This is a genomic window from Paraburkholderia dipogonis (assembly GCF_046027395.1).
Lineage (GTDB): Bacteria > Pseudomonadota > Gammaproteobacteria > Burkholderiales > Burkholderiaceae > Paraburkholderia > Paraburkholderia dipogonis_A.
Window position 1 is genome coordinate 55946 of the sequence record NZ_JAQQEG010000021.1, and the last position, 55462, is coordinate 111407.

Here is a 55462-nt window from a genome sequence, read left to right on the forward strand (position 1 = left end):
CGTGATCCTGAAGCCGCTCGACGGCATGGGCGGCATGGGCGTGTTTCGCGTGAAGGCCGACGGCATGAACCTCGGTTCGATCATCGAAATGCTGAGCCACGACGGCGCGCGTTCGGTGATGGCGCAGAAATTCATCCCCGAGATCAAAGAAGGTGACAAGCGCATCTTGCTGATCGGCGGCGAAGCCGTGCCGTATTCGCTCGCGCGTATTCCTCAGGGCAATGAAGTGCGCGGCAATCTCGCGGCCGGTGGCCTCGGCGTAGCGCGTCCGCTGACCGAGCATGACCGCAAGATCGCCGATACGCTGGCGCCGGTGCTCGCTGCGCGCGGTTTGCTGCTGGTCGGACTGGACGCGATCGGCGACTGGCTGACCGAAGTGAACGTAACGAGCCCGACGTGTTTCCGCGAGATCATGGATCAAACCGGCTTCGACGTCGCGGCCATGTTCATCGACGCATTGGAGCGCGCAGCGGGCTGATCGCGTGGCCCGGTGCCGGCACTTGAATGCCCGCCATGCCCCCCAAACTGTGTAGTAAATCCGCATCACGCAGCACGCCGGATTTGGCGCGAAAATGAGCCTGCTACAATGCCCGCTCCTCCGCGCCAGGCGCAATCGCTGGCACCCGACGGGTGTCACTGGCATGGTTTGCGGACTGTAGGCGAGCAGTGTTTCGCTAGCGCAGGCACGATGCCATGCGCGGCAGGCCGCTCGTCAAACGATGCGTTCCGGCCCTCATGGCCCACGGCCGGCAGAGGGCGCTGACGAACCGGGCTTTGTCCCGGTCCACGGTTCGGGGCCGTTCTTTTGCAGTAAGGCTGACATGGCAGGCATTCTGATCATTGCGCACGCTCCGTTCGCCACCGCGTTGCGCGATTGTATTTCGCACATCTATGGTGGCTTGCCGGCTCGCATCGGCGTGATCGACGTATCGCCGGATTGCGATCCCGCACAGCAGGTTGCGTTTGCGAACTCGGAAATCGAGCGTCTGAAGGAAGAAAACGGCGCGCTCGTCCTCACGGATATGTTCGGCGCCACGCCGGCGAATATCGCCGGACGGCTCGCGTCGCTGCCGGACGTGCGCGTGCTGTGCGGCGTCAACTTGCCGATGCTGGTGCGCGCGGTCTGTTATCGCGCCACGCCGCTCGACACGCTGGTCGACAAGGCACTCGCCGGCGCCACCAAGGGCGTGCATGCAATCGGACCGGCGACCCCGGCGCCCATCGCGCCCACGGCGGAATCCGGCGACTGTTTGCCGGCTTTGCCGCCGGAGGCGGCATCGGCTGACTGTATGCCTGCGTTGCCCCCCGAGGCCGACCTGACGCAGAAAGCCGACTCGGCCGGCTTATAAGTCGTTCCGCCGGCTCGCCCTGGGCGTCAAACGCATTGCAACCGCTTAGCAGTTTCACCTTTCACAACAACACTTACCCGCGCTTCGGACCATCACATGCTGCAACAGGAAACGACTATTGTGAACAAGCTGGGGCTGCACGCGCGCGCGTCGGCCAAGTTGACCCAACTCGCGGGCAACTATCAGGCGGAAATCTGGATGAGCCGCAATGGCCGCCGCATCAACGCCAAGAGCATCATGGGTGTGATGATGCTGGCCGCGGGCATCGGCAGCACGGTGCTGATCGAAACGGAAGGCTCGGACGAAAAAGAAGCGATGGACGCATTGTTGAAACTGATTGCCGATAAATTCGGCGAAGGGCAGTGAGCTGGCGCGTCCACGTTGCGATGAGCAAAAACGCCGCGGTTGTCCGCGGCGTTTTTTTTAGCGCATGACAATGGGCAGACGAAACGCGCGTGAGGGCGCGCGCGTCGACATGCGCATGCAAGACTCGCGTTGCGCGAAGCGAGACGGATGAAGGCGCACGCAACGGCTGCTTACGGTATTTCGTGCTGCACTGCACACAGCCCCGGCGCACCTGCAAAGGGCGCGGAATTTATAATGACGGACAGTGTCTGAGAGCATTGCAGCGGTTTGCCGCGGCATTACACAACTAGAGGAGGTGCGCGTGTCCTTCACGCTGCATGGAATTCCCGTGTCACGCGGTATCGCCATCGGGCGGGCTTATCTGATCGCCCCGGCTGCACTTGACGTAGACCACTATCTGATCGAACCCGCCCAGATCGAGAGCGAGATCGAGCGCTTTCGCACGGCCCAGCAACACGTGCATTACGAGCTCGAAACGCTGCGTGCCGATCTCGCGGCGGACGCGCCCAGTGAAATGGGCGCGTTTATCACTGTTCATTCAATGATCCTGAACGATGCGATGCTCGTGCAGGAAACCTTCGACCTGATCCGCACGCGCCGCTACAACGTGGAGTGGGCGCTGACCGAACAACTCGAGCGCCTGTCGCGCCATTTCGACGATATCGAGGACGAGTACCTGCGCGAACGCAAAGCCGACATCGAACAGGTAGTGGAGCGCGTGCTGAAGGCGCTTGCCGGCGCGTCGGTGGCGCTGGGCGATGGCGTGCACGGTGCCTGCGACGAGATGATCGTGGTCGCGCACGACATCGCGCCGGCCGACATGATGCAGTTCAAGACCCAGACGTTTCAGGGTTTCGTCACGGACCTCGGCGGCCGCACGTCGCATACGGCGATCGTCGCGCGCAGCCTGGGCATTCCGGCCGCGGTCGGCGTGCAGCACGCGAGCGCGCTGATTCGTCAGGACGACCTGATCATCGTAGACGGCGATCACGGCATTGTGATCGTCGACCCCGCGCCGATCGTGCTGGAAGAGTACTCGTATCGGCAGAGCGAGAAAGCGCTCGAGCAGCGCAAGCTGCAGCGGCTGAAGTTTTCGCCTACGCAGACGCTGTGCGGCACCCGCATCGAACTGTGCGCGAACATCGAGTTGCCGGACGACGCGCTCGCCGCGATCGACGCGGGTGCGACGGGCGTCGGCCTGTTCCGCACCGAGTTCCTGTTCATGAATCACAAGGACCGCTTGCCGGAAGAGGAAGAGCAGTTCGGCGCGTACCGTCGCGCGGTCGAGTTGATGAACGGCCTGCCGGTCACCATCCGCACGATCGACGTGGGCGCCGACAAGCCGCTCGATTCGATGGGCGGGGGCGACGGCTACGAGACCGCCGCAAACCCGGCCTTGGGGCTGAGAGCGATTCGCTGGAGCCTCTCCGAGCCGCAGATGTTTCTCACGCAGTTGCGCGCGATTCTGCGTGCGTCGGCGTTCGGCTCGGTGAAGATTCTGATTCCGATGCTCGCGCATGCGCAGGAAATCGACCAGACGCTCGATCTGATTCGCGAAGCCAAGCGTCAGCTCGACGACGCAGGCATGGCCTACGATCCGAACGTGCAGGTCGGCGCGATGATTGAGATTCCGGCCGCCGCCATCGCTTTGCCGCTGTTCCTGAAGCGGCTCGATTTTCTGTCGATCGGCACCAACGATCTGATCCAGTACACGCTCGCGATCGATCGCGCGGACAATTCGGTCGCGCATCTGTACGACCCGCTGCATCCGGCGGTGCTGCATCTGATCGCATTTACGCTGCGCGAAGCGAAGCGGGCCGGCGTGCCGGTCTCGGTTTGCGGTGAGATGGCGGGGGATCCAGCGTTGACGCGTCTATTGCTCGGCATGGGCCTCACCGAGTTTTCGATGCATCCGAGCCAGTTGCTGGTGGTCAAGCAGGAAGTGCTGCGCTCGCATCTGAAGACATTGGAAAAACCGGTGGCCGACGTGCTGGCTTCGTTCGAACCAGAAGAGGTGCAGGCTGCGCTCAAGCGTGTGATGCTGGTCTGAGTCGCCACGTTCGCTTCGTCAGATAAAGAGACGCCGCACATTGTGCGGCGTTTCTGTTTCAGCGTGCGGTTGAGGCTAGCGTCAAGCCGGGTGCGTCTGCCCGCACACTGGGCAATCCGGCTGGCGCGCGATCCGCATCGTGGTCCACTCCATCCGCAGCGAATCGAGCATCATCAGGCGGCCGAGCAACGGCGTACCGATTCCGCCGATCACCTTGAGCGCTTCAGCGGCCTGCATCGAACCGACGATGCCGACCGTCGGTGCGAACACGCCCATGGTCGAACACGCGACTTCCTCGAACGGCTGGTCTTCGGGAAACACGCAGGCATAGCAGGGCGACGCTGCGTCGCGGAAATCGAAGGTGCTGATCTGGCCGTCGAAGCGCAACGCCGCGCCCGACACCAGCGGCACGCCGTGTTTCACGCAGGCGCGGTTGATCGCATGGCGCGTGGCGAAATTATCGGTGCAATCGAGCACGACGCTCGCGTGTGGCACTTGCGCGTCGAGCCACGCGTCGCCGACCCGCTCGGCCACCGCGTTCACCACGACCTCGGGATTAATTTGCGCGATCGCGTCTCGCCCGGACTCCACCTTCTTGCGTCCAACCGATGCGGTCACGTGCAGGATCTGCCGTTGCAGGTTGGTCAGATCGACCGTATCGGCATCGACCAGTGTCAAACGGCCGACGCCGGCCGCAGCCAGATACATCGCCGCGGGCGAACCCAGGCCGCCTGCGCCGACGATGATCGCGTGCGCGTCGATAAAGCGCTGCTGCGCCTCGATGCCGATTTCATCGACGAGGATGTGGCGGGAGTAGCGAAGGAGTTGATCGTCGTTCATGGCGGGGCGCGTGAATGTGTCGCGCGATGAGATGCAGGACCGATGGGCCTGTCGTGCGCGTTGTCGATATTTTAATCGCGCCGGGAGCGGGTGTTCTTGCTGATGCTGCGTATGACAGCGTGTCTTCGCAGCATGTTCCGCTGCGAAGACACGTCAGGCTTGATGCTTAGTTGCTTTGCGAAGCAGGCGCCGAGGCCGGCGCCGGGCCCGATGCGCCCGGCACCGGTTGCGTCGGCTTTACCGCGACCGGCGCGGACGCCGACGTGGCCGGCTTGTTCTGCGCGAGACGGCGCTCGCTGAGCGACTTCGACTCCTGAACCGGCTTGCCTTCCAGCTTGTTCAACGCCTGTTGCAGCATGAAGTCGTCGTTCGAACCGAACTCGACCGGCTTGCGTTCACGATCCTTCTGGCGCTGTTCCGGCGTCTTCTTGTCGTTTTGCTCTTCGAGGACGCGCAGTTGTTCCATACGGTCCGCTTCGCGCTGTTCGGCTTCCTTCTTCTCGTTCGGGTCTTGCGTGTTCGCAAGGTGATTCGAGTAGTCGACTTCGCGGGTGACGAGCGCGTCGTCCGGATCGCCTTCTGCGTATTGGTCGACCGCGATGTCAGGACGGATGCCCTTGTTCTGGATCGAACGGCCGCTCGGCGTGTAGTAGTACGCCGTGGTCAGGCGCAGCGCGGTGTCGGCGGTCATGGGGCGAACCGTTTGCACCGAACCCTTGCCGAAGGTGGTCTTGCCGACGATCAGCGCACGATGCTGATCCTGCAGCGCGCCCGCGACGATTTCTGACGCCGACGCGGAGTACGCGTTGGTCAGCACGATCATCGGCACAGTCTTGAAGATCGGCGCTTCGTCCTTCAGCGGATCGCTGTCGAAGGATTGCAGGCGGTAGTTGTCGTAAGTGTCGCGGTAGACCTGTTTCGAATCCGGAATCTGGCCGTTGGTGGACACCACAACCGAATTCGGCGGCAGGAACGCGCCGGCCACGCCGACCGCGCTTTGCAGCAGGCCACCGCCGTTATTGCGCAGATCGAGCACGAGACCCTTCAGATTCGGCTGCTGACGCGCAATGTCTTGCAGTTTCGCGGCGAGATCAGGCGTGGTGCGTTCCTGGAAGCTGGTGATCCGCACATAGGCGTAGCCCGGCGCGAGAATCTTCATCTTGACCGACTGGACCTTGATGATCGCGCGCGTCACGGTGAGCGGGAACGTGCGGTCGTCGGTCTTGCGGAAGATGGTGAGCGTGACCTTGGTGCCCGGGTCGCCGCGCATCTGCTTGACCGCCTGGTCGAGTGTCATGCCGCGCACGGGTTTGTCGTTGATACGCGTGATCAGGTCGCCCGGACGGATGCCGGCGCGGAACGCGGGCGTGTCCTCGATCGGCGAAATCACCTTGATCAGGCCGTCTTCCGACGAAATTTCGATGCCGAGACCGGCGAAGCGACCCTTGGTCTGCTCCTGCAGTTCCTCGTAATCGGTCTTGTCGAGATACGACGAGTGCGGGTCGAGACTCGACACCATGCCCTTGATGGCGGCGGTGAGAAGCTTTTTATCGTCGACCGGTTCGACGTACTCGTGCTTGATTTGCCCGAAGACTTCGGCAAAGAGCCTGAGCTGGTCCAGCGGCAGCGGTGCAACAGCGTTGGACGCTGCGCTGGCGGGTTGCTGGGCCGAAGCGGAAAGTTGCAGGGTGGCAAAAACGCCGGTAGCAAGGCCCGCGGCAATCAGGCCGATATTTTTCAGGTTCTTTCGCATAGAGTCTGTTGCGGTCGGAAGCGCGTGGCAGCGTCGATAGAGATGGGGACGGACAAGTATAACTGCACACCCGCCCACTCAGGGCGCGGCGCAGGCAATCGTGATTCGACAGCACGCGCCGGACCTGGTTCGTGGGATTGCGCGCACAACGATGAAGTAATGTGCCGTAACGGATCGATGGCGGCCAGAACGGCGCGCTCCGTGGGCCGCCATTGCGCCGCATTTCTGACGGCAGCATGGCGGCAAGATGGCAGATCAGCCCGCCTTGCCTTGCTTGGCAACAGCGGCTTGCGCCTTGGCGATCGCTTCCTGGTCGCCCAGATAGTAGTGCTTGATGGGCTTCAGGTTCTCATCGAGTTCATAGACGAGCGGCACGCCATTCGGAATATTCAGGCCGACGATGTCGTCGTCCGAAATATTGTCGAGGTACTTCACCAGTGCGCGGATCGAATTGCCGTGGGCGGCGATCACGACCTTGCGGCCCGACTTGATAGCCGGCGCAATCGACTCGTTCCACAGCGGCAGAACGCGCGCGACCGTGTCTTTCAGGCATTCGGTGAGCGGCAGTTGCTCGCGCGGCACCTTGGCGTAGCGCGGGTCGTTGTAGGGGGCGCGCTCGTCCGTCGGCTCGAGCGCCGGCGGCGGCGTGTCGTAGCTGCGGCGCCAGACCAGCACCTGTTCGTCGCCGAACTTGGCGGCCGTTTCCGCCTTGTTCAGACCCGACAGCGCGCCGTAGTGGCGTTCATTCAGACGCCACGAATGCACCACCGGCAGGTACATCAGATCCATTTTGTCCTGCACGTGCCACAAGGTGCGGATCGCGCGCTTGAGCACCGACGTGTAGGCGATGTCGAACGTGTAGCCCGAGTCCTTCAGCAGCACGCCCGCTTGCTGCGCCTCATTGTTGCCCTGTTCGGTGAGGTCGACGTCGACCCAGCCCGTGAAGCGGTTTTCCTTGTTCCACGTCGATTCGCCGTGGCGGATGAGAACGAGTTTGTACATGAGATTGCCGGTCGGTAGTGAGGAAGCGGTCAAGCGCTGCGGGGGTCCTCTGGAGGAGCGCCGCCATCGCGTCAGACGGTTATTTTATAATGGGTGGATTGCCCTTTTCGATTTCTCTCTTTTTCGGCGGATTTTCCGTGAAGTTTTTCACTGATTACACAAACCTTGTACTGATCGCGATCGTCCTCATCTCCGGTGGGTTGCTGCTGTGGCCGACGATCAGCCGGCGCGGCCGTGGCGGCCTGTCGGCCGCAGAAGCCACGCAACTGATCAACCGGCGCAATGCGGCGGTCATCGACCTGCGTCCGTCCGCCGACTACGCCAAAGGGCATTTGCCCGCGGCACGGCACCTTGAATTTGCAGAGTTGCAGGCGAAGGTCGCGCAACTCGTGAAGAACAAGAGCAACCCGGTGCTGCTGGTATGCCAGACCGGCCAGCAGTCGAACAAGGCAGCGCGTATCGTGCAGGATGCAGGTTACGCGGAAGTCCATGTTCTCGAAGGCGGTGTCGACGCCTGGCAGAAAGCCGGTATGCCGGTTGTGAAACAAGGAGCAGCCAAGTGAACAAAGTGATCATGTACAGCACCCAGGTGTGCCCGTATTGCCAGATGGCCGAACGTCTTTTAAAGTCGCGCGGCGTCGAGCACGTTGAAAAGGTACTGATCGACAAAGACCCGGCCCGTCGCGAGGAAATGATGACCCGGACCGGTCGCCGCACGGTGCCGCAAGTGTTCATCGGCGAGACGCATGTGGGCGGGTACGATGACCTCTCCGCGCTCGATCGCGCGGGCGGTTTGATGCCGCTGCTCGAAGCAACCGCCTGAATTCGTGCGCCCACGGGCGCATGAAGGCGGGTGAACCACAAGCCGGCGCGTCCTCGCCCCATCAGGGCGGGCGGCGCGCCGCAACGATCTGGCGGCCCATGCTTGCATGGGCCGCCGCCATGCATACCTATCAGGGAATCATTTCATCATGTCCGACGAGAATAACCAGCCGTTCTTCAACATCCAGCGCATCTATTTGAAGGACATGTCGCTCGAGCAGCCGAATTCGCCGGGCATCTTCCTCGAGCAGGAAATGCCCTCGGTCGAAGTCGAAGTCGACGTGAAGGCCGAACGCCTCGCCGACACCGTGTTCGAAATCCTCGTCACGGGCACGGTCACGGCCAAGGTGTCGGACAAGGTTGCGTTCCTGATCGAAGCCAAGCAAGCCGGCATTTTCGACATCCGCAACATTCCGGCTGAGCAGATCGACCCGCTGGTCGGCATTGCCTGCCCGACCATCCTGTTCCCGTATTTGCGTTCGAACATCGCCGACGCGATCACCCGCGCCGGTTTCCCGCCGATCCACCTCGCCGAGATCAACTTCCAGGCGCTGTACGAGCAACGTCTCGCGCAGATGGGTGGCCAGGACGGCGCGGCGCAGAACGGCGTCACGCACTAACGTGTCGCAAGCAGTGCCGGCTATGAAGGTTGCTGTCCTTGGCGCCGGCGCGTGGGGTACAGCCCTCGCCGGCCATCTGGCCGTACGGCACGACACGGTGTTGTGGGCGCGCGAGCCCGCGCTCATTGCCGATCTCTCCGCTTCGCACGAAAACGCCCGCTATCTGGCGGGCGTTGCTTTGCCGCCGGCGCTTCGCTATGAAGCCGATCTGGACGCAGCGCTCGACCACGCGCTCGCCGACGACGCGTTATGCGTCGTGGCGACGCCCGTGGCCGGACTGCGCGGTTTGTTTCGGGCCATGCGCGACGCGGGCAAAGTGCCGGCGCATGTGGTGTGGTTGTGTAAAGGTTTTGAAGCCGATTCGCAGTTGATGCCGCATCAAGTGGTCGCGGCCGAACTACCGGCGCACGGCAGTAACGGCGTGCTCTCCGGTCCGAGTTTCGCGCGCGAAGTCGGGCAGGGCTTGCCGGTCGCGTTGACCATCGCGAGTGCGTCGGCGGCGTGCCGCGAGCGCACGGTCGCCGCATTTCATCACGGCGCCATGCGCATCTATACCGGCGACGACGTCGTCGGCGTGGAAGTGGGCGGTGCGGTGAAAAACGTGCTGGCCATTGCAACAGGCATCGCCGACGGCCTCGGCCTCGGGCTCAACGCACGCGCGGCGCTGATCACGCGCGGTCTCGCTGAAATGTCGCGCCTCGGCGTGATACTTGGCGGACGGGCCGAAACGTTCACCGGTTTGACCGGCCTCGGCGATCTGATCCTGACCGCAACCGGCGATCTGTCGCGCAATCGCACGGTCGGCGTGCAACTCGCCGCGGGCCGCACGCTCGACGATATTCTCGGCGCCCTCGGTCACGTGGCCGAAGGCGTGCGTTGCGCGCAAGCCGTGCTCGCGATTGCTCGCGCGCATGCCATCGAGATGCCGATCACACAAGCGGTCTGCGCCGTGCTGTTCGACGGTGTGGCGCCGCGCGACGCCGTCAGCGCCCTGCTGCGGCGCGACTCCAAAGCCGAATAAGCCTTGTCTTTCAGCCGTTTAGCGCGCAAAGCGCTGAACGGCTGCTCGCTATCGCTGTCCACGTTTTATCGACGTTTCGGATCAGCGAGGTTCCCATGCTCAGATTCAATCGTTGCACGCTGGAAGCACACGTGGTCGACATCACCACGCTCGCCGTGGATGCGATCGTGAACGCCGCGAATACGTCGTTATTGGGCGGAGGCGGCGTGGACGGCGCGATTCATCGCGCGGCCGGCAAGGATTTGCTGCGCGAGTGCGAAACGCTCGGCGGCTGTGCGACCGGCGACGCGAAGCTGACCGGAGGCTACCGTCTGCCGGCTAAACATGTGATTCATGCCGTCGGCCCGGTCTGGCGTGGCGGAACGCATGGTGAGGCCGACCTGCTGGCCTCCTGTTATCAGCGCTCGCTCGAGGTGGCGCGCGAGGCGCAGTGCAAGAGCATTGCGTTCCCCGCGATTAGTTGCGGCATCTACCATTTCCCCGCCGACGAGGCCGTGCGGATCGCGGTCGGCACGGTGATCGACACCTTGCCGCGCACGCCGCAGATCGAACAGGTAGTGTTCGCCTGTTTCGACGACGCCATGTTCGCGCGCTATGAAGCGGAGTTGAAACGCCGTCAGGCGCCGCCGTCGAAGCCGGTCTGACGCCAGGCTTCGAACACCACGACCGCGACGGTATTCGATAGATTCAGGCTGCGGTTGCCCGGACGCATGGGCAGGCGCACGCGTTGCTCGTTGGCGAACTGGTCGAGCACCGAGTCGGGCAGGCCGCGCGTTTCGGCGCCGAACACGAACCAGTCGCCGGATTGAAACGCGTGCTCGTGAAAGCGGCCCGAGCCGCGCGTGGTGAAGGCGAACATGCGCGCCGGGTCCGGCGATTCCTTGGCGATGAACGCCGCCCAGTCCGCATGCACGTTCATTTGCGCATACTCGTGATAGTCGAGGCCGGCGCGGCGCAACTTGGCGTCGTCGAGCGGAAAGCCGAGCGGCTCGATCAGATGCAGCCGGGCTCCGGTGTTGGCGCACAGGCGGATCACGTTGCCGGTGTTCGGCGGAATTTCCGGTTCTACGAGAACGACATTGAACATGGTGAGCTCAGGTGGAGACTAGTTTTTCGGTGTGCGCAGCGCGACGAAGTTGGTGACCCGCCGCGCGCCCGCCGCCTTGAGCGTGCGCGCCAGCGCTTCGAGCGTCGCGCCGGTCGTCATCACATCGTCGACGATACCGACGTGCAGGCCTTGCGCGGACCCGGCGACCTTGAAGGCGCGGCCCACGTTCAGGCGGCGGGCGTCGAGATCGAGCCGCGACTGCGGCGCGGTGTGAATCACGCGCTTCAGCAAGGTCGCGTCGCTGCGTACTTTCAGCGCGCGGGCCAGCGGCCTGGCGATCTGCCAGGCCTGGTTGTAGCCGCGCTCGGTGAGACGTTTTCTGGCAAGCGGCACGGGCGCGATCACGTCCGGCCATTCGGCGCAGTCCTGCCAGGAGTCCTGTGCAACACGTGCGAGCCGTTGTGCGAACTCGCGCGCCAGCATCAGTCGCGCGCGAAATTTCAGGCCGACTGCGAGCGCGTCGAGCGGCGCCCGGTAGTCGGCGAGGGCGAAGGTCGCGTCGAACGGTGGCGGCTCGCCGATGCAATCCGCACAGCGATATTGCGCGTGCGCCGCCCATCGCGAACGGGATAACGGCACTGCGCAGACGGTGCAGCGCAACCGGCTTTCGTTCCAGTAGGCCGCGTCGCAACCGGCGCAGAGCGTCGTATGCGACAAATTGCCGCATAACGCGCAGAGGTTCGGCAACGCGGCGTGCATCACGCGCGGCCACGCTGAATGCAAGCCGCTCGCGAAACGCGCGAATCTGCCGCCGGAAAATGATGAAATGGGTCGGAATGGCACGGTGGGACCGCCCGCGAAGGCCTTTCACGCTGAATGGAAGGAAGCGAGCGAGTATACTTCCTGCTCCACGTCAGCACGACACCCATGTCCCCAACTTCCGCTCAAACAGGCCGTCCGGCCTATGATTCCCGGCGCCTCCGGCGGATCTTCGACCGCCGCGCAGCGACTTTCGGCGACGTCGCGTTCCTGCCTCGCGAAATCGCGCAACGTATGCGCGAGCGTCTCGACTACATCAAGGTGACGCCGGCGAGCGTGCTCGACGCCGGTTGCGGCGCGGGCGAAGACATTCCCGCTTTGCGCGAGCGTTTTCCGGAAGCGCCGGTGTTCGGCTCCGATCTATCGCACGGCATGCTCACGCGCGCGCTGCAACACGATTCGGGCGACACGAGCTGGCGGCGCTTTCTGCCGGCCTCGCTGGGTAAAGCGCTCGGCGCCCGTGGTCCACGCTTCGCGCAAGCCGACTTTTCGGCGCTGCCGTTCGCGGCCGGCGCCTTCGAATTTATCTGGTCCAATCTGGCGCTGCACTGGCACTCACGGCCCGATCTCGTGTTTCCCGAGTGGCAGCGTGTGCTGAAAGTCAACGGGCTGCTGATGTTCAGCACGCTCGGCCCCGACTCGCTCAAGGAATTACGCGGCGCCTACGCCGAGGTCGAGGCCGCGCACGGTGTCGCCTCGCGCAAGCATGTGATCGACTTCGTCGACATGCACGATCTCGGCGACATGCTGGTGGAGAGCGGCTTCGAGATTCCCGTGATGGACCAGGAAGTCCTCACCATCACCTACAGGTCGCCGCAGTCGCTGCTCGCCGACGTGCGCCGCTGGGGCGCCTATCCGTTCGAGCGCGAAGCGTCGTCGAGCGCCGCCGCGCGCCGGCTGCACAAGGCTTTGCTGGCGGCCCTCGAAGCCCGGCGGCGCGCCGACGGCACGATCGCGCTGACCTTCGAAGTGATCTACGGACACGCGTGGAAAGCCGTGCCGCGCACCACGGCGGAAGGTCATGGCATCGTCCGAATCGAGGACATCGGACGCGGTTCGTCGAGGAATCGTTGAGGAATCGACGAGGCGGTAAAGAGGACATCTGTTATGTCTGAAATTACCGCTTCAAAAGACGCGCAAAAGGTGCGTCAAAACGGCGCGGAGGCTTGTCGCGCCTGGCTTGTGGGCCAATCGAGGCTTGCTTGTGGATGCTATGGATCGCGCCTATAATGCGTCAGTTTGTCGCCCGGAGTTCCCACATTTGGGGCGACAGGCCCGGGGCACAGGGCAGCAAGATAAGATGACGCGGCGGTGATCGAGCGGCCGGAATAACGGTCGCGAGGAATGACCGCTGGCGGCGATTGGAGACAATCGGCGGGAGGCAGCGATGGGAGCATCAGATCTGCTTGCGGATTCAGAACCAGTTCTCAAAGACTGGACGATGAAACGCAACTGTTCGATATCGCCGCGGCAGTTCGTATGTTTCTACGTGTCGCTTGCGTTGTTCTCGTTGGCAATTGCTTTCATGCTGGTTCTGGTCGGTGCCTGGCTGGTGTTGCCGTTCACTGGTGTCGAATTGCTGGCGGTGGGCATCGCGTTTGCCATCTATGCGCGTCATGCTGTGGATTACGAGCGTATCCGGTTGTTTCAGAACCGGCTCGTCATCGAGCAGGTCAACGCCGAACAACTCACGCAGTTCGAGTTCAATCCGCGCTGGGTGCGGATCGAGGCGGGCGCAACACCGCGTGACCGGATCAAACTGGTCTCGCGCGGCCAGACGATCATGATCGGGCAACATCTCGCGCAGTATCGGCGCGCGCAGTTCGCAGGCGAATTGCGTATGTGGCTCACGCGTTGTTAGAGGCGTGAAGTCGCGCGGCGTTCACGGGGAGCGCGAGGCAACCTGCCAGCGGGGTCGAGGGTTTGAATGGAAAATTTGGGTAAGGAAGCTATGAAAACAATCAAGCGAGCCCTCATGGGTGTGCTGGCGATGAGCGGACTGCTTTTCGCCGGCGCGGCCCTGGCAGTGGGCGATGTTCCGGGCGGCCCTGCCGTCAACGAGATCAATCTCCAGCCGCCTGCGACGAAAATCGCTGAGGAGCTCTTTAGCCTCCACATGTTCATGCTGGTACTTTGCCTGGTCATCTTCGTCGGCGTGTTCGGCGTGATGTTCTATTCGATCTTTGCTCACCGCAAATCGAAAGGCCACAAAGCTTCCAACTTCCACGAAAGCACCACCGTCGAAATCATCTGGACGATCGTGCCGTTCATCATCGTCGTGCTGATGGCGCTGCCCGCCACCAAGACGGTGGTCGCGATGAAAGACACCACCAACGCCGACGTCACCATCAAGGTCACCGGCTACCAGTGGAAATGGGGCTACGACTACGTGAAGGGCCCGGGCGAAGGCATCAACTTCCTGTCCACGCTGGCCACGCCGCGTGCGGAAACCGATGGCCGCGAGCCGATTTCCACCACGTATCTGCAGGAAGTCGACAATCCGCTGGTCGTCCCGGTCGACAAGAAAATCCGCATCATCACCACCGCGAACGACGTGGTCCACTCCTGGTACGTGCCGGCTTTCGGCGTGAAGCAGGACGCGATTCCGGGCTTCGTGCGCGACACGTGGTTCAAGGCTGAGAAGACCGGCACGTTCCGCGGCTTCTGTACTGAACTGTGCGGCAAGGAACACGCGTTCATGCCGGTGGTGGTCGAAGTGCTGTCCGCCGACGACTACGCGAAGTGGGTCGATACGCAGAAGAAGAAAATGGCCGCTGGCCAGGACGACCCGAACAAGACCTACACCATGGCCGAGCTGATGGAGCGCGGCGGCAAGGTCTACGCAGCGAACTGCGCGGTCTGCCACCAGCCGACCGGCAAGGGCGCGGGCGCATTCCCGGCGCTCGACGGCAGCAAGATCGCCAACGGCGCGATCGCCGAGCACGTCAGCCTGGTGCTGAAGGGCAAGAATGCGATGCCGTCGTGGGCGCCTACACTGAATGACGTCGAAATCGCTTCGGTGGTTACGTACGAACGTAACTCGTGGGGCAACCACACCGGCGACATTCTCCAGCCGAAGCAGGTTGCGGACGCCCGTAACGGCAAGCTGCCGGAAGGTGGCAACCATCTGGCCGACGCAGGCGCAGCGGCGAGCGGCGCAGAAGCGGCTTCGGGCGCGGCGGCAGCATCCGGTGCCTCGGGCGCGGAAGCGGCAACGGCGTCGGCACCGGCCGGTTCGGACAGCGCGGCAACGCAAGCGGCACTGCCGGCGAGCATCTACTTCGACACCGGCAAGAGCACGCTGCCGGCCGACGCAAAAGCGGCAGTCGACGCAGCCGCGGCCTACGCGAAGGCGCATCCGGATGCGAAATTCACGCTGTCGGGCTTCACCGACGCCACCGGCTCCGCCGATCTCAACGCGAAACTCGCGAAGAGCCGTGCCGAAGCCGTACGCGACGCGTTGAAAGCAGCCGGCATTGCCGAAGACCATATTATTTTAAAGAAGCCGGAAACGATCACGGGCGGCAGCGACGCGAAAGAAGCCCGGCGTGTTCAGATCAGCCCGGCTGCCTGACGTGTTCATGGTCAGCACCGCAGTATTCGCTTTAGGAGATTGTCATGTCTAGCATCGGACACGATGTAGTCGCAGGCCACGAACACGTGCACGGCGACCATGCCCACGAAACGCCGCATGGCTGGCGCCGTTGGCTGTTCGCAACCAATCACAAGGACATCGGTACGCTGTACCTGATCTTCTCGTTCACCATGTTCCTCTCCGGGGGCGTGATGGCGCTGATGATCCGTGCCGAGCTGTTCGAACCGGGCCTGCAGATCATGCGCCCCGAGTTCTTCAACCAGTTGACCACCATGCACGGCCTGATCATGGTGTTCGGCGCGATCATGCCGGCCTTCGTCGGCTTCGCGAACTGGATGGTGCCGCTGCAGATCGGCGCATCGGACATGGCTTTCGCCCGCATGAACAACTTCAGCTTCTGGCTTCTGCCGGTGGCGGCTGTCCTGCTGGTCGGTTCGTTCTTCTCGCCGGGCGGCGCGACCGCCGCGGGCTGGACGCTCTACGCGCCGCTGTCCACGCAGATGGGCCCGGGCATGGACTTCGCGATTTTCGCGGTCCACTTGATGGGTGCTTCGTCGATCATGGGCGGGATCAACATCGTCGTGACGATCCTGAACATGCGCGCGCCCGGCCTCACGCTGATGAAGATGCCGATGTTCGTCTGGACGTGGCTGATCACCGCATACCTGCTGATCGCCGTGATGCCGGTTCTGGCAGGCGCGATCACCATGGTGCTGTTCGATCGCCACTTCGGCACGTCGTTCTTCAACGCGGCAGGCGGCGGCGACCCGGTCATGTACCAGCACATCTTCTGGTTCTTCGGGCACCCCGAGGTGTACATCATGATCTTGCCGGCGTTCGGGATCGTCTCGCAGGTGATTCCGGCGTTCTCGCGCAAGCCGCTGTTCGGCTATAGCTCGATGGTGTACGCAACCTCGTCGATCGCGATTCTGTCGTTCATGGTCTGGGCGCACCACATGTTCGCAACCGGCATGCCGGTGACGGGCCAGCTGTTCTTCATGTACGCGACCATGCTGATCGCCGTGCCGACGGGCGTGAAGGTGTTCAACTGGGTCGCGACGATGTGGCGCGGTTCGCTGAGCTTCGAAACGCCGATGTTGTTCGCGGTCGGCTTCCTGATCGTGTTCACGTTCGGCGGTCTGTCGGGTCTCATGCTGGCAATGGCCCCGCTCGACATCCAGTACCACGGCACCTATTTCGTCGTCGCGCACTTCCACTACGTGCTGGTGGCGGGCTCGCTCTTCGCGCTGTTCTCCGGCTGGTACTACTGGGCGCCGAAGTGGACCGGCTGGATGTACAACGAAACGCGCGGCAAGATCCACTTCTGGGCGTCGCTGTTCTTCTTCAACCTCGCGTTCCTGCCGATGCACTTCGTCGGTCTCGCAGGTATGCCGCGTCGTTACGCTGACTACCCGGCGCAGTTCACGGACTGGAACCAGGTCATCTCGATCGGCGCGTTTGGCTTCGGTCTGGCGCAGGTCTACTTCCTGTTCGCGGTTGCACTGCCGGCCTACCGTGGCGGCGGCGAACTCGAAAAGGCTGGCGACAAGCCGTGGGACGGCGCAACGGGCCTCGAATGGACCGTGCCGAGCCCGGCTCCGTTCCACACGTTCGAAAACCCGCCGACCGTTGAGTAATCGGCGCACGGTGAGGTTGCCGGCTCGGACAGCGCAGCAGTTCGTTACCTGAGCCGGCGATCACGAAAGCGGTGGCGGTACCCGTAGTCACGAAAAGTATTCAGAAAGTCGAGCATGACGCGCAATCCTCAAGAAAGACGTACGCCCGAGCAGATTCGCGCGGGCAACCGGCGGATCGGTTTCGTGATGTTCGTGATCGCCGCGGTCTTTTTCGCGAGCGTGATCATCCATCAGAAGTGGTTCACCTGACCAGGTGGTTCGAGTCAGTTTGCAGGTTTGTTGAGGATTGAGATGTCGACACAACCGCCGGCTCAGGCCGACCGCTCTTTTAACCGTTCGATGCTGATCAAGCTGTTCATCGTCGCGTTGATGATGTTCGGTTTCGGTTTCGCGCTGGTGCCGATGTACCGCGCGATCTGTCAGATCACCGGCATCAACAACCTCGTGCAGCGTGATGCCACGGTGCGCGAGGCGAAGAATACGCAGGTCGACATGAGCCGCACGATTTCGATCGAATTCGATGCGAACGCGCGCGGCCCGCTGGGTTTCAAGCCGGAGCAGCGCAGTCTGGATGTGCATCCGGGCGAAGTGACGACGGTGATGTACGAGGTGAGCAACGAACAGGCGCGCACGATTCAGGCGCAAGCCATTCCGAGCTACGCGCCGAAGCAGGCCACCGAGTACTTCAAGAAGATCGAGTGTTTTTGCTTTACGCAGCAGACGTTGACGGCGAATCAGACGAAGCGGATGCCGGTGGTGTTCGTGGTCGATCCGAAGTTGCCGAAGGACGTGAAAACGATCACGTTGTCGTACACGTTCTTTGAGTTGAATGCGCCGGCAGCGGCGACGGCCGGAAGCGCAGCGCCCACGGCTAACACGGATAAAAGCGCGGCGGCCACCGCCGCCAATCCCGCCTGACGGCTCGCGCCGCAGTCGAAGGAAGAAGAAACGAGATGAGCGATAACGGCGGCAGCCCGCGCAAGAGCAGTTTTGGTCAGTCGATGCGTGCGGTGCTCTGGTCGTTTTTCGGGGTGCGCAAGCGTCGCGATCTGGAGGCGGACGCCACGCAGTTGAACCCGCTGCACGTGATTGCGGCAGCATTGATCTGCGCGGCCATTTTTATCGTGGCGCTGATTCTGATCGTACGCGCCGTGGTAGGTTGAAGCGCCAGGCGCATACGTAGAATCGGGCGAAGCAGCGCCCACGAATTAGAGCGAAGCGGTGCGGTATCGACGCGCCGCCGAAGATACAGCCGGAGATTCCGGAACAACTGGACTGAAGTGGAGAATCAAGAATGAGCGGTCAAAACGAGAGCCCGTACTATTTCGTACCGCATCCGTCGCGGCATCCGATTAGCGCCGCGGTTGGGTTGCTGGTCATGCTCGGATCGCTTGCGGCCTGGATCAACGAACATGAATGGGCGCCGATCGGCGTCGTCGCCGGTTTGTTGTGGCTGCTCTTTACGCTGTGGCACTGGTTCGGCGACGCGATCGCCGAGTCGGAAGGTGGCATGTACGGCAAGAACGTCGACAAGTCGTACCGCTGGAGCATGAGCTGGTTCATCTTCTCCGAAGTGATGTTCTTCGGTGCGTTCTTCGGCGCGCTGTTCTATGCGCGTGAGATCGCGCTGCATCAACTGGGTAGCCTCGATTACAAGCTGATCTGGCCGGATTTCTCGGCGGTGTGGCCGAACAACGGTCCGGCAGCGCTGGTCTCGACCTTCAAGTCGATGCAGCCGTGGCCGGTGCCGACCATCAACACGGCGCTGCTGCTTTCCTCGGGCGCGACGCTGACAGTGTCGCACCACGCGCTGCGTGAAGATCATCGCAAGAAGGCGATCATCTGGCTGGCCGCAACGCTCGTGCTCGGCGTCTGCTTCCTGTTCCTGCAAGGCTTCGAATACTTCCACGCGTACAACGAACTGAATCTGACGCTGTCGTCGGGCGTGTATGGTTCGACGTTCTTCCTGCTGACCGGCTTCCACGGATTCCACGTGTTCCTCGGCGGCACGATGCTGGCAGTCGTGCTGGCGCGTATGATCCGTGGGCACTTCACGGCGGAGCATCACTTCGCGTTCGAAGGCGCGGCCTGGTATTGGCACTTTGTGGACGTCGTGTGGCTTGGGCTGTACGTCGTCGTGTACTGGCTGTAACGCAGTCTGGCCTGCGCCGACCGACAACCTCGGAATGTGTGCAGGCTGTTCGCGCCAGATCCTGCGGGGCGGGGCGCACGAGCAACAACGCAAGACAGCAGCAGTACGTAAGACTGACGCAGCGCCGCCCTCGACCCTGTCAGGGCGGCGTTTTGTTTGGCGGCGTGGAGATTTTTCCGCCGTGCTCAGCGCCCGTAAGGAATACCGGTCGACTGAATCCAGCCCATCCAGTGAGCGAACAGGATGAACAGGAATAGCGAGATCGACAGGCCCACCCGAGTGGCGAGCGACCAGACCATCCGCTTGGTTTTGCCCTTGTCGTGCATCATGAAGTACAGCGCCGACACCATGCTGGCGATGATCAGGACGAAGGCGATGGGAACGAGAATGTGCATGGAACCAGGTGAAACCGGAAAGCGCAGAGGCAAGATGTTTATTATCGCACCGCGAGCCAGCGTTTGCCGGTCGTTCCCTGTTGCGCCGCACGCGGCTTACGAGCGTGCGCGATGAAGTTCCGCCTCGTTCCCGCGCTGTTGATTCTGCTGGTGATCGTGGTGACCGTGCGGCTAGGTTTCTGGCAGCGCGACCGCGCGCATCAGAAGGAAGCGCTCGAAGCGCACATCACGCAGTTCGAGAACGCGCCCGCGCAGCCGGTGAGCGGCGCGCCGGTCGAACTCAAGGACATCGAGTTTCATCGCGTGAAGGCGCGCGGCAGTTTCGTCGCGGACAAGGTCGTCTACCTCGACAATCGTCCGTATAACGACCAGCCGGGCTTTTACGTCGTGATGCCTTTTAAACTGGCCGACGGCGGTTACGTGCTGGTGAATCGCGGCTGGTTGCCGCGCAACATGAGCAACCGCGAGACCATCGCGCCGTACACCACGCCGCAAGGCGACATCGAAATCGAAGGCATTGCGCGAGCCGATGCCTCGCGCGCTTATGAGTTGGGGCAGGGCGGTTCGGCCGAGCATCAACTGATCCGCCAGAATCTGGATGTCGCCGCGTACGCCGCGGAAACCGGCCTGCCGCTGCAATCGTTCGTGATTCAGCAGTTGAGCGACGACGGCGACAAACTGGTGCGCGACTGGCCCACGCCTACTAGCGGCGTCGAGCGGAACTATGGCTACATGTTCCAATGGTGGGGTATGGCGGCCGCCGCGCTGGTCTTCGGCCTGTATGCCGCGCGCCGCGCCGCCAGGAAAGAGCATGCACCGGGCGTATAACGCAGCACAGCACAGGCGGTTTGCGATTCAACTTCGCAATCCGCGCAAATCATTGAAAGAGGTCCAGTAGTGTCGACGCAATCTCCCCGTTCGCCGCAAGCCGGCAAACCCACCGCGCCCCGGGCGATGCCCGGCCAACCCAACGGCAAAGGCTCGTGGAAGCGCGGCCGCTGGATGCTGCTGCTGGTGGCGATCATCTGCGCCGCGCCGATCGCCGTGTCGTATTTCACGTACTACGTGATCCGGCCGACCGGCGGCACCACGAGTTACGGCGCACTGGTCGAACCGCAACGTCCAATTCCCGATTCGCTCATGGTCACCGGCGAGGATGGCAAGCCCGTCAAGTTCGCCACGCTGCGCGGCCACTGGCTGATGATTTCGGTCGACAACAGCGCGTGCGACAAAGCGTGTGTCACCAAGCTCTACTTCATGCGACAAATCCGCGCAGCTCAGGGCCCGGAACGCGAGCGCGTCGTGGAAGTGTGGCTGCGCACCGATGCAGGCAACGTCGCGGACGTGATACAAAAGGCCTATCCCGACACCGACATGATGATCGCCGATCCGGCGCAGGTGTCCGCATGGCTGCCCACGGACAACGGCACCAAGGTTACCGACCACATCTACCTGGTCGATCCGAACGGCAATCTGATGATGCGTTTCCCGAAAGATCCGAACCCCAGCAAGATCAAAGGCGATCTGACCAAGCTGCTCAAATGGTCGCGCATCGGCTAATGCCGCAACATAGGTAAGAGAGATGTTCGTACTGCAACTGGCCCTGATCGGCTTGTGTATTGCGTTGTTGCCGCTGTCCTACGTGTGGGTCAAGGCCGACGACAACAAATTCCGCAAGCTGGTCTGGCTCACCACCTTCCTCACGCTCGATCTGGTGATGTTCGGCGGCTTCACGCGGCTCACCGATTCCGGGCTCGGCTGTCCGGACTGGCCGGGCTGTTACGGCACATCATCGCCGTTCATCGCGCATGCGGCGATCACGGCCGCGCATCAGGCGATGCCCACCGGACCGGTCAGCATGACGAAGGCCTGGATCGAAATGATCCACCGTTACTTCGCGATGGCGATCGGCGTGCTGATCATCGCGCAGACCGTCATTGCGTGGACTGCGCGCATCAAGCGGCGTCCGCTGCATGTATCGCCGTGGTGGCCGACCTCGTTGTTGCTGCTGATTCTGGTGCAAGGCGCGTTCGGTGCCTGGACCGTGACGATGAAGCTACAACCGATCATCGTGACGACGCACTTGCTGCTCGGACTCGCGTTGCTGGGCACGCTCGGCTGGCTGGCTGCCCGGCAAACGCCGTTGCCCGCTTACGAGCCCGAGGCCGCGCGCTGGCGCGCGGCGGCGATCGCGGGTCTGATGCTGCTGATCGCGCAAATCGCACTGGGCGGCTGGGTCAGCACGAACTACGCGGTGCTCGCGTGTACGGATTTCCCGACCTGCAACGGCCAATGGGTCCCGCCGATGGATTTCGCGCACGGCTTCCACCTGTGGCGCGCGCTCGGCATGACCGGCGACGGCGACATGATCACGCAGGATGCGCTGGTGGCGATCCACTGGACGCACCGCACGTTCGCCGTCGTCGTGGTCGCCTATCTGGTGTGGTTCGCGCTGAAACTACGCCGCTTCGAGTCGCTGCGGCGCCCCGCAAACGGCGTGCTGCTGGTGGTGCTGATCCAGTTCATCACCGGGCTGTCGAACATCGTTCTGCAATGGCCGTTGCCCATTGCGGTCGCGCATAACGGCGGGGCCGCGATCCTGCTGCTTCTGCTCGTTATGTTAAACTTTCGGATCGCTTATAGCCGTCCCGGCCGCGCCGTGCTCCCTGCGCGCGATGCCGCGCCAGCGTGACTCCACATGGACAGCACAACACTCTCCCAAACGCCCGGTAGCCGGGTCTCCCAGTACATCGCCCTGACGAAGCCGCGCGTCACGCAACTCGCCGTGTTCTGCGCCGTCATCGGCATGTTTCTGTCGACGCCCGGCATGGTGCCGTGGGCTCCGCTGATCGGCGGGACCGTCGGCATCTGGTTGCTGGCCGGCGCGGCGTTCGCCATCAATTGCCTCGTCGAGCAGAAAATCGACGCCAAGATGCGGCGCACCTCGTGGCGCCCGTCCGCGCGCGGCGAAATTACCACCACGCAAATTCTGCTGTTCTCGGCCGTGCTCGGCGGCCTCGGCATGTGGGCGCTCTACACGTTCGCCAATCCGCTCACCATGTGGCTCACGCTGGCCACGTTCGTCGGCTATGCCGTCATCTATACGCTGCTGCTCAAGCCTGCCACGCCGCAGAACATCGTGATCGGCGGAGCCTCGGGCGCCATGCCGCCGGCGCTCGGCTGGGCCGCGGTCACCGGCCATGTGCCTGGCGACGCCTGGATCCTGGTGCTGATCATCTTCGTATGGACGCCGCCGCATTTCTGGGCGCTCGCGCTGTATCGCCGCAAAGACTACGAAAACGCCGGCCTGCCGATGCTGCCGAACACGCACGGCGAGAAGTACACACGCCTGCATATTCTGCTGTACACGGTGATCCTGTTCGCGGTCACCATGATGCCCTTCATCTCCGGCATGAGCGGCGTGGTGTACCTCGCGGCGGCCGTGCTGCTGGGCGCCGTGTTCCTTGCTTATGCGTGGAAGATCTATCGCGAGTACTCGGACGATCTGGCGCGCAAGACCTTCCGTTACTCGATCGTCTATCTCTCGCTGCTGTTCGCCGCGCTGCTGATCGACCACTATGCGCGCGTCCTGATCGGCGCGTAATACCATGCTCAATAACCGCTTCGCGCGCACGGCGCGTGCTGCTGTGATCGCTTGCGCGCTCGGTGGCGTCTTGCTGGTCGCAGGCTGCGGCAAGCAGCCGCCGGCGTTCCAGAATCTCGACATCACCGGCAATACCCAGTTCGGAAGCAACTTCTCGCTGCCCGACACGGCCGGCCACACGCGCACCTTGGCGGATTACAAGGGCAAGGCGGTGGTGCTGTTCTTCGGCTACACGCATTGCCCGGACGTTTGCCCGACCACGATGGCCGAGCTCTCGCAAGCGTTGCAGCAACTCGGGCCGGAAGACGCGAAGCGCGTGCAGGTGCTGTTCGTCACCGTCGATCCCGAGCGTGATACGCCGGCCTTGCTCGCGCAATACGTGCCGGCGTTCAACCCGACGTTCGTCGGCTTGCGTCCGGCCGATCAGGCGCAACTCACCAAGATCACGAAGGACTTCCGCGTCTACTACGCGAAGGTGCCCGGCAAGACGGCTGACAGCTACACGATGGACCACACGGCAGCGAGCTATGTGTTCGATACGGATGGCAAGCTGCGTCTGTTCGCGCGTGACGGCCAGGGCGCAACGCCGTGGGTGCATGACATCAAGCTGCTGCTCGACTGACACGCAGCGATATGCGGGCGCGTGTCGTATCACTTGCCCGTTTTCAACTCCCCTCTCTTTCTAACGCTCAAACCGGAATCGGCAGATTCAATCCGGGCGCGAGCCGCGTCGTCTTGAACTCCGTTACCTCGTAACGCGCAAGCTTCTGCTGCGCGAACGGGTCGCTGGCGAGAATTTCGTCCAGCTTATCGCGCTCGATGCGCACCGCCAGAATGATGCCGCCGTCGCGCGGCACTTTCGGTCCGGCGGCGACGAACACGCCGGCTTCGAACTGTTGTGCCAGAAACGCGCGATGGGCTTCCAGCGCATCGTCGATGCGTTCGAGCGATGCGGTATAGATAAGGTCGATGACGTACATGGGCGTTCTCTCCAGCAATGGAATATGCCGCTAAAACGTGCGGCCGCAGCCTCGGATTATCGTTCAGAGAACGATTCGGCGCGCGCGGTCAGCCTGCACGCACGCTGCCCTCGCCAAGCGGCCGGTTTCCTTTCAGCGTTTCTCAAGTTGCCCGTCTGTCATGCCGTTATATCTATAGCAATCGTTTGCGCGTGAGGCAAAGCGGCGTGCTTGCGAGTGCGAACGGAACACGAATCACACGAGAGAGACCACAACAATGAGCAGGATGAGTTTGAATCGCAAACTATGGCTGTCGCTCGCGCTCGTCTGGCTGGGGCTGCTGGGCGTCGGGCTGTGGAGCGCGGTCGAAACGCGCAGCACGATGCTGGCCGAGCGCAAGGCGGGCATGGTGAATCTTGTCGATGCCGCGCAAGGCATCGTGAACGGTTATTACGCGCTCTCACAGAGCGGCAAGCTGAGCGAGGCCGACGCGCAGCGCGAAGCACTCGCCCGTCTCGCGACCATGCGCTACGGCGAATCCGGCTATCTGTTCGTGATGGATTCGAAGCCCGTCGTGTTGATGCATCCCACGTTGCCGCAGATGACCGGCAAGCCGGTCGGCGACTTCAAGGACCCGGACGGCAAGCTCCTGTACGTGGCAATCGTCGACGCGGCCAAGTCAAGCGGCCGCGGTTTCGCGGAGTATCGCGGACGCCTGCCGCACAGCGAAACGGCCGTGCCGAAAATCAGCTACGTCGTGCGTTTCGCGCCGTGGGACTGGAACATCACGAGCGGCGTGTTCATCAAGGACATCGACACGGTGTACTACGAGACGCTGCTCGGCCACCTGGCTGTGGTGCTGGTCATCGGCGCGATCATCTCGCTGGCGATGGTGCTGATCATCCGCAACGTGCGCGCGAGCCTCGGCGGCGAGCCGGACCAGGCGGCACGGCTTGCGGCGAGTATCGCGCAAGGCGATCTGACGCAAGTCGTCGACGTTCGTCCGCAGGACAAGACCAGCATGATGGCGGCCATGCGTGAAATGCAGAACCGTTTGCAGCGGACCATCGGCGAGATTCGTCGCTCGGCGGAGTCCATTGCGTCGGCGACGCAGCAGATCGCGGCCGGTAACGGCGACCTGTCGCAGCGTACCGAGCAGCAGGCGGCTTCGTTGCAGGAGACCGCGGCGAGCATGGAAGAGCTCACCGCGACGGTCAAGCAGAACGCCGACAACGCGCGGCAGGCGAGCGGACTCGCGCATAACGCGTCCGAAATCGCGACGCGCGGCAACGACGTGGTGAGCCGCGTGATCGGCACGATGGGCGAGATCAACGACAGCTCGCGGCAGATCGCGGACATCATCGGCGTGATCGAAGGCATTGCTTTTCAGACCAACATTCTCGCGTTGAACGCGGCCGTGGAAGCGGCGCGCGCCGGTGAGCAGGGCCGCGGTTTCGCGGTCGTCGCGGGCGAGGTGCGCAGCCTCGCGCAACGCTCGGGAACGGCGGCGAAGGAGATCAAGCAGTTGATCAGTGCGTCGGTCGAGCGCGTGCACAACGGTTCGACGCTGGTGCAGCAGGCCGGCACGACGATGGGCGAAATTCTTCAGGCTGTGCAGCGCGTGACCGACATCATGGGCGAGATTGCGGCGGCATCCGAAGAGCAGAGCAGCGGCATTTCCCAGGTCGGCCGCGCCGTCACGCAAATGGACGAAGTGACGCAGCAGAACGCGGCGCTGGTCGAACAGGCGGCGGCCGCGGCGGCTTCGTTGCAGGATCAGGCGGGGCGTTTGCGCGATACGGTGAGCGCGTTTCGTGTGAACGGTGCTGAAGGTGGCGCGCCTGGTTCGGCGGCGGTCGCGGCGCGTAGGGTGATGGCGACGGCGACGGCGCCGGCGCCGCAAGCAGCCGCAACGGCAGCGGCGCCGCGCGATATCGGCACGGCATCGCACTCGGCGTCCGCATCGCCGCGCGCGGAGCCGAAGCTGTCGGCATCCGCCAGGACGTCCGCCGCGTCGGCTTCGGCATCGCCCGCGCATGTTGCGAGCGCCAGGCCTGCCGCAATGAAAGCGCCACGCGCATCGACCGAGGCAGTGAGAGCCACTCCGCCCGACGACGACTGGACCGCCTTCTGATTCTCCGGTGCACCGACCGCGTGCCTCTCATGAGCACGCGGTCCCGCGCCGATCAAGGCGCATAACCATATGCGATCGTGATATTTCCCATCTCGCCGGGACTATGAGACCATTTCAGGTCCAGTTGGCGGCGCATCGTCAAAAGCAATGTCCGCCGCCGGCTTCCACCCGAATCTGACACCGATCAGAAGTCGATGAGCCGTCGATCAAGTCATCGATTAGAAACAAGCGAGAATCACATGCAGCGCAGAAACATCCTCAAAGTCCTCTCGGCAGTTGTCGCCAGCACGGCGATCCTCACCAGCTTCGGCGCGCACGCTGACGACAAAGTCATCAAGGTCGGCACCATCGGTGGCCCGGACGCGCAGATCTGGGAAGTCGTCACGAAAGTGGCGAAGCGCGGAGGCCTGAACGTGAAGGTCGTCGAATTCAACGACTACGTGCAGCCGAACGCCGCGCTCGACGCCGGCGACCTCGACGCAAACAGCTTCCAGCACCAGCCGTACCTCGATAGCCAGATCAAGCAGCGCGGCTACAAGATCGTCAACGCCGGTCTCACATACATCTCGCCGCTCGGCATCTATTCGAAGAAGCTGAAGTCGCTGAAGGATCTGCCGCAAGGCGCGAAGGTCGCGGTGCCGAACGATCCGTCGAACGAAAACCGCGCGCTGCTGTTGCTGCAAACGCAAGGTGTGATCAAGCTGAAGACCGGTGCGGGCACGAACGGCAATAACGCGACGCCCCTCGACGTCGCCGAAAATCCGAAGAAGATCAAGCTGGTCGAACTCGACGCCGCGCAACTGCCGCGCTCGCTGTCGGACGTCGACGCCGCCGCGATCAACACGAACTTCGCACTGGCCGCAGGCCTGCAGCCGACCAGGGATGCAATCGCGCTCGAAGACGTGCATAGCCCGTACGCGAACCTGATCGCCGTGCGCACGCAGGACAAGGACAAGCCGTGGGTCAAAAAGCTGGTTGCTGCTTACCAGTCGGAAGACGTGCGCCAGTTCATCAAGACGCAGTTCAAGGGTTCGGTGGTGCCGTCGTTCTAAGGAACGACATTCCTACAGGCCTAATTCCCATCGCTCGACCATCAGGTCCTTGCCGAAACGGCGCTCAGCCGCCGTGCCGGCAAGCCTGAACCCGGCGCGCTCGCACAGGCGCCGCGGTTGTTCGAGCGAGGCGGCCGTTGTCAGCGTGAGCTTCGTATAGCCCGCGCGCCTCGCAAAGCGCACGCATTCGCTCAGCAACTGCGTGCCGATGCCCAGCCTCTGCACATCCGGCTCGACCCACAGGAGCCGCACACCCGCCACCGTCGTCGATACACCGACGATGCAGACCGAGCCGACCACCATCCCTTCCTGATCGGCGACCCAGCACATCTCCCGCACCGGATCGTTGCGTTGCGTGTAATCGGCGACGACCCGCGCGAGCAATCCCTCGAACGATGGATCCCAGTCATATTGCGCGGCGAACCATTGCGCCTGCCGATGCACGAGCCAGCCGCATTCGCCGGGGCGCGGCTGGCGGAGCACCACGAGTTCGTGTCTTGGCGTGTCGCCGAGCAGCCGCTCGATGATCTTCATCGCGGCGATCAACTGATCCTGGGAGAGGGCCGTGAGGCCGGAAAGCAACACCGACACTTCTTCGATCGCCGCGTTATCGAGCGGTGCGTACGCGGCGTGACCGCTGTCCGTGAGCGCAATTAGCGACTGGCGCGCGTCCGTCTCGGACGGGCGGCGCGTGATCAGATCGCGTCGTTCGAAGCTGGTCAGGAGACGGCTGAGATAACCGCTGTCGAGACCGAGGGAACGCCCGAGCACCGAAGCCGTTTGCGCACGTCCGCGGGAGAGTTCGTGCAGTACGCGCACCTCGGTCAGTGAGAACGCGCTCTTTGCCAAATGCTCATGCAGCGCGCCAATGTGTCGGGTATAGAAGCGGTTGAAATGGCGGACGGCCTGAGCGCGCCGCAGCGCCTCGGAATCTGTCAAATGCTGCTCCCAGGGGAATTTTTTATAGCTTGCTACTCGCCACTATATTGGAACGCACCCCTTTACAAAAGCCACGCCGACAGGCGGCCGATCGGAACTGGTATTAAAAAGGTATCGATCAGGGCTGAGTTGTCAGCGTGTTGAAACCATGTTTGAGCCCGCCAGGTGGCTTTCCGAAGCCCAATGCGGGTAAATCCTGGGCTTCAAAAACTGCTCTCCAGCGCCTCCGCATACCCCTCTAAGCCTTATTCAGCAAGGCTTTGCGCCGGATCATACCAGCATAGAACCAGTCCGTTGACTGGTATTATGTTGGTTATATAATGGGCTCTCATTTTTCGTAGGCCTACCTTTTCACGACGGCCGCCGGAGCCCCATGGAAACTCGCTGGTCCGCACTGATGCCTGACGCCCGCAACGTCACGCCGCTCTATTTGCAGCTCGCGCGCAATCTTGCGACAGCGATCCACTGTGGCGTGTGGTCGGCGGGTGAGGCGCTGCCCTCGGAGCGCACCCTCTCGGATGCGATCGGCGTGTCGCGCATCACCGCGCGCAAGGCGATCGAGTTGCTGGTCGAACAAGGCCTGATCCGGCGTGCTCGCGGCGCGGGCAGCTTCATCACGCCGCGCGTCGAAGACCCGCTTTCGCGGCTCACCGGTTTCACGAAGAAGATGCAGCAGCGCGGTTTCCGGCCGGATTCGGTGTGGCTCGAGCGCGATATCCGCGCCGCCAACCGTGACGAACTGGTGCACCTCGGCCTGTCGCCCGGCGCGGCGGTGACGAGTCTGCGGCGCCTGCGGCGCGCGGACGGCATCGTCATGGCGGTCGAGCATTCGGCGTTGCCGGCCGCGATCGTGCCCGACCCGCACGCTGTCGGCGACTCGCTCTACAGCTATCTCGAACACCGTGGCGCCGCTGTCGTGCGCGCCTTGCAGCACTTCCGCGCGGTCAACGCTTCGAGCGAGATCGCTTCGTTGATGGACATCGAACCGCGCTCGGCGCTGCTGGTCATTACCCGTATCGGCTACAGCGCCGACCAGCGCGCAATCGAACTGACCGACACCTATTGCCGCGACGATTACTACGACTTTGTCGCTGAATTGCGCACCTGAGCCGACCGGCTGAGCCCGTGCGCGAAGCCTGCAAGTTCAGGCGCGGTGCAGAAAAAGCGCCATTCAGTCACGCCCCGTATTACGCCTCACCAGAGAGACTCATGCTGACCGGAAACATACTCACCACCGATGGGTGGATTCACGGCACGCTCGAATACGAAAACGGCCGCATCACGGCGCTTACCGGCGAACGCGTCGATCCGTCGACGAACGACGCGCCGTACATCCTGCCCGGCTTCATCGATCTGCACGTGCATGGCGGCGGCGGGTCCGACGTGATGGAAGGCGGCAATGCGATCGAAACCATCACGCGCACGCATGCGCGTTACGGCACGACCAGCCTGCTCGCCACCACCATGACCGCGCCGCGCGACGAACTGATGAGCGTGGTCGCGGAGCTCGGTAACAACGCGCGGATTCGCACACCCGGCGGCGCGCGCGTGCTCGGCGTGCATCTGGAAGGGCCGTACATCAACCCCGGCAAGCTCGGTGCGCAACCCGACGCGGCGGTCTCGGCGGTGATGGACGAAGTGCTGAAGTATCTGTCCATCGCGCCGATTCGCGTCGTCACGCTGGCGCCGGAAATTGCCGGCCACATGGAGATCATCTCCGAAATGGCGGCACGCGGCGTGCGCGTGCAACTGGGCCATTCGCTCGGCACTTACGACGATGCCGTCGCCGCGCTCAAGCATGGCGCCTGCGGCTTCACGCATCTGTTCAACGCCATGTCGCCGCTGCACCATCGCAATCCAGGCCTCGTCGGCGCGGCGCTTGCGCACGCCGAGTTCGCCGAAATCATTCCCGATCTGCTGCATGTCCATCCGGGGGCGATCCGCGCTGCGTTGCGCGCGATTCCGCGTCTCTATGTGGTCACGGACAGCACCTCGGCCACCGGCATGCCCGACGGCGAATACCGTCTCGGCAGCCAGCATGTGACGAAGTGCCTCGGCGGCGTGCGTCTCGCCGACGGCACGCTCGCCGGCAGCACCCTGACCATGGATCAGGCGCTGCGCAATCTTGTGTCGATCGGCCTGCCGATCGCCGATGTATCGAACCGTTTGTCGCGCTACGCCGCCGACTACCTTGGCATTGAAGACCGCGGCCGCATTGCGCGCGGTGCATGGGCCGACGTGGTCGTGTTCGATCGTGAACTGGCGTTGACTGCGACTTACGTCGAAGGAGAAGCAATTGTCGAATATGCTTAAAGAGGCGCTGGCGTCCGCTGAAACGGTCGCCGCGCAACTCACGGACACCTCGCGCGTCGAGGCACTGGCGGCGAAGCTCGCGCAGCAGCCGCGCCATGTCGCGCTGACGGTCGCGCGCGGCAGCTCCGACCATGCGGCCAGTTACTTCGCGAGCCTGACGATGAGCCGCCTCGGCGTGCCGGTCGCCTCGCTGCCGATGTCGGTCGCCACGCTGCAACAGGCGCCGTTGCAAGTGCGCGATCAACTCGCGCTGGCGTTCTCGCAATCGGGCAAGAGCCCGGATCTGGTCGGCACGATGGAAGCATTGCGCCAAGCGGGCGCGTTGACCGTCGCCGCCGTGAACGTGTCGGGCTCACCCTTGGCCGACGCGTGCGAATTCGAGTTGCCGCTCGAAGCCGGTCCGGAACTGAGCGTCGCGGCCACCAAGAGCTACATCGCGATGCTGTCGATTTCCGCGCAGCTCGTCGCGCATTGGCAGAACGACGCTGAACTGCTCGCTGCGTTGAAGACGCTGCCCGAAGCGCTGCGTGCCGCCGGCAAGCTCGACTGGTCGGCGGCCGTGGAGGAATTGCGCGGCATCGAGCGCATGATCGTGATCGGCCGCGGTCTCGGTCTTGCCATCGCGCAGGAAGCCGCGCTGAAACTGAAGGAAACCTCCGGCATTCAGGCCGAAGCGTTTTCTAGCGCGGAAGTGCGTCACGGCCCGATGGAACTGATCGACCGCGACTACCCGCTGTTGGTCTTCGCACCGCGTGGACCCGAGCAGGCCGGCTTGCTGCAACTCGCGCGCGATATGAAGGCGCGCGGCGCCCGCGTTCTGCTCGCGGCGCCGGCCGACGTGCCGGAAGCCACATTGCCGCTTGCCACTACCGCTCATGCAGCGCTCGATCCGATCGCTGCAATCCTGTCCTTTTACGTGATGGCCGCGGGCCTTGCCGCCGCGCGCGGGCGCAATCCCGATGCGCCGCGCCATCTCAACAAAGTCACCGAAACTCACTGACGAGAAATCAGATGCGACGTGTCGAGGAGTCCCGCTTGATGAGCCATTCTGAAGGCCATATTGTTTTACTCGCGCCCATGACCGGTCCGGTCGTGCCGCTCGCGAACGTGCCCGACCCTGTGTTTTCGGGCGGCATGTTCGGCGACGGCATCGGCATCGATCCGCTCGAGGGCCGACTCGTCGCACCGTGCGACGGTACTGTCACCCATCTCGCGCGCACCGGCCACGCCCTGACGCTGGCTACTGCCGAAGGTGCCGAGATCCTGCTGCATATCGGTATCGATACGGTCGAACTGAACGGCAAGGGTTTCGCGCCGATGGTCGCTCAAGGCGCTCACGTGCGCGCCGGCGACGTGCTGATCGAGTTCGATCAGGATCAGGTCGCGCTGAATGCGCCGAGCCTCGTGTCGGTGATCGCGCTTGCCAATTCGGACGCGTTCGAGATCGTCGAACGTGTGCAAGGCGGCTTGCTCAAGGCGGGCGAGACGCCGCTGCTGGTGCTGCGCGCGCGCGGCGGCGCGGCGGCCGAGCCTTCGCGCCAGGCCAGTGCGACGAACGTGACGGAAGAAGCCCGTCAGCAAGTCACGCTAGTTCACGCAGGCGGTCTGCATGCACGTCCGGCGGCGCGTGCACGTGAAGCGGCACGCGGCTTCGATGCACGCGTCGAAGTGCGTTACGAAGGACGCAAGGCGGCGATCGAAAGCGTGGTTGGTCTGCTTGGTCTCGGTGCCGGCGAAGGCGCGACCATCGAGTTGCTCGGCGTCGGTCCGCAAGCAAAAGCTGCGATCGAAGCGATCGCGCATGAACTGACGCGCGAAGCACACGGCGAAGTCGAGGAAAAACCGGCACGTCAAAGTTCGCCGGCGCCGCAAGCCGTCGCGCATCCGGCCGGCGAAGCGCTCGCGCCGAATACGCTCGCCGGCGTCTGCGCGGCGCCGGGCGTCGCGGTCGGCAAGCTGGTGCGGTGGGACGACGCGGACATCGATCCGCCCGAAAAGGCGAACGGCACGTCCGCAGCGGAAAGCCGTTTGCTCGACAAGGCGATTGCTACCGTCGATGCGGACCTCGACACGACGGTGCGTGACGCCTCGCAACGCGGCGCAGTTGGCGAAGCGGGTATTTTCTCGGTGCATCGCGTGCTGCTCGAAGATCCGACGCTGCTCGATGCCGCGCGTGATCTGATCAGCCTCGGCAAGAGCGCCGGCTTTGCGTGGCGCGAAGCGATCCGCGCACAGATCGCCATCCTGACGAATATCGAAGATGCGTTGCTCGCGGAACGTGCCGCCGATCTGCGCGACATCGAGAAGCGTGTGCTGCGTGCGCTGGGTTACACGAATGCCGCAGCGCGCACACTGCCCGAAGAAGCCGTGCTCGCGGCTGAAGAGTTCACGCCCTCCGATCTGTCCACGCTGGATCGCTCGCGTGTCACCGCGTTGGTGATGGCACGCGGTGGCGCGACCTCGCACGCGGCGATTCTCGCGCGTCAGGCCGGCATTCCCGCGCTGGTGGCCGTCGGCGATGCGCTGCATGCGATTCCCGAAGGCACGCAAGTGGTGGTGAACGCCACGACCGGCCGCCTTGAATTCGCGCCGACCGAACTCGATGTCGAACGCGCGCGCCTGGAGCGCACGCGTCTGGCCGATGTGCGCGAAGCGAATCGCCGCACTTCGCAGCAAGCCGCGGTCACGTCGGATGGCCGCGCAATCGAAGTGGCCGCGAACATCGCCACGCTCGACGACGCCAAAACCGCCGTTGAAAACGGCGCCGATTCCGTCGGCCTGTTGCGCACCGAACTGCTGTTCATTCACCGCGCGGCCGCGCCGACCACGGACGAACATCGTCAGAGCTACCAGGCAATCGTCGATGCGTTGAGCGGCCGCGCCGCGATCATCCGCACGCTGGATGTCGGCGCGGACAAGGAAGTCGACTATCTGACGCTGCCGCCCGAACCGAATCCCGCGCTCGGCTTGCGCGGCATCCGTCTCGCGCAAGTGCGCCCGGACCTGCTGGACGATCAGTTGCGCGGTCTGCTGGCAGTGCAGCCGCTCGGCGCCGTGCGCATCCTGCTGCCGATGGTGACGGACGTCGGCGAATTGATCCGTATCCGCAAGCGTATCGACGAGTTCGCGCGCGAGTCGGGCCGCACGGAGCCGATCGAAGTCGGCGTGATGATCGAAGTGCCGTCGGCGGCGCTGCTTGCCGATCAACTGTCGCAACACGCGGATTTCCTCTCGATCGGCACCAACGATCTGACGCAATACACGCTCGCCATGGACCGTTGCCAAGCCGACCTCGCCGCCCAGGCGGACGGTTTGCATCCGGCTGTGCTGCGCTTGATCGCAGCCACCGTGCAAGGCGCAAACAAGCACGGCAAATGGGTCGGCGTGTGCGGTGCGCTGGCGGGCGATCCGGTCGCCATGCCGCTGCTCGTCGGCCTCGGCGTGACCGAGCTGTCGGTGGATCCGGTGTCGGTGCCGGGCATCAAGGCGCGGGTGCGCAACCTCGATTATCAGCTGTGCCGTCAACGCGCCCAGGATGCCCTGGCGCTCGAATCGGCGCAGGCGGTAAGAGCAGCAAGCCGCGAAACCTGGCCTTTGGACTGAACCCCACACGGTCCGCAGCCAGCTTCGCTCAGTCATTACTCATAGCTACAAAACTCAACGACGCCGTTTAACCGCGGCGTTCAACGACGAGACAAGGATTGGAGGTATCAATGGATGGGAATCCGTTTCTGAAGATTCAGCGGCTGGGACGCGCGCTGATGCTGCCGATTGCGGTGCTGCCGGTTGCCGGCCTGCTGCTGCGCCTCGGCCAACCCGATGTGTTCAACATCAAGATGATCGCCGACGCCGGCGGCGCGATTTTCGACAACCTGCCGCTGCTGTTCGCGATCGGCGTGGCGGTCGGTTTCGCGAAAGACAACAACGGCGTGGCGGGTCTGGCGGGCGCGATCGGCTATCTGATCGAAGTCGCGGTGATGAAGGACATCAACGACAAGCTCAACATGGGCGTGTTGTCCGGGATCGTGGCGGGTATCGTCGCGGGCTTGCTGTACAACAGGTACAAAGACATCAAGCTGCCCGATTACCTCGCGTTCTTCGGGGGGAAACGCTTCGTGCCGATTGTCACGGGGGTGGTCTGTCTCGTGCTCGGCATAGCGTTCGGCTACGTGTGGCAACCGGTGCAAGCCGTGATCGATACGGCCGGCCACTGGCTGACCACCGCGGGCGCGCTCGGCGCATTCGTGTTCGGCGTGCTGAACCGCTTGCTGCTGGTCACGGGTTTGCATCACATCCTCAATTCGCTGACGTGGTTCGTGTTCGGCACGTTCACGCCGCCGGGCGGCGCCGCAGTCACCGGCGACCTGCATCGCTTCTTCGCGGGCGACTCGACTGCGGGCACCTTCATGACGGGCTTCTTCCCGGTCATGATGTTCGGCCTGCCGGCTGCCTGTCTGGCGATGTTCCATGAAGCGCCGAAGGAGCGCCGCGCGGTCGTCGGCGGCCTGCTGTTCTCGATGGCGCTGACGTCGTTCCTGACGGGCGTGACCGAGCCGATCGAATTCAGCTTCATGTTCCTCGCACCGGTGCTGTACGTGATCCACGCGCTGTTGACGGGCATCTCGCTCGCCATCTGTTCGGCGCTCGGCATTCACCTCGGCTTCACGTTCTCCGCCGGCGCAATCGACTACGTGTTGAACTACGGTCTGTCGACTCGCGGCTGGTGGGCGATTCCGATCGGCCTCGTCTACATGGTGCTGTACTACGGCTTGTTCCGTTTCTTCATCCGCAAATTCAATATGGCGACGCCGGGCCGCGAACCCGCCGCTGCCGATGAACAGGTCGACTCGTTCGCCGCGGGTGGGTTTGTCTCGCCGGTCGCCGGTGCTGCTGTGCCGCGAGCGCAGCGCTATATCGCCGCGCTCGGCGGCGCGTCGAATCTGTCGGTGGTGGATGCCTGCACGACGCGTCTGCGTCTGTCGGTGGTCGATTCGAACAAGGTCTCCGAAAACGAGCTGAAGACGATCGGCGCGCGTGGCGTGCTCAAGCGCGGCTCGACCAACGTGCAGGTGATCATCGGACCGGAAGCGGACATCATCGCGGACGAAATCCGTACGGTGATCGCGCAGGGCGGTGGGGAGGCGGTGAAGCCGGTGGCTGCGGCTCCGGCCGTGGCGGCTGCGTCGGCGCCGGTTACAGCGTCGGGTGCTCAGGGTAGCGGTCCGCTCGATCCCGATCCGCTGCGCTGGCTCGCCGTGTTCGGCGGTGCGGGCAACGTGGTGTCGCTGGATGCGATCGCGGCAACGCGTCTGCGTATCGTCGTGCGGGATCCGTCGGCGGTCGATCGTCAACGTCTGGCGACGCTCGATACGGCGTGGATCTCTGCGGACACGTTCCATATCGTCGTCGGCGATGCGGCGCAACGCTACGCTGAAAAGCTGGCGACGCGCACGACGCAAAGCGGCGGTGCAACGCCTTTGCCGGCATGACGCCGTGCTAAACGAAGGAGCGGCTCGCGCTGCTTCGCATTCGATCACGCTGCAATAAAAAAGCGGGACCTTGAATCATTCAAGGTCCCGCTTTTCCGTTTACCGGCCCGTCGTAGCCGGTATATGCCGTCCTAGCGTCTCTTCTGCGTGCCTGGTGACGACGACTGGCGCGACTCCAGCCACATCACGTTGACGATGCCGAACGCCAACGCCACGCCGATCCCGAGAATCCAACTGAAATACCACATCGCAAACTCCTGTTAAGCCTATAGCCGATCAATACATCGTATGGTGATTTTCTTCGAGCGCCGCAGCGGTCACCTTGCCGCGCATCACGCGATACACCCAGCTCGTGTAGATCAGAACGATCGGCAGGAAGATGATCACGGCGATCAGCATGATCTGCAGCGTCATGCGGCTCGAAGTCGAATCCCACACGGTGAGGCTGCTGCGGCCGTCGAGCGATGACGGCATGATGAACGGAAACATCGAGAAGCCCGCCGTCAGGATCACGCCGATGATCATCAGCGAGGTCGACAGAAAGGCGCTCTTTTCGAAACGCGAGCGCGCGAGCAGCGTGGCCAGCACGCCGCCTACGAGACCAGCCACCGGCGCGCTCACCATCCACGGATAGTTCGCGTAGTTGGTGAGCCACAGCCCCGGCGCGCCGATCACGTTCTTCATCAACGGATTGGCGAACGTGTCGAGCGGCGGCGCATCGATTACCTGATAGCCGCCGATCATCGTGGAGATCAACGCGCCGGCAATCAGGAACAGCACCACGGTCGCGAATGAGGCGATTCGAAGCGCCAGCGAAGCGCGCTCGGCGACAATGTCGTCCGCTTTCATCTTGACGAAGGCGGCGCCGTGCGCGGCCAGCATCGAGACGCTGACGAGGCCGCACAATACCGCGAACGGGTTCAGCAACCCGAAGAAGCCGCCGTGATAGGTGACGCGCAGGTCGGTATCGAACGAGAACGGCACGCCTTGCAGCAGGTTGCCGAACGCCACGCCGAATACCAATGCCGGAACGAAGCCACCGACGAACAACGCCCAGTCCCACGCAGTGCGCCAGCGCGGGTCTTCACGTTTGCCGCGATAGTCGAAGCCGACCGGACGGAAGAACAGCGCGAACAGCACCAGCAGCATGGCGAAATAAAAGCCGGAGAACGATGCCGCATACACCAGCGGCCACGCGGCAAACATCGCGCCGCCCGCCGTGATGAGCCAGACCTGATTGCCTTCCCACGTCGCGCCCACCGTGTTCACGACGATGCGCCGCTCGGCGTCGGTCTTGCCGATGAACGGCAGCAGAATCGCCGCGCCCATGTCGAAGCCGTCGGTGAGCGCGAAGCCGATCAGCAGCACGCCGATCAGCACCCACCAGATCAGTTTGAGGGTTGCGTAATCCATGATGATCTTTTCCCTTGAAACTCAATGGCGGCGAATCAGGCGGCCGTGTTGGTCGGCAGCGGCTGATTCAGCGGCTGTTGTTCGTGGTGATAGCGGCCCGTGTGCAGCGACGAGGGACCGAGCCGCGCGTACTTGAACATCAGCATGATTTCAATGATGAACAGCACCGTGTAGAACACCACGAAGCCCGCGATACTCAGATACAGGTCATTCGGCGTCAGGCTCGAGGCCGACAGGTTGGTCGGCAGAATGCCCGCGATGGTCCACGGTTGACGGCCCACCTCAGCGACGATCCAGCCGAATTCAGCCGCGAGCCAGGGCAGTGGAATCGCCCACACGGCCCAACGCAGGAACCAGCGGCGCTTCTCCAGCAACAGCGAGCGCTGCGCGCAGAACCAGAACGCCAGCACGAAAGTGGCGAGGAACAGGATGCCGAGGCCCACCATCAGACGGAACGAGAAGAACACGGGCGCTACCGGCGGGATCGTTTTTTTCGCGGCCTGGGTGATCTGATCCGGCGTGGCGTCGGTGACGTTCGCGGTGAACTGCTTGAGCATCAGGCCGTAGCCGAGATCCTGCTTGTGCGCGTCGAAGGCGGCTTTGGCTTCGTCGGTGATGTCGCCTTGCTTCAGCTTCTGTAGAGCCGCGTAGGCCAGCATGCCGTTCTTGATGCGCACCTCGTTGTGCGCCATCAAATCTTTCAGGCCGACCACGGGTTCATCGAGCGAACGTGTGGCGATCAGACCGAGCGCGTACGGAATCTTGATGGCGTAGTCGGTGCGCTCCTCTTTCTGATTCGGAATCCCGATGATCGTGAACGGCGCAGGCGCCGGCGCGGTTTCCCATTCGGATTCGATCGCGGCCAGTTTGACCTGTTGGACTTCGCCGGTGCGATAGCCGGATTCGTCGCCGAGCACGATCACGCACAACGTGGACGCCAAACCGAAGCCGGCGGCAATCGCGAACGAGCGCAACGCAAATTCAGTGTCGCGGCGCTTCAGCAGATACCACGACGACACGCCGAGCACGAACATTGACGCCGTCACATATCCAGCCGACACGGTATGCACGAACTTGACCTGCGCGACCGGATTGAACAGCACGGAGAAGATGCTGTCGAGTTCCATGCGCATGGTCTGGTAGTTGAAGGTGGCGCCGACCGGATTGTTCATCCAGCCGTTAGCCACCAGAATCCACAGCGCCGACAGATTCGAGCCGAGCGCGACGAGGAACGTGACGAACACGTGCTGGACCTTCGAAAGCCGGTTCCAGCCGAAGAAGAACAACCCGACGAAGGTGGACTCGAGGAAGAACGCCATCAATCCTTCGACGGCGAGCGGCACGCCGAAAATGTCGCCAACATAGTGCGAGTAATACGACCAGTTGGTGCCGAACTGAAATTCCAGCGTGAGACCGGTGGTGACCCCCATCGCAAAGTTGATGCCGAACAGCTTGCCCCAGAATTGGGTCATGTCCTTGTAGATCTGCTTGCCGGTCATCACATAGACCGACTCCATGATGACAAGCAGCCAGGACAGGCCGAGCGTGAGCGGGACGAACAGAAAGTGGTAAAGCGCGGTGATGGCGAACTGGAGGCGCGACAGTTCTACGACTTCGCTAACGGGCATGTGGATCACCTTGGGACGGATGCGAGGCAGGCACGGACAACAGCGCCTGCGCGACTTGCTCAGGCGGGAGCGACATGTGCTCCGCCTGCGGATGATTGAAGAACGTGTACTTGAGCGCCATCAGCAGGACGAATTTGATGGCGAGGACGATGGCGATATCCCGCGCCAGCGTCGGACCGCGCACCCAGCCGTGGAACCGTTTGCGCAGGCTCGGGCGGCGGGTGGTGCTGCGATTGAGGGCTGTGGTCATGATCGGTAGAAGGCAACTTCACACCGGTGAATCCGGTTGGCGCCAGGCCGCTTCGGCGGTTTGGCGAGTGCATCCCGATTCTAGGAGTAGAACCTCGCGCGCAACAGTTCGGCGCTGCGGCATTGGGTCGCGAGACTTGCCCCGTTCAACCAGTATTGCTATCTGGTTTGTGATACGTCAAGAAACGCGTGTTGCTCGCTTATGTTCTTGCGTCAATGTGCGCGTGTGCGAAGACGCCGCGGCGTGGGCGAAAAAAAGCCCCGCCGTCTTGCGAGGGCGGGGCTTGGCGGTTAGATACCGCGCGCCGGGCGAACCGGCATGCTGACAATCTTCAAGCTCTACGCGTATTCGGTCAGTGCACCGCGCATCTTCTTCATTGCGCTTGCCTCGATCTGGCGAATACGTTCGGCGGACACACCGAATTCGTCAGCCAGTTCGTGCAGCGTCGAGCCGCCCGAACCGTCGTCTTCCACCTTCAGCCAGCGTGCCTCGATGATGCGGCGGCTGCGGGCGTCCAGTGCGTCCAGCGCGCTTGCGATGCCGTCGCTTTGCAGCTTGTCGCGCTGACGCGAAGCCAGCACGGCGGTCGGTTCGCTATGCGAGTCGGCCAGATAGGCGATCGGTGCGTACGACTCTTCGCCGTCCTCGACCTGGCCTTCCAGCGCGATATCGCCGCCCGAGAGGCGCGTTTCCATTTCGGACACTTCTTCGCGCTTCACATTCAGCTCTTTGGCGAGACCTTCGATCTCGTCCGGCGTGAACGCGCCCAGCCCTTGCTTGTGGCTGCGCAGGTTGAAGAACAGCTTGCGCTGCGCCTTGGTGGTGGCGACCTTCACCATCCGCCAGTTGCGCAGAATGTATTCGTGGATTTCAGCCTTGATCCAGTGCATGGCGTACGACACGAGGCGCACGTTCTGCTCCGGATCGAAGCGCTTCACGGCCTTCATCAGGCCGATATTGCCTTCCTGGATCAGGTCGGCGTGCGGCAGTCCATACCCCAGATAGTTGCGCGCGATCGACACGACCAGCCGCAGGTGCGACAGGACGAGACGGCGCGCGGACTCGAGATTGTCCTGCTCGCGAAATTCGGTGGCGAACTGGCGTTCTTCCGCCGGCGTCAGCATCGGAATCCGATTTACGGCCTGGATGTAGGCGTCGATATTGCCCAGTTGACCGGGCAGCAGCGAGGAATGCGAGAGCGCCAGTGCACCTGCCGAAGCGGCCTTAGCCGACGACGGGCTCAAAGTACTCGGAAGGGTCATTGCATGGCTCACGTAGGAAACTCCTTTGGAATCAGACAAAAGCTTATTCAGGTAACGACTCCAGCGTTGGATGTTAGCACTCTGATTTGCCGAGTGCTAATACTTAGAGGGTGTAGGGGCATCCAAGTTCCGTAAATTCCTATTGAAATTCACGATTCAATAGCCATGGTACGCCTCCCTCCTCTTCTCTGCTCGATGCGTAGAACTTACCTAACAAATCGCCTTCGCTGTTATAAATGCCCGACTTTTGCCAGTTTTGAAGTGACTAATTGCGGAAAGTCGGGTTTCTTCATACGATCCACTAAATTGAGATTGTCTTTACAATACGCAAAACAGTTACGAATTGTTCAACGTTCGACGGAGCTCGGGTGTTAGATGAACAACAAAAAGAATGTTTTGCGTGGTCTGGCTCTAAAAATCACGGCTGGCGCGGTGCTGGTGGGGACTTCGAAATGGGTTTCGGCGGACCAGTTCGGCGTGCAGGTGGCCGGCGGCCTCGGCGATCGCCACGTCAAGAAACTCGACCTCGGATTCGTCTGGGACCCGGATCTGACCTGGTGGCAGATCGGTGACTGGCATTTCTCGCTGATCGGCGAAGCGCATGTAGCCTGGTGGCACACCAACGAAGGCAATGTGCACGACAACATCGGCGAAGTCGGTGTGACGCCGATCATCCGCTTCATCAAGGGGTCAGGCCTGATTCGCCCGTACGCCGAACTGGGCGCGGGCATCCGGCTGCTGTCGAGTCCCCGGATTTCTTCGACCTTCACGCTGGGCACCGCGTTCCAGTTCGCCGACATGGCGGGTGTGGGCATGCAGTTCGGCAGCCACCAGCAGTACCAGGCAGGCTACCGCTTCCAGCATATTTCCAACGGCGGTATCAAAGAGCCGAATCCTGGTATAAATTTCCACCAGCTATATCTGCAATATAACTTCTGACGACCGTGGCCACGTTCGGCTCACCGGTGCGAGGGGCTGAGCGATGGCGGCAAAGATAATCGAAGCGGTTCGCGAGCTCGAGCGAGAGCGTTTTCGTGCGATGGTCGACGGCGACGGGCAATCCCTCGACGCGCTGCTCGCGGACAACGTGAGCTACGTTCACACGAACGGCAAGCGGGAAACGAAACGGCAGTTCATCGACGGGATTACCGCGGGCCGCCGCCGCTATCGGCAGATCGAGATTCAGTCGCAAGAGGTGCTGCCGGTCGGGCGCGAGACCTGTGTCGTGACCGGCCGGGCGCTGATCGAAATGGAAGCGAACAACGGAGCGCTGCTGTTTCCGATCGCCTACACGGCGATCCATACGCAGGAAGACGGGCGATGGCGCCTGATTGCCTGGCAGGCGACGCGTTGCGCAATCGAGTGAGCCTTTTGAGTTCACTGTGTCCAGGCCGGCCGCGCCTCGTGAGCGGGCTGCTTCGGCTCTGACGCGAGCGCGCGGGTAGCGCGCTTGTGCGTCGGTTTTTGCGTCACCTCGCCCCGATTCTCAGGCAGCGACGCTCTCCTGATCCACGCCACTCCACGCACGACGATCCGCCGCACCGGTTTCGGCCACTTCTGACTCATGTGCCGCGACGCCTTGTCGCTCCCCATTCTTCGCTCGCAGCACCGCATCGCCCGCATACGGATGCCGCGGATGCACCGGCAACTGATTGCAGCGCTCCACGACGCGCCGGACCGCCTCGATATCCGAGAAATCGAGCCCCGTATCGACGCCTTGCGCGGCCAGATTCATCGCCAGCGCGACGAGATCGACGTTGCCGGTGCGCTCGCCGTTGCCGAACAGGCAGCCCTCGACGCGGTCCGCGCCGGCCAGCAGCGCCAGTTCCGCGGCGGCCACCGCGGTGCCGCGATCGTTATGCGGATGCACCGACAGCACGATGCTGTCGCGATAGCCGAGATTGCGGTGCATCCATTCGATCTGATCGGCGAACACGTTCGGTGTCGCCGCCTCGACGCTCGCGGGCAGGTTGATGATCATTTTGTGATCGCGCGTGGGCCGCCAGGTCTGCGCCACCGCGTCGCATACCTCGCGTGAAAACGGCAGTTCGGCCGCATTGAAAGTTTCCGGCGAGTACTGGAAGGTCCAGTGCGTGCCGGGCCGCGCCTGCGCGTGCTCCTTGATGATTTGCGTGCCCGCTACGGCCAGCGCCTTGGTTTCGGCCTTCGACTGGTTGAACACGATCCGGCGAAACGATGGGCAGATCGCGTTGTACAAGTGCACGATGGCGCGCGGTGCGCCTTCCAGCGCCTCGAACGTGCGCGCGATCAGTTCCGCGCGCGACGGCATGAAGACCTCGATGGTCACATCGTCGGGAATGCGCTTTTCCTCGATCAGTTTGCGGACAAAATCGAAATCCGTTTGCGACGCCGACGGATAGCCCACCTCGATCTCCTTGAAGCCGATCGCGACCAGCATCTCGAAGAATTCGAGCTTTTGCGCGGCGTTCATCGGCTCGATCAGCGCCTGATTGCCGTCGCGCAGATCGGTGCTCATCCAGACCGGTGCCTGATTGATCGTGCGGCTCGGCCATTTGCGGCCGGTCAGGCGCACGGTGGGGAAGGGGCGATATTTTTCAGCGGAATTGCGCAACATGGAGAGCCTCGTTCGTTGAGTCGTATGCGAAAGGATGTGGCGTCGAGCGGTTGGCGGACTGCCACGGGCACACGGTCCGCCAGCCGGTGGCTAGCGGCAACAACGAACGGGCGCGAACGAACGGCGTCATCGTGACGGCGAAAACGGACGTGAATAAAGCCCATGCGGCGTGCATTTGATCCTCGCGCCTCGTCCGCGCGGTAAACGGACGAATGCAGACGACTACAGGTTGTGAAGAACTACGCTTTGGGGGTGAAACGGGAACGGCGAAACTGCTTGAGGGACCGCGCTTTGGGCAACTTGATGGCAACCTGAGCTGCCAACGCGCGGCGCTACGCCTGACTTACGCTAGGCGTAGCGATAGGGGCCGCGCTAGGCGGCCGGAGGTAATTCGGAGGGTGTTCGGAAGGGAACGCATGGGTCTAATGTATGACGGCGCGTTGCGGCGTGTCAACCCGCGCGGCTCGCAGCGGGCGACGGCAAGCGCGCCGCAGCGCTTACACCGCGGCCGTTACACCGGCATTCTTGCGACGTCCACGATCAGTTCGACCTGCCGTTCGATCGCGCTCGGCACGGGTGCTTCTCCGCGTAGCACGGCGCTGATCCAGGCAGCCGTCGTCGGCGCGTCTTTTGCCTCGGGCAAGTCCACTTCCGGCGCATCGGGCGACGAGCGTTCATGCGGCACGCGCGTTTCGCAGACGCCGTCGTGCAACCAGTCGACCTGAACCTGACGCCGCGTATCGGCCACCGCTTCGCCTTCGGTGCCGCGCGCAAGCAACGCGCCGCCGGCGGCCGCGTCCGGATGCGTGTTGAACAGTTGCGTAAGGCTGTCGCGATACGGCGGGTGCGTGTAGTTCACGAGACGCAAACCCGCGGGCGCGAACGGCTGCAGGATTTTCACCAGCGTGTGCGTCGAGTTGCGCACGCCCATGCGCCGGCGCAGCGCAAGCAGGCGTGCGAGCTTCGGCGCGAGCACGTCGATTGGAGCAAACGCAAGGCGGTGCTCAGCGAGACCGTCTTCGATATTGGCGTGTGATCGTGCGTGCTGAATCTGCAGATGCGTGAAGATCTCTGCGCTCGTCACGCGGCCCGGATCTTCGGTGACGCCGTGCACCAGCACCGGCACGCCTTCGCGCGCCAGCAGCAGGGCGAGCAGCGGCACCAGATTCGGCTGCTTGCGCGCGCCGTTGTAGCTCGGTATCGACACGGGCCGGAACGTGCCGTGCGGCAGATGAACCGGCTCGAACGACGCGTGCGCGCCGGCCAGCATCGCGGCGAGTTCGTCGGCGGTTTCGCCCTTCACGCGGTACGCGAGCAGCACCGCGCCGAGCTCGAGCTCGGCCACGCGGCCGTCGAGCATGGCGGTGTAGAGCGCGCGCGTATCGTCGGCGGTCAGCGCGCGGGCGCCGTTCGGGCCGCGGCCGATTTCCTTGATGAAGCGGGCGCAGGGGAAGGGATTGACGGTGTCGGCGAAGTCGGTCATCGGGCGCAGTGGGACGTGTTGGCATGCCGCCTCGGAGCGGTCGGCCACGGTATTCAAGGGACGCTATTGAATGTGAGTATCGCATCTATGGCGATCCCGCGAGACACCGCGCCCGCGGCGCCGGCTTTGCCGGTCCGTGCATGGCCCATGCCGAACTGACGCGCGCGGTGCTTTGTCGCGCGTTAAACTCGATGTTTTATCGCCGCGCTGGCGGCACACATCAAGAAACGGAGAACGGGATGAGTTACGTATTTGCACCCGCACCGGTGGTCGCGGTGCCGGTTGTGGGGTCCAGCGAGCAGTTCGCGGTACGTCGCATCTACTGTGTGGGCCGCAACTACGAGGCGCATGCGCGCGAGATGGGACACGATCCCGACCGCGAACCGCCGTTCTTCTTCGCCAAGCCGGCCGATGCCGTGCTGTACGTCGCGCCCGGCGCCACCGGCGAGTTTCCGTATCCGTCGCAGTCGAAAAACGTTCACTTCGAGATGGAAATGGTGGCGGCGATCGGCAAGGGCGGCAAGAACATTCCGGCCGAGAGCGCGCTCGACCACGTCTACGGTTACGCGCTCGGTCTCGACATGACGCGCCGCGATCTGCAGGCCGAAGCGAAGAAACTGGGCCGTCCCTGGGATACCGCGAAGGGCTTCGATCACTCGGCGCCGCTCGGCCCGATTCATCCGGTCACGACCGTCGGCCATGTCGACAAAGGCGCGATCTGGTTGTCGGTGAACGGCGACGAAAAGCAGAACTCGGACGTGTCGCAACTGATCTGGTCGGTGGCTGAAACGATCGCTTATTTGTCGACGCTGTTCGAACTGCAACCCGGCGATCTGATTTTCACCGGCACGCCGGAAGGCGTCGGCGCAGTGGTGCAGGGCGATCTGATGAAGGGTGGCGTGGACGGGCTCGGCGAGCTCAGCGTGCGCGTCGTCTGACGGCTGCTTGGGGGAGACAGACAACATGAAGCTCTACAGCTATTTCCGTAGCTCGGCGTCCTATCGCGTGCGCATCGCGCTGAACGTGAAGAATCTGCCGTACGACTACGTGCCGGTGCACCTCGTGCGCGACGGCGGCGAGCAGTTGAAGCCCGAATACCGCAAGGTGAATGCGGACGGGATCGTGCCGACCTTCGTCGACGGCAATGACGTGATGCCGCAGTCGCTCGCGATCATCGAGTATCTGGAAGAGACGCATCCCGAGCCGCCGCTCCTGCCCGCGACGGCCGCCGATCGCGCGTATGTGCGCGCGCTGGCATTGCAGGTGGCGTGCGAGATTCATCCGCTGAACAATCTGCGCGTGCTGAAGTATCTGAAGCACACCTTGTGTCTCGACGACGATGCCAAGGACGCTTGGTACCGTCACTGGGTGGAAGCGGGTTTCGCGACGTTTGAAACGCACCTGGCGGGCGATTCGCGCACCGGCAAGCTGTGTTTCGGCGATACGCCGACCGTCGCCGATACCTGTCTGATTCCGCAGGTGTTCAACGCGCAGCGTTTCAAGGTCGACACCGCCAAGTTTCCGACCATCCAGCGCATCTACGATCACGCGATGCAACTCGAGGCGTTTGCGCGCGCGGCGCCTGGTGCGCAGCCGGACGCTGAGTGACCTGTCATGATCCGGCGGGCGGAATGAAAAAAGGGCACTCCGCGAAGTGCCTTTTTGCTGTTTCAGACGCGGACACTATGGCGTTCAGCCGCCCAGCAATGCGTCGGAAAACTCTTCCGCGCTGAACGGCTGCAAGTCCTCGACCTTTTCGCCGACGCCGATGAAGTACACCGGAATAGGACGCTGCCGCGCGATCGCCGCCAGAATGCCGCCCTTCGCCGTGCCGTCGAGCTTGGTGACGATCAGGCCGGTGAGGCCGAGCGCGTCGTCGAAAGCCTTCACTTGCGCGAGCGCGTTCTGGCCGGTGTTGGCGTCGATCACCAGCAGCACTTCGTGCGGCGCGCCGTCTTGCGCCTTGCCGATCACGCGTTTCACCTTGCGCAGTTCCTCCATGAGATGCAGTTGGGTCGGCAGACGGCCGGCCGTGTCCGCCATCATCACGTCGATCTTGCGCGCGCGCGCGGCGCCGACCGCGTCGAAGATCACCGCCGCCGGGTCGCCGCTTTCCTGGGACACCACGGTCACGTTGTTGCGCTGACCCCAGATGGCCAGTTGCTCGCGCGCGGCGGCGCGGAACGTGTCGCCCGCGGCCAGCAGCACCGACTGGTCGAAGCTCTGCAGATGCTTGGCGAGCTTGCCGATGCTGGTGGTTTTGCCCGCGCCGTTGACGCCGGCGATCATCATCACGAGCGGCTGCGCGCGGCCGAGCATGAGCGATTTTTCCAGTGGCTTGAGCAGGTCGACCAGCAGCGTGCGCAGCGCCGTTTTGACCTGCTGAGGATCGGAGAGACGCTCGGTGCGCACTTTTTCGCGCAGCGCTTCGAGCAGGAATTCGGTGGCGTCGACGCCCGCGTCCGACATCAGCAGCGCGGTTTCAAGCTCTTCGTACAGGTCTTCGTCGATCTTCGTGCCGACGAAAATGCCGGTCAGGTTCGAACTCGTCTTCGACAAGCCGGTCTTCAGACGAGTCAGCCAGGAGCGCTTCGCGCCCGCGTCTTGCAGCGGCGGCGGAACGATTTCGACGGTTTCCTCGAGTGCGAACGCTTCCGGCTCGGGTTCGGGCTCGATCGCGGACTGAGCGGCCACGGGCGGCGTCTCGACGCGAACCGGAGCAGCGGCCGGGCGCGGGGCGGCCGGCGCGACGGGCGCAGGCGCCTCCACAGCGGCTTCGGGCGTCAGGCCTTCTGGCGCTGTTTGCGACTCTTCTGGCGCGTTATCGGACTCTTTCGAACCCTTGAATCGTTTGAAAAAGCTGAACATGATCTGGCGTGGTGAGAGCGCGCGCCGATGCGCGCAGCCGGCACAAGACCGGTGGGAGCGGCAGGCAGCGTTGCGATGCGGGATGCAAGGCGCTGGAAGCCGCACATTTTATCAGGCGCGCCGCCGGCCGTCGTATCGGCCGAACGGCCAGGCTGGACGCGGGGCGTCGCTGTGGTAACGTTGGCGCTCCGGCCCGCATACTTCGTCGTCGCGGGCGCTTTAATAACGTAATCGAAACTGCATGCCCCGTTCCGCACCTTCACGCGCTCATGGCGCATCGTCCAAAGGCGGCAAGCCGCACGCCATCCGTATCATCGGCGGAGACTGGAAGCGCACGCCTTTGCCGGTGCTCGACCTTGACGGCCTGCGCCCCACGCCCGATCGCGTGCGCGAGACGTTGTTCAACTGGCTCGGCCAGAATCTGGAGGGCCAGCGCTGCCTCGATCTGTTCGCCGGCAGCGGCGCGCTGGGCTTCGAGGCGGCGTCGCGCGGCGCGGCACGAGTCTTGATGGTGGAGCGCAATGCGCGGGCCGCCAGCCAGTTGCGCGCGAACCAGGAACGCCTGTCGGCGCGCACGATCGAAATCGCTGAAGCAGACGGTTTGCGCCTTGCCGCGAGTCTCACGCCGGGATCGTTCGACGTCGTGTTTCTCGACCCGCCGTTCGGCGACGATCTGCTCGGCAAAGCGCTCGCGCTGGCGGTTCCGCTTGTGAGCGCTGACGGATTTCTATACGTGGAAGCGGGCGAGGCGCTCGAACTCGATGGGAATGAGACGCTCGCCGGGTGGGAAATCGTGCGGCAAGGTAAGGCGGGCGCTGTCCACTTTCATTTGCTGCAGCGCGAAAATAAGGAATAATGCGCGTTCCAAAACAAGCGCCGGGCGGTTCGCCGTCACGTGCGCGGTCGGTGCCAAATGCGTCGCGTGGACGCTTTGACGTGCCCCTTTGTCTGAAGAGAGGAGAAGTCTCATGGTAGTCGCCGTGTACCCGGGCACGTTCGACCCGCTGACGCGCGGTCACGAAGACCTCGTTCGGCGCGCGTCGAGCATTTTCGACACGCTGGTGGTCGGCGTTGCCGACAGCCGCAACAAGAAGCCATTTTTCACGCTCGAAGAGCGTCTCGACATCGCTCATGAAGTGCTCGGGCACTACCCGAACGTGCAGGTGATGAGCTTCAAGGGGCTGCTGAAGGATTTCGTGCGCACCAATAACGCGCGGGTGATCGTACGCGGGCTGCGGGCCGTGTCGGACTTCGAATATGAGTTTCAGATGGCCGGTATGAATCGCTATTTGCTGCCTGACGTCGAAACCATGTTCATGACGCCGTCCGATCAGTACCAGTTCATCTCGGGCACGATCGTGCGTGAAATCGCGCAACTGGGCGGCGATGTCAGCAAGTTCGTGTTCCCATCGGTCGAGAAATGGCTGACGGAAAAGGTCGCCGCGATGGATCCGGCTAGCGGCGCGTCGGCGGGGCAGCCGTAACCGGCGTAAACTGTCGGTTTGACGGATCAGAGCCGGCTGCGGCCGGCGTGAAGTGAGAGAAGTATGGCCTTGATGATTACCGACGAGTGCATCAATTGCGACGTGTGCGAGCCCGAGTGCCCGAACGACGCGATTTCGATGGGCACGGAAATCTACGTGATCGACCCGAAGAAATGTACCGAGTGTGTCGGGCATTTCGACGAGCCGCAGTGTATTCAGGTGTGCCCGGTCGAGTGTATTCCGCGCGACCCGGACCATCTGGAGACGCCCGATGGCTTGATGGCGAAGTACCACGCGCTGCAGGCTGCGAAGGGCGCGTGAGGGACGAAGTCTAAAAAACGGCGAGGCTTTTTGGCCTCGCCGTTTTCTTATGCGGCAACACTTTGCGACGTGCTATCCAACGTACGCGCTGAAGATCTCGCGCAACGCGTCCAGCAGGATGTCGCATTCGGCGTCGGTACCGACCGAGATGCGCAGATGCTGGTCGATGCGCGGCGCCTTGAAATGGCGCACGAAAATCTCCTTTTCCCTCAGTCGCAGCACGAGCGTTGCGGCGTCGTAGCCTTCGTGGCGAGCGAACAGCAGGTTCGCCGCCGACGGCACCACTTCGAAGCCCAACGCCGTCAGCCCCGAGGCTAGTCGCTCGCGGCTTGCAATGACCTTGGCGCAGGTGTCGCGAAACCACGCGTCGTCATCGTATGCCGCCGCGGCCGCGACTTGCGCGAGGCGGTCCAGCGGATAGGAGTTGAAACTGTCCTTCACGCGGTTCAGCGCGTCGATCAACTCCGGGTTACCGAACGCGAAGCCGACGCGCATCCCGGCCAGTGAACGCGACTTCGACACGGTCTGAACGACCAGCAGATTCGGATAGCGGTCGATCAGACAGATAGCCGATTCGGCGCCGAAATCCACGTAGGCCTCGTCGATCACTACCACAGAATCGGGGTTGCTCGCCACCAGGCGCTCGATAGCGGCGAGCGGCAGCGGACGGCCGGTCGGCGCGTTCGGGTTCGGGAACAGGATGCCGCCATTCGGCGACGCGTAATCGTCGACGTTGATCGCAAAGCTGTCGTCGAGCGGGATGGTCCGGTAGTCGACTTCGAAAAGCCGCGCATACGTTGGGTAGAAACTGTAGGTGATGTCCGGGAACAGCAACGGTTTGTCGTGCTTGAGCAATGCCTGGAACGTGAGTGCGAGCACTTCGTCCGAGCCGTTGCCCGCAAACACTTGTTCAGCGCGGATGCCGTGGTACGCGGCAACCGTTTCGCGGAGCTTTTGCGCCGTCGGATCGGGGTAGCGCCGCAGCGAATCGGCCGCGTCTCCCAGTTCCTGCCGGATTGCTTCGAGCACGCGCGGCGACGGCGGATACGGATTCTCATTGGTATTCAGCTTCACCGGATGCGCAACCGCGGGCTGTTCGCCCGGCACATACGGCGTCAGACGGTGAACGATGTCACTCCAATAGCGGCTCAAGCGATTCTCCTGTGTCGATCGGAGTTAGCGCTTCAGCGCTTACTCCGGTCCCATGCAAGGCGGTCGATCGGAGTTAGCGCTTCAGCGCTTACTCCGGTCCCATGCAACTGCATCAACCAGAGTTGGCGCTTGAGCGCCTTACTCTGATCCCATGCAAGATAGTTGCGGTCGAAGGCAGTACGGCGAATACCGATTTCAGCGGGGCATTCTACGGATTGCGATGCAGTTGCATCATCGCGCGTTCCAGCTCGCCCTTGATGATCTGCGGCATGACGGCGAGCCCGCGCTCGATCGACGCATCGATCACATCCTGCTCTTCGCGGCGCGGCGGTTTCAGCACGTAATTGGCGACGTCGGGCTTGGCGCCGGCGCGCGCACTCTCGGGAATCAGGTCTCGCGGATGGCCAATGCCGATCCGCAGCCGCCAATACTGCTGCGACGACAGATGCGCGGTGATGTCCTTGAGCCCATTGTGGCCGCCGCTGCCGCCGCCGAGCTTCAGCTTGACGCTGCCGGGCGGCATGTCGAGTTCGTCGTGCGCGACCAGAATTTCGTCGGGGAGAATCTTGAAGAACTGAGCAACTGCCACGACGGATTGGCCCGAGCGGTTCATATACGTCTGCGGTTCCAGCAGATGCACTTCCTCGCCGTGAAGCCGCGCTTTGGCATAGAAACCATGGAAACGCCGCTCGTCGCGCAGCGTTGTGCCGGATTCGCGCGCCAGTTGATCGACCAGCCAGAAGCCGGCGTTATGGCGCGTCGCAGTGTATTCGGCGCCCGGATTGCCGAGGCCGACGATCAGCTTGATCATGATTGCGTAGGTCCATCTGGCCCGGAAGCTGAACGCAGCCGAGCCGAAAAAAACCGAAAAAAAACCCGCCGGGGCGAACCTCGGCGGGTCACATCGACCGTTTCATTGAAACGGATCGAGAGGATTACTTGCTCAGTGCCTGAATGGCTCTTAAGCAGCCGGCGTTTCGCCTTCGCCTTCAGCAGCAGCGGCTTCGCCTTCAGCGATTGCGCCAGCCGGGATCGTTGCAGCTGCGACCACCGGGTTTTCTGCTTCGACGTGAGCAACCAGCGCCACACCTGCCGGCAGCTTGATGTCCTTGGCGTGAACCGAGTGACCCGCTTCGATGGTCGCCAGATCAACTTCGAGGAATTCCGGCAGTGCAGACGGCAGGCACTCGATTTCGATTTCGTTGATGACGTGCGAGATCACCGCGCTCGACAGCTTCACTGCCGGGTTCGATTCCTGGTTCATGAAGTGCAGCGGCACCTTGGTGTGCAGCTTCTTCTTCGCGTCGACACGTTGGAAGTCCACGTGCAGCACGAGCTGACGGAACGGGTGGTATTGCACGTCGCGCAGCAGAACCTGTTGCGACTTGCCGGCCACTTCCAGATCGAGAATCGACGAGTGGAAAACTTCTTTCTTCAGCGCGTGCCACAGCGCGTTGTGGTCCAGTTCGACCAATTGCGTTTCAGCACCAGCGCCATATACGATGCCCGGGGTCTTGCCCGAGTTACGCAGGCGGCGGCTCGCACCCGTACCTTGCAAAGAACGCTCGAAAGCGACTACTTTCATTTTGAATCTCCAATGCACTGCCCGCGACCAGGCAGTAAAAACGGGGCCTCCAAGCCAGATGGCTGAGGCCCCAGAGCTGCGGCACGAACCTTCGTTCGTTCATGCCGATTGTGCAAAAGCGCAGTGTGCCGCGTGAAGCGGCGCGCTGCGCCTTCGCAAATACTTAACTTTCAGCGAACAGCGACATCACCGAATCGCCGCGGCGAATCCGCGAGAACGTTTCGGCAAGCAGGCCGGCGCTGGTCAACGAACGGATCTTCGCGCACGAGCGGGCTTCGTCACCGAGCGGGATCGTGTCCGTGACAACGAGTGCATCGAGTGCGGAAGCGGCGATACGCTCGCCTGCACCACCCGACAGAACCGGGTGCGTGGCGTAAGCGAACACCTGCTTCGCGCCGCGTTCCTTCAGAACCTGAGCCGCCTTGCAAAGCGTACCGGCGGTGTCGACCATGTCGTCCATGATCACGCAGGTACGGCCTTCGACTTCACCGATGATGTTCATCACTTCGGCAACGTTCGCCTTCGGGCGGCGTTTGTCGATGATCGCGAGATCACAATTCAGTTGCTTGGCCAATGCCCTGGCGCGCACCACGCCGCCGACGTCCGGCGAAACGACCAGCAGGTTCTCGTAATTCTGCTTGCGCAGATCGCCGAGCAGCACGGGCGTAGCGTAGATGTTGTCGACCGGGATGTCGAAGAAGCCTTGAATCTGGTCGGCGTGCAGATCCATCGTAATGATCCGCTCGACGCCGGCGATTTCCAGCATGTTCGCCACGATCTTCGCCGAGATGGCAACGCGCGCGGAACGCGGGCGACGATCTTGACGGGCATAACCGAAGTAGGGGATGGCTGCGGTGATCCGGCCGGCGGATGCGCGCTTGAGCGCATCGACCATGATCATCAGTTCCATCAGATTGTCGTTCGCCGGTGCGCACGTGGACTGCAGGACGAAGACATCCTTGCCACGCACGTTTTCCTGAATCTCGACCTGGATTTCACCGTCCGAGAAACGGCTAACCATTGCTTTGCCGAGGGGAATACCGAGGATTTTGACGACTTCCTGTGCAAGCGCGGGATTTGCGTTGCCAGTAAAAACCATCAGGCCGTCATGGCTGCTCATCGTGCACCTACTTCAGGCTGGGGGGCGAGGGAAATGCGAGAAATTTTGGCAGGGGAGAAAGGATTCGAACCTTTGCATGCCGGAATCAAAATCCGGTGCCTTAACCAGCTTGGCGACTCCCCTACACTAACTCTGAGCTCCGCCGAACGTGGAGTTTCGTTCGACGATGCAAAACTTATGACGCGAAAGTAAAGAGTGGATGCTGATCGAGACTTGCGGCCACTGCGCTGTTCCATTCGGCTGGCAGTTTGGCTTGCACCGCTTCTGCTTCAGCTTTACTACGGAACGCTGCAAAAACGCTTGCACCTGATCCAGACATCCGCGCTGGCGCGACGTTTTCAAACCATCGCAACACTTGCGCTACTTCCGCGTACTTTCCGACGACAACCTGCTGCATGTCATTCCGGCCGAAACTTTCTGGCCATTCAGTGTTGCAGCTAAGTTCTGCAGGAAAGTCCGTAATTGTGAGGGGTTTTGAATCTCTTGTCAACGCTTTTTCAGAAAAAATCGCTGCAGTCGGAACATGAACCCTCGGCGTCACTACCAGGAAATGGCGCGGCGGCAATTGTACAACGTCTAATGCTTCGCCGACACCCTGGGCGAACGCATTTTTTCCAAACACAAAAAATGGCACATCCGCGCCGAGTTTCAACGCCAGCGCCTGCAATTCGAGCCGCGGCAAGTTGAGCTTCCACAGACGGTTCAGCGCGAGCAGTGTCGTCGCTGCATCAGAGCTGCCGCCGCCAAGGCCCGCGCCCATCGGCAAACGCTTGTCGATTTCGATATCGACGCCTTCAGGCGAGCCCGTATGCGTTTTGAGCAGCGTCGCGGCGCGCACGGTCAGATCGTGTTCGGGCGCTACGTCGGCGATCTCGGTGCTGCGCGTGATGAGTCCGTCGTCGCGTCGCGTGAAGTGCAGCGTGTCACCCCAGTCGAGCAACTGGAAGACCGTTTGCAGCGTGTGATATCCATCCGGCCGGCGGCCGGTGATATGCAGGAAGAGGTTGAGTTTCGCTGGCGCGAGGCAGTCGCGCAGCGAATCGGTCGTTTCAATCATGAGTCGAGGCTACATGCGCCAGATGGCGCCGAAGAAGCGGGCGAGGTCGCGCGCGAAACAGTGCGTGAAGCGGCGCGGGTTACTGATCCAGCACGAGCTTGATGTCGAGCGGTGGATCCGAGCGGGTCAGGTTGATGCGCTTCACGCCGGTGGCCGGCGCGTCGGCATAAGCCAGATAGTCGATCGTCCAGCCGTCCTGCGTGATCTGCTTGAGCCGCGACGGTTGCTCTGGATCCTTCTCGGTCTTGGCGCGCGAAGTGGGCGCCGGCGACGGTTGCAGCCAATAGCGCAGCCCTTCGACCGGCAGCGCGAAGCCGAGCGCATTTTGCATCAGCGTGGAGACGTTATCCGCGGTGAGCGGCTGGCGATTCGGCAACTCCAGCGTTGCCGAAGCCGGCGACGACGTCACGACCGCCAGCGTCTGGCCGAGCGGATTGCGCAACTGCAGGGTCACGGTGTCGCCGGTTTCCTGCCACGTGAAGTTGCCATACGCATTGCGCTGCTGGCCATTCTGATCGTTGTACTGGACCGCGAAACGGCCTTGGTAAGCACGGCTCGTCTGCGCGGTGACAGAGGTTGCGGCATTCGACGTGGACGGCCCTTGTGGTTTCACCGATGCACAACCGGCCAAGGCGACGACCGCTGCCGCAGCGAAACCGAGCGCCGCGCCACGCGGCGCCCGGCAAAAGGAAATCAGACGGGAAAGACGCATCAAAGATCGTTTACCTGAAGACGTTGGAGCGTTTTGACAAGCGTGTCGTTGTCCGGTTCGAGCTTGCGCGCATCGCGGAAAGCGGCGCGGGCCTGATCCTGATTGCCGGTTTTCCACAGCACTTCGCCGAGGTGCGCGCCGATTTCGGCGTTCGGCTGCATGTCGTACGCTTTGCGCAGCAGCTTGATCGCGTCCGACGTATCGCCCATCCGGTATTTGACCCAGCCGACGCTGTCCAGGATGAACGCGTCGTTCGGCGCCAGCGAGGATGCCTTCTCGACCAGCTTATCCGCTTCGGCCAAACGCTGATTGCGATCTGCCAGCGAATAGCCGAGCGCGTTATAAGCTTGCGGATTGTCGGGCTGCGTCTGGATCAGCTTGCGCAACTGCGCTTCCATGACGTCGTAATGGCCGGTTTTTTCGGCGGACATTGCGTAGTCGTAAGTCAGATCGGGGTCGTCGGGGAATTGCGCCGTGGCTTGCTGCAGGCGTGTTTCCGCCTCCGGATAGCGCTTCGCGTCGAACAGGATCGCCGCGTCGGTGCGGGCGATCAGCGCCTGGTCGCGCGGGTC

58 protein-coding genes, 1 tRNA gene and 1 pseudogene (2 of these 60 cut by a window edge) are annotated in these 55462 nt (G+C 62.8%); 36 read left to right on the forward strand and 24 right to left on the reverse strand.

Annotated elements, in window-relative coordinates; all coding sequences use genetic code 11:
* The 4 genes from gshB to ptsP (PQR32_RS21985) all read left to right on the forward strand — a co-directional run.
* A protein-coding gene (gene gshB, locus PQR32_RS21970; RefSeq protein WP_408231571.1) for a glutathione synthase crosses the window boundary here: on the forward strand, window positions 1-478 show its 3' end. The gene continues 479 nt to the left of window position 1, outside the view; the window shows 478 of its 957 coding nt (coding positions 480-957); its start codon lies beyond the left edge, outside the window; its stop codon occupies window positions 476-478.
* A 343-nt stretch (window positions 479-821) separates the two neighbouring features.
* Window positions 822-1349 (forward strand): PTS sugar transporter subunit IIA, encoded by a 528-nt coding sequence (locus PQR32_RS21975; RefSeq protein WP_408231573.1) that lies wholly within the window; start codon window positions 822-824, stop codon window positions 1347-1349.
* A 96-nt stretch (window positions 1350-1445) separates the two neighbouring features.
* Complete coding sequence (locus PQR32_RS21980; RefSeq protein WP_012431596.1) at window positions 1446-1715, forward strand: HPr family phosphocarrier protein; 270 nt, start codon at window positions 1446-1448, stop codon at window positions 1713-1715.
* A 301-nt stretch (window positions 1716-2016) separates the two neighbouring features.
* Window positions 2017-3765: a phosphoenolpyruvate--protein phosphotransferase gene (ptsP, locus tag PQR32_RS21985; protein ID WP_408231576.1), complete on the forward strand. Its 1749-nt coding sequence runs from the start codon at window positions 2017-2019 to the stop codon at window positions 3763-3765.
* Between the two features lie 81 nt (window positions 3766-3846).
* On the opposite strand, the gene PQR32_RS21990 is transcribed toward ptsP (PQR32_RS21985), so the two are convergent.
* From PQR32_RS21990 to gpmA, 3 genes are all read right to left on the reverse strand, one after another.
* Window positions 3847-4605: a HesA/MoeB/ThiF family protein gene (locus tag PQR32_RS21990; protein WP_408231579.1), complete on the reverse strand. Its 759-nt coding sequence runs from the start codon at window positions 4603-4605 to the stop codon at window positions 3847-3849.
* A 166-nt stretch (window positions 4606-4771) separates the two neighbouring features.
* Window positions 4772-6358 carry a S41 family peptidase gene (locus PQR32_RS21995; protein WP_408231582.1) on the reverse strand — a complete coding sequence of 529 codons (1587 nt, stop codon included), beginning with the start codon at window positions 6356-6358 and terminating at the stop codon, window positions 4772-4774.
* A 255-nt stretch (window positions 6359-6613) separates the two neighbouring features.
* Window positions 6614-7360: a 2,3-diphosphoglycerate-dependent phosphoglycerate mutase gene (gpmA, locus tag PQR32_RS22000; RefSeq protein ID WP_408231585.1), complete on the reverse strand. Its 747-nt coding sequence runs from the start codon at window positions 7358-7360 to the stop codon at window positions 6614-6616.
* 137 nt (window positions 7361-7497) lie between these two features.
* On the opposite strand from gpmA, the gene PQR32_RS22005 reads away from it, so the two are divergent.
* The 5 genes from PQR32_RS22005 (at window position 7498) to PQR32_RS22025 (ending at window position 10467) form a co-directional block, all read left to right on the forward strand.
* Complete coding sequence (locus PQR32_RS22005; RefSeq protein ID WP_012431601.1) at window positions 7498-7923, forward strand: rhodanese-like domain-containing protein; 426 nt, start codon at window positions 7498-7500, stop codon at window positions 7921-7923.
* The gene (gene grxC / locus PQR32_RS22010; protein ID WP_007179466.1) at window positions 7920-8183 is read left to right on the forward strand and encodes a glutaredoxin 3; all 264 of its coding nucleotides are present in this window, start codon (window positions 7920-7922) and stop codon (window positions 8181-8183) included. The genes PQR32_RS22005 and grxC overlap by 4 nt, the downstream gene beginning before the upstream one ends.
* Window positions 8184-8331: 148 nt before the next feature.
* Window positions 8332-8802, forward strand: a complete 471-nt coding sequence (gene secB, locus PQR32_RS22015) for a protein-export chaperone SecB (RefSeq protein WP_007179465.1) — start codon at window positions 8332-8334, stop codon at window positions 8800-8802.
* Window positions 8803-8824: 22 nt separating this feature from the next.
* Complete coding sequence (locus PQR32_RS22020; protein ID WP_408231588.1) at window positions 8825-9823, forward strand: NAD(P)H-dependent glycerol-3-phosphate dehydrogenase; 999 nt, start codon at window positions 8825-8827, stop codon at window positions 9821-9823.
* Window positions 9824-9918: 95 nt separating this feature from the next.
* Complete coding sequence (locus PQR32_RS22025; protein WP_408231591.1) at window positions 9919-10467, forward strand: O-acetyl-ADP-ribose deacetylase; 549 nt, start codon at window positions 9919-9921, stop codon at window positions 10465-10467.
* On the opposite strand, the gene trmL is transcribed toward PQR32_RS22025, so the two are convergent.
* Both trmL and PQR32_RS22035 read right to left on the reverse strand, forming a co-directional pair.
* On the reverse strand, window positions 10440-10910 hold the full coding sequence (trmL, locus tag PQR32_RS22030; protein WP_168792455.1) for a tRNA (uridine(34)/cytosine(34)/5-carboxymethylaminomethyluridine(34)-2'-O)-methyltransferase TrmL: 471 nt from the start codon (window positions 10908-10910) through the stop codon (window positions 10440-10442). The two genes, PQR32_RS22025 and trmL, sit on opposite strands and share 28 nt — an antisense overlap.
* 18 nt (window positions 10911-10928) lie before the next feature.
* Window positions 10929-11630 (reverse strand): phosphoribosyltransferase family protein, encoded by a 702-nt coding sequence (locus tag PQR32_RS22035; RefSeq protein ID WP_408231833.1) that lies wholly within the window; start codon window positions 11628-11630, stop codon window positions 10929-10931.
* Window positions 11631-11798: 168 nt separating this feature from the next.
* Between PQR32_RS22035 and PQR32_RS22040 the strand changes: the two genes are divergently transcribed.
* From PQR32_RS22040 to PQR32_RS22075, 8 genes are all read left to right on the forward strand, one after another.
* Complete coding sequence (locus tag PQR32_RS22040; protein WP_408231594.1) at window positions 11799-12764, forward strand: methyltransferase domain-containing protein; 966 nt, start codon at window positions 11799-11801, stop codon at window positions 12762-12764.
* A 313-nt stretch (window positions 12765-13077) separates the two neighbouring features.
* Complete coding sequence (locus PQR32_RS22045) at window positions 13078-13551, forward strand: DUF2244 domain-containing protein (protein ID WP_408231597.1); 474 nt, start codon at window positions 13078-13080, stop codon at window positions 13549-13551.
* A 66-nt stretch (window positions 13552-13617) separates the two neighbouring features.
* Complete coding sequence (gene coxB / locus PQR32_RS22050) at window positions 13618-15264, forward strand: cytochrome c oxidase subunit II (RefSeq protein WP_408231600.1); 1647 nt, start codon at window positions 13618-13620, stop codon at window positions 15262-15264.
* Window positions 15265-15308: 44 nt separating this feature from the next.
* Window positions 15309-16922, forward strand: a complete 1614-nt coding sequence (gene ctaD / locus PQR32_RS22055) for a cytochrome c oxidase subunit I (RefSeq protein WP_106282189.1) — start codon at window positions 15309-15311, stop codon at window positions 16920-16922.
* Window positions 16923-17036: 114 nt separating this feature from the next.
* The gene (locus PQR32_RS22060; RefSeq protein WP_097391202.1) at window positions 17037-17171 is read left to right on the forward strand and encodes a cytochrome oxidase small assembly protein; all 135 of its coding nucleotides are present in this window, start codon (window positions 17037-17039) and stop codon (window positions 17169-17171) included.
* A 42-nt stretch (window positions 17172-17213) separates the two neighbouring features.
* A complete protein-coding gene (locus PQR32_RS22065; protein WP_408231603.1) occupies window positions 17214-17840 on the forward strand; it encodes a cytochrome c oxidase assembly protein in 627 nt (208 codons plus the stop codon).
* 35 nt (window positions 17841-17875) lie between these two features.
* Window positions 17876-18085, forward strand: coding sequence for a DUF2970 domain-containing protein (locus PQR32_RS22070; RefSeq protein ID WP_012431612.1), 210 nt, complete (start codon window positions 17876-17878; stop codon window positions 18083-18085).
* A gap of 131 nt (window positions 18086-18216) precedes the next feature.
* Window positions 18217-19074, forward strand: a complete 858-nt coding sequence (locus PQR32_RS22075; protein ID WP_408231606.1) for a cytochrome c oxidase subunit 3 — start codon at window positions 18217-18219, stop codon at window positions 19072-19074.
* A gap of 185 nt (window positions 19075-19259) precedes the next feature.
* On the opposite strand, the gene PQR32_RS22080 is transcribed toward PQR32_RS22075, so the two are convergent.
* The gene (locus tag PQR32_RS22080) at window positions 19260-19469 is read right to left on the reverse strand and encodes a twin transmembrane helix small protein (protein WP_007179452.1); all 210 of its coding nucleotides are present in this window, start codon (window positions 19467-19469) and stop codon (window positions 19260-19262) included.
* A 111-nt stretch (window positions 19470-19580) separates the two neighbouring features.
* Here PQR32_RS22080 and PQR32_RS22085 point away from each other — a divergent pair, with 111 nt between their 5' ends.
* From PQR32_RS22085 to PQR32_RS22105, 5 genes are all read left to right on the forward strand, one after another.
* The gene (locus tag PQR32_RS22085; RefSeq protein WP_408231609.1) at window positions 19581-20297 is read left to right on the forward strand and encodes an SURF1 family protein; all 717 of its coding nucleotides are present in this window, start codon (window positions 19581-19583) and stop codon (window positions 20295-20297) included.
* Window positions 20298-20366: 69 nt separating this feature from the next.
* Window positions 20367-21029 (forward strand): SCO family protein, encoded by a 663-nt coding sequence (locus tag PQR32_RS22090; protein WP_408231612.1) that lies wholly within the window; start codon window positions 20367-20369, stop codon window positions 21027-21029.
* Window positions 21030-21051: 22 nt separating this feature from the next.
* Window positions 21052-22161 carry a COX15/CtaA family protein gene (locus PQR32_RS22095; RefSeq protein ID WP_408231615.1) on the forward strand — a complete coding sequence of 370 codons (1110 nt, stop codon included), beginning with the start codon at window positions 21052-21054 and terminating at the stop codon, window positions 22159-22161.
* A gap of 6 nt (window positions 22162-22167) precedes the next feature.
* Window positions 22168-23073: a heme o synthase gene (gene cyoE / locus PQR32_RS22100; protein WP_408231618.1), complete on the forward strand. Its 906-nt coding sequence runs from the start codon at window positions 22168-22170 to the stop codon at window positions 23071-23073.
* Window positions 23074-23077: 4 nt separating this feature from the next.
* Complete coding sequence (locus PQR32_RS22105; RefSeq protein WP_408231621.1) at window positions 23078-23695, forward strand: SCO family protein; 618 nt, start codon at window positions 23078-23080, stop codon at window positions 23693-23695.
* Window positions 23696-23762: 67 nt separating this feature from the next.
* On the opposite strand, the gene PQR32_RS22110 is transcribed toward PQR32_RS22105, so the two are convergent.
* The gene (locus tag PQR32_RS22110) at window positions 23763-24053 is read right to left on the reverse strand and encodes a YciI family protein (RefSeq protein ID WP_408231624.1); all 291 of its coding nucleotides are present in this window, start codon (window positions 24051-24053) and stop codon (window positions 23763-23765) included.
* Window positions 24054-24309: 256 nt separating this feature from the next.
* Between PQR32_RS22110 and PQR32_RS22115 the strand changes: the two genes are divergently transcribed.
* Both PQR32_RS22115 and PQR32_RS22120 read left to right on the forward strand, forming a co-directional pair.
* Entirely contained in the window at window positions 24310-26166 is a 1857-nt protein-coding gene (locus PQR32_RS22115; protein ID WP_408231627.1) for a methyl-accepting chemotaxis protein, read from the forward strand.
* Between the two features lie 239 nt (window positions 26167-26405).
* Complete coding sequence (locus PQR32_RS22120; protein WP_408231630.1) at window positions 26406-27218, forward strand: MetQ/NlpA family ABC transporter substrate-binding protein; 813 nt, start codon at window positions 26406-26408, stop codon at window positions 27216-27218.
* A gap of 12 nt (window positions 27219-27230) precedes the next feature.
* On the opposite strand, the gene PQR32_RS22125 is transcribed toward PQR32_RS22120, so the two are convergent.
* Window positions 27231-28157, reverse strand: a complete 927-nt coding sequence (locus PQR32_RS22125) for a bifunctional helix-turn-helix transcriptional regulator/GNAT family N-acetyltransferase (RefSeq protein ID WP_408231633.1) — start codon at window positions 28155-28157, stop codon at window positions 27231-27233.
* A 373-nt stretch (window positions 28158-28530) separates the two neighbouring features.
* Between PQR32_RS22125 and PQR32_RS22130 the strand changes: the two genes are divergently transcribed.
* From PQR32_RS22130 to nagE, 5 genes are all read left to right on the forward strand, one after another.
* Complete coding sequence (locus tag PQR32_RS22130; RefSeq protein ID WP_408231636.1) at window positions 28531-29265, forward strand: GntR family transcriptional regulator; 735 nt, start codon at window positions 28531-28533, stop codon at window positions 29263-29265.
* A 101-nt stretch (window positions 29266-29366) separates the two neighbouring features.
* The gene (gene nagA / locus PQR32_RS22135) at window positions 29367-30470 is read left to right on the forward strand and encodes an N-acetylglucosamine-6-phosphate deacetylase (RefSeq protein WP_132376141.1); all 1104 of its coding nucleotides are present in this window, start codon (window positions 29367-29369) and stop codon (window positions 30468-30470) included.
* Window positions 30463-31470, forward strand: coding sequence for an SIS domain-containing protein (locus PQR32_RS22140; protein ID WP_408231836.1), 1008 nt, complete (start codon window positions 30463-30465; stop codon window positions 31468-31470). The genes nagA and PQR32_RS22140 overlap by 8 nt, the downstream gene beginning before the upstream one ends.
* 38 nt (window positions 31471-31508) lie before the next feature.
* Window positions 31509-34073, forward strand: a complete 2565-nt coding sequence (gene ptsP / locus PQR32_RS22145; protein WP_408231639.1) for a phosphoenolpyruvate--protein phosphotransferase — start codon at window positions 31509-31511, stop codon at window positions 34071-34073.
* Window positions 34074-34183: 110 nt separating this feature from the next.
* Complete coding sequence (nagE, locus tag PQR32_RS22150; RefSeq protein WP_408231642.1) at window positions 34184-35959, forward strand: N-acetylglucosamine-specific PTS transporter subunit IIBC; 1776 nt, start codon at window positions 34184-34186, stop codon at window positions 35957-35959.
* A gap of 131 nt (window positions 35960-36090) precedes the next feature.
* Here the strand turns inward: nagE and cydX are convergent, their stop codons facing one another.
* The 5 genes from cydX to rpoH all read right to left on the reverse strand — a co-directional run bounded on the left by cydX (window position 36091) and on the right by rpoH (window position 40524).
* Window positions 36091-36207, reverse strand: a complete 117-nt coding sequence (cydX, locus tag PQR32_RS22155) for a cytochrome bd-I oxidase subunit CydX (RefSeq protein ID WP_408231645.1) — start codon at window positions 36205-36207, stop codon at window positions 36091-36093.
* A 28-nt stretch (window positions 36208-36235) separates the two neighbouring features.
* Complete coding sequence (gene cydB / locus PQR32_RS22160; protein WP_408231648.1) at window positions 36236-37372, reverse strand: cytochrome d ubiquinol oxidase subunit II; 1137 nt, start codon at window positions 37370-37372, stop codon at window positions 36236-36238.
* Window positions 37373-37407: 35 nt separating this feature from the next.
* Window positions 37408-39000 carry a cytochrome ubiquinol oxidase subunit I gene (locus PQR32_RS22165; protein WP_408231651.1) on the reverse strand — a complete coding sequence of 531 codons (1593 nt, stop codon included), beginning with the start codon at window positions 38998-39000 and terminating at the stop codon, window positions 37408-37410.
* Complete coding sequence (gene cydP / locus PQR32_RS22170; RefSeq protein ID WP_408231654.1) at window positions 38990-39250, reverse strand: cytochrome oxidase putative small subunit CydP; 261 nt, start codon at window positions 39248-39250, stop codon at window positions 38990-38992. The genes PQR32_RS22165 and cydP overlap by 11 nt, the downstream gene beginning before the upstream one ends.
* 338 nt (window positions 39251-39588) lie before the next feature.
* Window positions 39589-40524: an RNA polymerase sigma factor RpoH gene (gene rpoH, locus PQR32_RS22175; protein WP_007179432.1), complete on the reverse strand. Its 936-nt coding sequence runs from the start codon at window positions 40522-40524 to the stop codon at window positions 39589-39591.
* A gap of 363 nt (window positions 40525-40887) precedes the next feature.
* Between rpoH and PQR32_RS22180 the strand changes: the two genes are divergently transcribed.
* Window positions 40888-41451 carry an acyloxyacyl hydrolase gene (locus tag PQR32_RS22180; RefSeq protein ID WP_408231657.1) on the forward strand — a complete coding sequence of 188 codons (564 nt, stop codon included), beginning with the start codon at window positions 40888-40890 and terminating at the stop codon, window positions 41449-41451.
* 43 nt (window positions 41452-41494) lie between these two features.
* A complete protein-coding gene (locus tag PQR32_RS22185; protein ID WP_408231660.1) occupies window positions 41495-41878 on the forward strand; it encodes a nuclear transport factor 2 family protein in 384 nt (127 codons plus the stop codon).
* Between the two features lie 213 nt (window positions 41879-42091).
* Here the strand turns inward: PQR32_RS22185 and PQR32_RS22190 are convergent.
* Window positions 42092-43108, reverse strand: a pseudogene (locus tag PQR32_RS22190) (2-isopropylmalate synthase); the annotation flags it as partial.
* A gap of 511 nt (window positions 43109-43619) precedes the next feature.
* The gene (gene ybiB, locus PQR32_RS22195) at window positions 43620-44591 is read right to left on the reverse strand and encodes a DNA-binding protein YbiB (protein ID WP_408231663.1); all 972 of its coding nucleotides are present in this window, start codon (window positions 44589-44591) and stop codon (window positions 43620-43622) included.
* A gap of 239 nt (window positions 44592-44830) precedes the next feature.
* Between ybiB and PQR32_RS22200 the strand changes: the two genes are divergently transcribed.
* Both PQR32_RS22200 and maiA read left to right on the forward strand, forming a co-directional pair.
* A complete protein-coding gene (locus tag PQR32_RS22200; protein WP_342960137.1) occupies window positions 44831-45529 on the forward strand; it encodes a fumarylacetoacetate hydrolase family protein in 699 nt (232 codons plus the stop codon).
* 25 nt (window positions 45530-45554) lie between these two features.
* Entirely contained in the window at window positions 45555-46199 is a 645-nt protein-coding gene (maiA, locus tag PQR32_RS22205) for a maleylacetoacetate isomerase (protein ID WP_408231666.1), read from the forward strand.
* An 84-nt stretch (window positions 46200-46283) separates the two neighbouring features.
* Here maiA and ftsY read toward each other — a convergent pair whose 3' ends face one another.
* Window positions 46284-47459, reverse strand: coding sequence for a signal recognition particle-docking protein FtsY (gene ftsY, locus PQR32_RS22210; RefSeq protein ID WP_408231669.1), 1176 nt, complete (start codon window positions 47457-47459; stop codon window positions 46284-46286).
* A 241-nt stretch (window positions 47460-47700) separates the two neighbouring features.
* Here ftsY and rsmD point away from each other — a divergent pair, with 241 nt between their 5' ends.
* From rsmD to PQR32_RS22225, 3 genes are all read left to right on the forward strand, one after another.
* Window positions 47701-48315: a 16S rRNA (guanine(966)-N(2))-methyltransferase RsmD gene (rsmD, locus tag PQR32_RS22215; protein ID WP_408231672.1), complete on the forward strand. Its 615-nt coding sequence runs from the start codon at window positions 47701-47703 to the stop codon at window positions 48313-48315.
* Between the two features lie 112 nt (window positions 48316-48427).
* The gene (gene coaD / locus PQR32_RS22220; RefSeq protein WP_012431643.1) at window positions 48428-48943 is read left to right on the forward strand and encodes a pantetheine-phosphate adenylyltransferase; all 516 of its coding nucleotides are present in this window, start codon (window positions 48428-48430) and stop codon (window positions 48941-48943) included.
* Window positions 48944-49006: 63 nt separating this feature from the next.
* Complete coding sequence (locus PQR32_RS22225) at window positions 49007-49264, forward strand: YfhL family 4Fe-4S dicluster ferredoxin (protein ID WP_149668491.1); 258 nt, start codon at window positions 49007-49009, stop codon at window positions 49262-49264.
* 72 nt (window positions 49265-49336) lie between these two features.
* Here the strand turns inward: PQR32_RS22225 and hisC are convergent, their stop codons facing one another.
* The 8 genes from hisC to PQR32_RS22265 form a co-directional block, all read right to left on the reverse strand.
* A complete protein-coding gene (hisC, locus tag PQR32_RS22230) occupies window positions 49337-50416 on the reverse strand; it encodes a histidinol-phosphate transaminase (RefSeq protein ID WP_408231676.1) in 1080 nt (359 codons plus the stop codon).
* 208 nt (window positions 50417-50624) lie between these two features.
* Entirely contained in the window at window positions 50625-51227 is a 603-nt protein-coding gene (gene pth, locus PQR32_RS22235) for an aminoacyl-tRNA hydrolase (RefSeq protein WP_408231679.1), read from the reverse strand.
* A gap of 150 nt (window positions 51228-51377) precedes the next feature.
* Complete coding sequence (locus PQR32_RS22240) at window positions 51378-52001, reverse strand: 50S ribosomal protein L25/general stress protein Ctc (protein ID WP_408231682.1); 624 nt, start codon at window positions 51999-52001, stop codon at window positions 51378-51380.
* Window positions 52002-52164: 163 nt separating this feature from the next.
* Window positions 52165-53121: a ribose-phosphate pyrophosphokinase gene (locus tag PQR32_RS22245; RefSeq protein WP_012431648.1), complete on the reverse strand. Its 957-nt coding sequence runs from the start codon at window positions 53119-53121 to the stop codon at window positions 52165-52167.
* Between the two features lie 46 nt (window positions 53122-53167).
* A tRNA-Gln gene (locus PQR32_RS22250) sits at window positions 53168-53244 on the reverse strand.
* A 52-nt stretch (window positions 53245-53296) separates the two neighbouring features.
* The gene (ispE, locus tag PQR32_RS22255) at window positions 53297-54178 is read right to left on the reverse strand and encodes a 4-(cytidine 5'-diphospho)-2-C-methyl-D-erythritol kinase (protein WP_408231685.1); all 882 of its coding nucleotides are present in this window, start codon (window positions 54176-54178) and stop codon (window positions 53297-53299) included.
* Window positions 54179-54257: 79 nt separating this feature from the next.
* Entirely contained in the window at window positions 54258-54890 is a 633-nt protein-coding gene (lolB, locus tag PQR32_RS22260; protein WP_408231688.1) for a lipoprotein insertase outer membrane protein LolB, read from the reverse strand.
* Window positions 54890-55462: the 3' end of a tetratricopeptide repeat protein gene (locus PQR32_RS22265; protein ID WP_408231691.1), read on the reverse strand. It continues 1269 nt past the right edge of the window; 573 of the gene's 1842 nt are visible here — the last part of the coding sequence; its start codon lies beyond the right edge, outside the window; it ends in the stop codon at window positions 54890-54892. Before PQR32_RS22265 ends, lolB begins: the two co-directional genes overlap by 1 nt.

Bases quoted from the DNA above. Each gene is read 5' to 3' on its own strand.
- PQR32_RS21975 (WP_408231573.1), top strand. From the start codon at position 822: ATGGCAGGCATTCTGATCATTGCGCACGCTCCGTTCGCCACCGCGTTG.
- PQR32_RS21980 (WP_012431596.1), top strand. From the start codon at position 1,446: ATGCTGCAACAGGAAACGACTATTGTGAACAAGCTGGGGCTGCACGCG.
- PQR32_RS21990 (WP_408231579.1), bottom strand. From the start codon at position 4,605: ATGAACGACGATCAACTCCTTCGCTACTCCCGCCACATCCTCGTCGAT.
- PQR32_RS21995 (WP_408231582.1), bottom strand. From the start codon at position 6,358: ATGCGAAAGAACCTGAAAAATATCGGCCTGATTGCCGCGGGCCTTGCT.
- gpmA (WP_408231585.1), bottom strand. From the start codon at position 7,360: ATGTACAAACTCGTTCTCATCCGCCACGGCGAATCGACGTGGAACAAG.
- secB (WP_007179465.1), top strand. From the start codon at position 8,332: ATGTCCGACGAGAATAACCAGCCGTTCTTCAACATCCAGCGCATCTAT.
- PQR32_RS22020 (WP_408231588.1), top strand. From the start codon at position 8,825: ATGAAGGTTGCTGTCCTTGGCGCCGGCGCGTGGGGTACAGCCCTCGCC.
- PQR32_RS22025 (WP_408231591.1), top strand. From the start codon at position 9,919: ATGCTCAGATTCAATCGTTGCACGCTGGAAGCACACGTGGTCGACATC.
- trmL (WP_168792455.1), bottom strand. From the start codon at position 10,910: ATGTTCAATGTCGTTCTCGTAGAACCGGAAATTCCGCCGAACACCGGC.
- PQR32_RS22035 (WP_408231833.1), bottom strand. From the start codon at position 11,630: ATGCACGCCGCGTTGCCGAACCTCTGCGCGTTATGCGGCAATTTGTCG.
- PQR32_RS22040 (WP_408231594.1), top strand. From the start codon at position 11,799: ATGTCCCCAACTTCCGCTCAAACAGGCCGTCCGGCCTATGATTCCCGG.
- PQR32_RS22045 (WP_408231597.1), top strand. From the start codon at position 13,078: ATGGGAGCATCAGATCTGCTTGCGGATTCAGAACCAGTTCTCAAAGAC.
- coxB (WP_408231600.1), top strand. From the start codon at position 13,618: ATGGAAAATTTGGGTAAGGAAGCTATGAAAACAATCAAGCGAGCCCTC.
- ctaD (WP_106282189.1), top strand. From the start codon at position 15,309: ATGTCTAGCATCGGACACGATGTAGTCGCAGGCCACGAACACGTGCAC.
- PQR32_RS22060 (WP_097391202.1), top strand. From the start codon at position 17,037: ATGACGCGCAATCCTCAAGAAAGACGTACGCCCGAGCAGATTCGCGCG.
- PQR32_RS22065 (WP_408231603.1), top strand. From the start codon at position 17,214: ATGTCGACACAACCGCCGGCTCAGGCCGACCGCTCTTTTAACCGTTCG.
- PQR32_RS22070 (WP_012431612.1), top strand. From the start codon at position 17,876: ATGAGCGATAACGGCGGCAGCCCGCGCAAGAGCAGTTTTGGTCAGTCG.
- PQR32_RS22075 (WP_408231606.1), top strand. From the start codon at position 18,217: ATGAGCGGTCAAAACGAGAGCCCGTACTATTTCGTACCGCATCCGTCG.
- PQR32_RS22080 (WP_007179452.1), bottom strand. From the start codon at position 19,469: ATGCACATTCTCGTTCCCATCGCCTTCGTCCTGATCATCGCCAGCATG.
- PQR32_RS22085 (WP_408231609.1), top strand. From the start codon at position 19,581: ATGAAGTTCCGCCTCGTTCCCGCGCTGTTGATTCTGCTGGTGATCGTG.
- PQR32_RS22095 (WP_408231615.1), top strand. From the start codon at position 21,052: ATGTTCGTACTGCAACTGGCCCTGATCGGCTTGTGTATTGCGTTGTTG.
- cyoE (WP_408231618.1), top strand. From the start codon at position 22,168: ATGGACAGCACAACACTCTCCCAAACGCCCGGTAGCCGGGTCTCCCAG.
- PQR32_RS22105 (WP_408231621.1), top strand. From the start codon at position 23,078: ATGCTCAATAACCGCTTCGCGCGCACGGCGCGTGCTGCTGTGATCGCT.
- PQR32_RS22110 (WP_408231624.1), bottom strand. From the start codon at position 24,053: ATGTACGTCATCGACCTTATCTATACCGCATCGCTCGAACGCATCGAC.
- PQR32_RS22115 (WP_408231627.1), top strand. From the start codon at position 24,310: ATGAGCAGGATGAGTTTGAATCGCAAACTATGGCTGTCGCTCGCGCTC.
- PQR32_RS22120 (WP_408231630.1), top strand. From the start codon at position 26,406: ATGCAGCGCAGAAACATCCTCAAAGTCCTCTCGGCAGTTGTCGCCAGC.
- PQR32_RS22130 (WP_408231636.1), top strand. From the start codon at position 28,531: ATGGAAACTCGCTGGTCCGCACTGATGCCTGACGCCCGCAACGTCACG.
- nagA (WP_132376141.1), top strand. From the start codon at position 29,367: ATGCTGACCGGAAACATACTCACCACCGATGGGTGGATTCACGGCACG.
- PQR32_RS22140 (WP_408231836.1), top strand. From the start codon at position 30,463: ATGCTTAAAGAGGCGCTGGCGTCCGCTGAAACGGTCGCCGCGCAACTC.
- ptsP (WP_408231639.1), top strand. From the start codon at position 31,509: ATGAGCCATTCTGAAGGCCATATTGTTTTACTCGCGCCCATGACCGGT.
- nagE (WP_408231642.1), top strand. From the start codon at position 34,184: ATGGATGGGAATCCGTTTCTGAAGATTCAGCGGCTGGGACGCGCGCTG.
- cydX (WP_408231645.1), bottom strand. From the start codon at position 36,207: ATGTGGTATTTCAGTTGGATTCTCGGGATCGGCGTGGCGTTGGCGTTC.
- cydB (WP_408231648.1), bottom strand. From the start codon at position 37,372: ATGGATTACGCAACCCTCAAACTGATCTGGTGGGTGCTGATCGGCGTG.
- PQR32_RS22165 (WP_408231651.1), bottom strand. From the start codon at position 39,000: ATGCCCGTTAGCGAAGTCGTAGAACTGTCGCGCCTCCAGTTCGCCATC.
- cydP (WP_408231654.1), bottom strand. From the start codon at position 39,250: ATGACCACAGCCCTCAATCGCAGCACCACCCGCCGCCCGAGCCTGCGC.
- PQR32_RS22180 (WP_408231657.1), top strand. From the start codon at position 40,888: ATGAACAACAAAAAGAATGTTTTGCGTGGTCTGGCTCTAAAAATCACG.
- PQR32_RS22185 (WP_408231660.1), top strand. From the start codon at position 41,495: ATGGCGGCAAAGATAATCGAAGCGGTTCGCGAGCTCGAGCGAGAGCGT.
- ybiB (WP_408231663.1), bottom strand. From the start codon at position 44,591: ATGACCGACTTCGCCGACACCGTCAATCCCTTCCCCTGCGCCCGCTTC.
- PQR32_RS22200 (WP_342960137.1), top strand. From the start codon at position 44,831: ATGAGTTACGTATTTGCACCCGCACCGGTGGTCGCGGTGCCGGTTGTG.
- maiA (WP_408231666.1), top strand. From the start codon at position 45,555: ATGAAGCTCTACAGCTATTTCCGTAGCTCGGCGTCCTATCGCGTGCGC.
- ftsY (WP_408231669.1), bottom strand. From the start codon at position 47,459: ATGTTCAGCTTTTTCAAACGATTCAAGGGTTCGAAAGAGTCCGATAAC.
- rsmD (WP_408231672.1), top strand. From the start codon at position 47,701: ATGCCCCGTTCCGCACCTTCACGCGCTCATGGCGCATCGTCCAAAGGC.
- coaD (WP_012431643.1), top strand. From the start codon at position 48,428: ATGGTAGTCGCCGTGTACCCGGGCACGTTCGACCCGCTGACGCGCGGT.
- PQR32_RS22225 (WP_149668491.1), top strand. From the start codon at position 49,007: ATGGCCTTGATGATTACCGACGAGTGCATCAATTGCGACGTGTGCGAG.
- pth (WP_408231679.1), bottom strand. From the start codon at position 51,227: ATGATCAAGCTGATCGTCGGCCTCGGCAATCCGGGCGCCGAATACACT.
- PQR32_RS22240 (WP_408231682.1), bottom strand. From the start codon at position 52,001: ATGAAAGTAGTCGCTTTCGAGCGTTCTTTGCAAGGTACGGGTGCGAGC.
- PQR32_RS22245 (WP_012431648.1), bottom strand. From the start codon at position 53,121: ATGAGCAGCCATGACGGCCTGATGGTTTTTACTGGCAACGCAAATCCC.
- ispE (WP_408231685.1), bottom strand. From the start codon at position 54,178: ATGATTGAAACGACCGATTCGCTGCGCGACTGCCTCGCGCCAGCGAAA.
- lolB (WP_408231688.1), bottom strand. From the start codon at position 54,890: ATGCGTCTTTCCCGTCTGATTTCCTTTTGCCGGGCGCCGCGTGGCGCG.